The organism is Poritiphilus flavus (assembly GCF_009901585.1).
Lineage (GTDB): Bacteria > Bacteroidota > Bacteroidia > Flavobacteriales > Flavobacteriaceae > Poritiphilus > Poritiphilus flavus.
In genome coordinates this window covers 173015-230685 of the sequence record NZ_WXYO01000004.1, presented here as the reverse complement: position 1 = coordinate 230685, position 57671 = coordinate 173015, and the positions used below count along the sequence as shown (strand labels likewise).

Sequence of the window (57671 nt, the reverse complement as noted above, 5' to 3'; positions counted from 1 at the left end):
TCAGTATGATCGCGGTTAAATAGCGAGAGTTTCCTTGTGGAATTCCACCAGGCCTTCGATAGGTCTTTGTCTGATAACCCCAAGGATGAGGTCATTCCTTTCGATTACGGCTGTGAGTTCTTCCTTGAGATAGAAGGCTATACTTCCCACGAAATGGATGGGAACCTTTGTAGCCAGTTCAAACTGCATGATATGGTTGTTCACGAACTGCTGAAAACCTTTATCTATCACACCCTTGCAGTAAGGATGGTCTTTGTGTTCTATTAAAAATCTGGCAAATGTAGCCAGGTAGGTATTCGGGTTGGGCCTTTTGTACAGATTCTCCTTGATAACATCAGGGTCAAGATCGTATTCCCCTGAGAACAGATTGGCCAGGTCCTGTGGCATTTTGTGATAGTAATAATCACGGATCAACTTTCTGCCGAAAAAATTTCCACTACCGTCATCCATAGGGATATAGCCAAGTGACACAACCTTCTGAAACATCTGATGCCCGTCATAATAACTACAGTTAGAGCCAGTTCCGAGGATACATACTATGCCTTGTTTTCCTATTTTGGTAGTGGAGTAGATGGCCGCGTAGGTATCTTCTTTTACCTGGGGTACTGCATGGGGGAAGAATTCTTTGAAGATCTTCTTCAGGAATTTCCTCATCCGCTCGGTACCGCATCCCGCCCCGTAAAAATATAGGCGCTTTACTTTCCGGCTATTCTTGGAAATCTCAAAATTATTCGCCAGCCGCTCTATGATGACGTCTTTGGTGAGCACTTCAGGGCTCAGCCCAAGGGTTTGGGTCATAAATAATTGTTCACCATCTTCTCCGAGGGCAATCCAGTCTGCTTTGGTAGCACCGCTGTCTACTATGAATATCATGGAAAAAACTTTGCAAAAAACAGCTTCCTCAAAGTACACAAAATTTTGCTCACTTTAAGGAAACTGATCAAAATATTGGCTGTTTCTAAAGGCTATAAACGTGTTCGGCCAGATCTACCAGTTTGTGGGAGTAACCGGCTTCGTTGTCGTACCAGGAAATCAGCTTAAAGAATTTGGAGTTTAGTTCAATCCCAGCGCCGGCATCAAAGATGCTTGTACGAGCATCACTTACAAAGTCCTGAGAAACAACGGCCTCTTCCGTATATCCCAAAATTCCTTTGAGCTCGCCTTCGGCCGCGGCCTGGAACGCTTTTTTGATCTCCTCATAGGAAGTTTCCTTTTCCAATCTTACCGTAAGATCTACAACAGATACATCAGCGGTAGGTACCCTAAAGGCCATCCCTGTAAGTTTCCCCTGCAATTCAGGAATTACCTTGGTAACCGCCTTGGCGGCTCCGGTGGAAGCCGGAATGATATTCAACATGGCGCTTCTACCTCCCCTATAGTCTTTTTTGGATGGGCCATCAACTGTAAGTTGCGTGGCAGTAGTGGCGTGCACTGTAGTCATCAGGCCTTCTTCTATACCGAAGGTATCGTTGAGCACTTTGGCCAAAGGAGCCAGACAGTTTGTAGTACAGGAAGCATTGGATACAATGGTATCGCTGGCCTTTACCTGATCGTGGTTAACACCCATTACAAACATAGGAGCGTCTTTGGAAGGAGCTGAGATGACCACTTTCTTGGCCCCACCGTCAATGTGGTATTGAGCAGTTTCCAGGGTGGTAAAGATACCCGTACATTCCGCTACGATTTCGGCACCAACCTCATCCCACTTAAGGTTTTTGGGATCCCGCTCCGCGGTGATGCGGATGGTCTTTCCGTCAACGATCAGATTCCCATCTTTTACCTCGATGGTCCCGTCAAACCTGCCGTGTACAGAATCGTACTCCAGTAGGTAGGCCAGATGTTCTACATCCAGCAAATCGTTGATGGCAACAACATCTACGTTGTCTCTCTTTACGGTAGCTCTGAAAACAAGTCTACCTATCCTGCCAAATCCGTTAATTCCTATTTTCAATGTTGACATTTTCTCGTATTTAGATTAAAACTATGTGGTCATTATATCAGAAACCCTGATGAGTTCCTTGTCTATTTTCGTGTGTCCTCTCAAGGCTTCGGTTATGGGTGTCAGCACGATCTTACTATCCATTATGCCGACCATTAGGTTGGTCTTTCCTTCCAGAAGTGCCTCTACAGCCTTTACACCCATCCTGCTTGCCAAAACCCGGTCAAAGGCCGTTGGAGCTCCTCCCCTTTGCATATGCCCAAGAACAGATACCCTCACGTCGTAAATGGGCAAGTGCTCCTCAACATATTCCTTGAGCTCAAACACGTTCTTCCCTATCTTGTCTCCTTCAGCTACTACAACAATACTGGAAGATTTGCCGGACTTTTTACTTCTTTTCAGGGAATCCAGCAGACGTTCCAGTCCCAGGTTCTCTTCCGGGATCAAAATTTCTTCGGCTCCGGCCGCCACTCCGGCATTCAGGGCAATGTGCCCCACATCTCTACCCATTACTTCTATAAAGAACAGACGGTTGTGAGAGCTGGCTGTATCCCTGATCTTATCTATAGCATCAACTACAGTATTTAGAGCAGTATCAAAGCCAAGAGTGTATCTCGTTCCAAAAATATCGTTATCTATAGTACCCGGGATGCCGATAACCGGAAAATCAAACTCTTCATTGAAGGTAGTCGCGCCTCTAAAACTTCCATCGCCACCAATGACAACAAAACCTCCGATTCCTTCGGCAATGAGTTGGTCATAGGCCAATTTTCTACCTTCCGGGGTGCGGAATTCTTCACATCGGGCAGATTTTAGTATGGTCCCCCCTTTATTAATGATATTATTCACGCTCCGGGCGTTCATGGGTACAAAATCCCCTTCAATCATTCCGTCATATCCACGATATATCGCAACGCATTCCACGTCCAAAAAGGCGCAGGTACGTACCACGGATCTTATTGCGGCATTCATACCGGGAGAGTCCCCGCCAGAAGTCAAAACCGCTATCTTTTTTATATTCGTAGCCATTGAAAAAAATCGAATTGCGAAATTAACAAACTTCTCGGAAAAAAAAATGTGGCCTTCCGATTATTTATTCATTTTTGAGGATTCGAAAACGATTTCGGTAATAATTTTGGCATTCATTGTGGAAAATGCAACAAATCGATTTCCGGATTGAGAATTTAATTATTTGGCTTGCTGTTTTTTGGGAAGAATTGTATTAAACTGTCCCGACCCATGACAGATCCCGGATTTACCAGTGCAGGGGTCTCGTCCGGCAGGTCCTGTTTTTTCATAAATACTTTGCGCATCAGCTCCTTGAAACTGTTGAAATCCACCTCGTATGAAAGCCCCACACCCTGGGTGTATCCCTGTCGCTCGGTGAGGAACTGTTGAATCTGATTTTCGCGATTAAAGATCTTGGCACGCAGCGTACCTTCTTCGTTGAGTAATACCTGAATTTCGGCATCTCCCGCGACCACAGTTTCGGTAACACCTCCGACCGGAACCCCGAAGCGGCCGTTGAACAAGATCCGGTCGCTGATCCTGGTAGAAACCGTAACTCCGATCCTGTCTTCGGTCTGAACGTCATTCGGATCCTGATAGCCCTGTTCATAGGATACTCCGAAATCAAATTTATCATTGCCTCCACCGAGTACCTGATTGAGAATACTGGAAGCGCTTTGGATTGCATTACCCACCACAGCCTGACCGGAGAGTCCGGAATCATCATTTACAAAGGTCCCCTGGGCTAAGAGGAATATGGCATTTCGCTGTTGGACCGTCGGATCCTGCAGCCTGTATTCCAACTCAGATTTAACCGTTGAGCTCGTCCCCGGAAATTCAATATTGAAGTCTATGGTGGGCCTTTCCAACTCGTCTGTCAGCAGGACCACCACATCCGTCGGGATACGCCGGGTATATGCGGCATTATCCAGCAAAGGAGCCGGGTTGGCATTAAGGGAATAAACCGCCTCCATATTCAGGCGGGCGGCCAGTGGTTCGCCATCCCAAACGATGGTACCACCGGGCTTTACATTGAAAGTCTTATCGATCACCCCACCAAATTTGTAGTTGTATTCACCGGTCACCACCACAAAATCCCCGAACATATTGAATTTGCCATTGGTATTGATCTCAATGAACACCAGTCCGGCACCCGTGCCTTTGAGGGAGCTACCGGTCTTCTGATCCACAACGATCTCTACCTCGGCATCAGGGGTAACATCCAGATCGAATTGCAGTTCCAGACCTTCGTAATCCTTGAGTTGTCTTTCCAGTTCTATGGCCTCCACCCGGTCTTTTTCTATAAAATTGATAAAGGAGTAGTCGCCTACCGCCTCCACCTCACTGATCGGGATCTTAAGCGAGGTCCCGCGGGCCGTGGCGCCCTCAAAAGTGATGGTCAGGGCGTTTGTAGGTCCGAAGATCTTACCTTCCCCATTTACAAATCCGGTACCGTAATACAGAATTTCTTCTTCGAAAGGAGTATTCAGGATAAGGAAGCGATCATTATTGGTGTCCAAATCAAGATCCAACCTCCAGTCCGTAAAAAAATTATGCCTGATGGTGCCATTTAAGGTAGCACGGGTTTTCATGGCGATATCCTCCAGTTGTATATTCTGGAAATCAAAGGTCTGATTGAATAGCCGCACCACCGAATTCGATCCGAAGTCGTAATCCACGTTGAGGTAAGGTATGGCGAGGCCGGCATTGTTCAGGCTGAGCAACCCGCTGATGTCGGGGTTCTTGACATCCCCTTTGATCTGAGCGCTCCCATTGAGATCCCCCCGTATATTGGTGATCACCCCCTCGCCCAAAGGACTAAAGGGCACCAGATTAAAATCCGTAAAATTTGCCAGCAGGTCAGATTCCAGCACTCCATTGTTGTTGGTAACATTCCCAATGATGCTGAATTTCTCACGCTGGCTTTCTGTGATCGAAGAATTAACCACGAATTCCGTGAGGTTACGATTTCCGACGATCCCGATATTCAATTGTCCCAGTGGAATTCCATTGACCCCGAAATCGGTGATATCCAGGTTACAGATAGGCAGGTATTTTCCTTCGCGTTGCTGCAGGTTCAGCACCCCGTTGATCTCACCGGAAAGCTTCAGACTATCAATTGCCGGGGAGATCTTGTTCAGGGAAACGATCTTGAATTGCAACTCCAGGTCCTTATAGGTAGAATCAGCAACCTGACCTCGCAGTCGGATCTGTTCCCTGTTCTCGTTGTTCATGACGATCTCCTCAATGGTGATACTGTCCAGGGCCCGGTTGATAATCACCTTGTTCTGCCGGTTCCCGTCCCTGTTCAGCACCCAGGTATTCCCCTTAAAACTTACATCGGACTTCTTCAGGCCTATTACGGATTTGTTCTCTTCGTTAAACGTATGGTAGAAGTTCAGGTTATAGCTGTCATTATATTCACTTCCTCCCTTGAATTCCGTTCGGAAAAACAGGGTGTCTGTCAAAGTGGTATTAATGAGGTTGAAGTCCTTGACATCATAGTAAATCGTAGAGACGTCGTCCACCGACACGAAAGTATTGAACAGTGGGTTCTTATTGTCGATCTTAACATCTATATTCTTTAGCTCATTCCCGTAGGCGGCAATATTGGGCGACTTAAAGGTGAGTTTAAAATCGCCTTCATCCGCAATGATATTACCCCGGATAAAGGTGTTCGGGCCAAAATTCACTTCGGGAAAGAAAACATCAACAATCTTATTGTATATCTTAAAATTAAAAGCGAGTTCCTGCCCTGAGGAGATCTCAAAGGGCTTGTAATTGGTATAAATACTACCAATAGAGTTCCGTACCAGTTTTCCCAATTCCCTGACCTTGAATTTCCCTTTCATAAACCCGGTGATGATATCCGGAGAATTGATCTCAATGGTCCTTAGGGAATCCTCACCGAAGGAAGAGGCAATTTTGAAATCATCGAAGTAATAGGTCTGATTGATGTTTTGATAATTGGTCTGCGAGAACTTGATGTCTCCTTCAATATTATCAAAAGAGTCCCCGGTGATATCCATATTCACATCCCCCTTAAAAACAGCAACGCTATCTTCAATAAAATTGAGTTTTTTCAGATCCGCATAGTCAACCGAAGCAATGAAGTTAAAGGTATTGCGTTCACTGCCAAAGTCGGCTAGACCGGTAAAATTAAAGCGGAAGTTGTCGTCATTGCTGACCAGCGATCCATCGAACAACTGGTCTTTTACGATCCCGGAAACCTTGACATTATTGTATTCATAGCCGTTGTAGTTCAGGGCATAGATATCTCCTATAACCTCGGTATTCAGGCTTTCCTTTCCAAAGCCCCGACCTTCCACATTCACATCCAGGGAGGTCTTTCCCAGTTTCTTGTCATTGAGAAATCGACCCAGATCAAAATCGATCAGGGAAACAAAGCCTTTGTAATTCGCGTTGTCAATATTGTTTACATCGGTAAGGTCCAGGTCGGCATAGCTGCTGCCAATGCGACTGTTCAGGTTGATCTGCGCGTTGATGGAGTTTTCCGAAACCGTGGCATCTCCCCTTATGGTGAACTGCCCTATTTTTTGAAAGGAAGAGGGAAGGGATTTTCCCAATATGTTCGGCAGAAGAGACCTCAGTTGATAGTAGCTGGTGGTGATATTCTTAATATCCGCTACCATCAGAAAGGGTTCCTCCCGGCTAAAGAGATTCTTGAAATTGAAATCTCCCCGAATTCCTGTATTATCAGAACTCAGGAACAATTGCTCTACATTAAGATCGTTGAGCACTCCCTTTACATTGGAGGAAAAGGTGGCAGATTTCTCTTCTCCAAACTGATCATACAGGCGGTTCACCTCATCGAGACCCACGGTAGATTCGTTGAATTGGGCGGTGATATTTACCTTGTTAAGAAAATCCGCGAAATCTTTGCGATCATAATCAAAAACCACATTCCCCTTTAAATGAGATAAAGGGGTCTGAATGTCAAGGGAGTCAAAGCGCATCTGCTGCTTGGTATACTTGAAATTCGTCGCCAGGTTATTGAGGTCAATGCCTCTCTTACTTTTTAGGGATAGAGCCTCTACCACGGTAGTTACTTCAGGACCCAGTATCTGGAAATCGGCAGCTTCAATATTCAGCTCCTTGAAATTGAGGGTTTCCTGTGTTTCCAGGTTTTCATCGATCAGCCGGAACCAGCTATCCTGTACTTCAACATCGGCGGAGGAAAAGAAAAAAGGAGGTGTGCCTGGCGCTCTCGGCTTTCCATCGTCCAATTTATCAATAAAAATGCCCAGATTGGTATCGGGCGCCTCAGCATAGGTTTTCAATTTAAAATTCAAGCCTTCGATCTCAATATCCCCAAACTCCAATTTGCCATTGGCGAGATTCCGCATGCTTAGAATGGAGGTAGTTAATTCGTCAATGTAGAATAGGGTATCTTTCTGATAATCTTCGATATAGACCCCCCTCAGAGAGGTATCCCAACTGATCAGCGATATACGCAGCCTGTCAATATTGATATTGGTCCCAAACTCTTCGTTGATGGATTTAGTGGCGTAATTCGCAAAACTGGTTTGTACTACCGGAAGCGATAATACAACGGTTCCCAGTACACAGATGAGTAAAATGGCCAGGAAGATCCTTATCAGTATTTTTCGAAGTTTTTTGATAGGGTGTTATGTTTTACCTTTGTCCATCCAATATCTGTTCCAAACCCAGGTGAAAAAAGAAAATATTTACATTCTTGCCATAGAATCCTCCTGCGATGATACCTCAGCCGCAGTGATGTGCAATACCACCAGACTGAGCAATGTAGTGGCCACTCAGAAAATTCATGAAGAATACGGAGGAGTAGTTCCGGAATTGGCCTCCCGTGCGCATCAACAAAATATCGTTCCTGTGGTACACCAAGCTCTTGACAAGGCAAATATCGATAAAAAACAATTATCCGCCATAGCCTTTACCAGAGGACCAGGCCTGATGGGTTCACTGCTTGTGGGCACCTCCTTTGCAAAATCCATGGCTCTCGGATTGCAAATCCCGCTTATTGAAGTAAACCATATGCAGGCGCATATACTGGCTCATTTTATCGAGGAAGAAGGCAGCGAAAGCCCCAGCTTTCCCTTTTTGGCCCTTACTATTAGCGGCGGCCATACCCAGGTAGTGCTGGTAAAGGATTACCTGGATATGGAGGTATTAGGTGAAACACTGGACGATGCCGTTGGGGAAGCATTTGACAAAAGTGCCAAAATTCTGGGCCTGCCCTACCCCGGTGGTCCGCTGGTAGACAAATACGCCAGACTAGGTAATCCGGACGCTTTTCAGTTTCCCAAACCCAAAGTAGAGGGCTTGAATTTTAGTTTCAGTGGTCTAAAGACAAGCGTACTTTATTTCATTCAACGAGAACGTAAGAAGGACCCCGATTTTGTTGAAACGCATTTGAACGATATCTGTGCCTCCATTCAGAAGACCATTGTAAACATTCTTATGGACAAGCTCAAAGCAGCGGTCAAGCAGACCGGAATTACCCAGGTGGCCATTGGCGGCGGGGTTTCAGCAAATTCCGGAATTCGGAAAGCACTTCAAGAGGCTGAAGAGGATTACGGTTGGAAAACGTATATCCCAAAATTTGAGTACTGTACGGATAATGCCGCTATGATAGGGATTGTAGGATATCTCAAATACCGTATGGGAGATTTCTCGGATCAAAGCATAACTGCAAGGGCCAGGTATGTTATTGGTTGATCCCTTCTTCGCCAAGGCTACGAAGGAAGCAATCAGTTGGCAGTTGGCGGTAGGCAGTTGGCAATACTGTCTGGTCGAGCGTCCGCCCGCGCCGGTACGGACGGGGAGTCGAGACCTAATCATGAAGTAAATAGTCCCGATAGCTATCGGGAGTGAACAGATTACCAACTAGCCAGATAAGCGTCTAATAATCAAACCTTCTAAGCATCCAACGATCTAATAGTCTAACAATCTAACCGTCTATCTCTCCTATTTCACAGTTTCACAATTTTACAGTTTCACAGTTTTACATTGCTACATTAATGCATTGTTACATTAGATAGTTAGACGGGTAGACCATTAGATGGCCAGACCGTTAGTTTTTCACAATTTCACAGCTTTACAGTTTCACAATTTTACCTTTCCATATTGCTACATTAGATCATTTTTCCGTGAGCTAAATTTATCCTTACCTTTGGCCTTAAGATAATTGGTATGCCCTACAACGAAGATCTCGAATACCGCCTGAGCCAAGCGATCACATGGCTTCCAAAAGAAGTGGCGGAATCCATAACCAAGAAAAAAATGTTTGGGGGCCTTGCCTTTCTCTACAAAGGCAAGATGACTGTTGGTGTGGTTAAGGACGAGCTGATGTGCCGGGTAGTTTCGGGAAAAATGGAGGAAGTACTGGCCCGGGAACACGTCCGCCCAATGGATTTTACTAATCGCCCAATGAAAGAATTCGTTTTCGTGTCCGGGGAGGGTTACCGAACAGAGGAACAATTACAATCCTGGCTGGAGTTAGGAATAGAACACGCGGAACATGCCCTCCGCAAATAACCCAAAAACCTGAATGAGTGCGATAAAGTCTTTTCTCAGGAACCCCAGGCAATATCTAGCCGGAGTTTATTTTAGTTTATTCAAAAAGGTCTTTCAGAAGAACGGCCTGTCCATCCACATTCCATTTGAACTCACGGATGTCCCCTTCAGGGGTCGGTTTATGCTTAATAAATACGAAAAAGAAGAGGCTACTTACCTGGCCAAATACCTCCCACAAAATGCTACGGTCCTTGAACTGGGATCTTGTCTCGGCTATGTTTCATGTCTCACCAACAAGATCCTTGCAGATAAGCAGGCACAAGTTGTTCTGGAAGCAAATCCGGCACTCATCGAATGGATCCGTAAAAACAAGGAGGTAAATGAATGTGGATTCCATATAGAAAATGCCATAATTTCGAAGCAGAAGCAGAACGAATTTTTCATCCATGACCTGATCGTAGGAGGCAGTACAAAACGAAAAACCGCAAAACGCCTGGAAATTGAAGGGGTAAGCATCCCGGAGATCGAAGAAAAATACAGTCTCAATTTTGACACCCTGATCATGGATATCGAAGGTGGAGAGTTAGACCTTTTCAGATCGGAGCGCGAAGACCTGAGTAAATTCAAATTAATATTTTACGAAGTACACCCCTTCGCAAATATTCTTTCTGAGGAAGAGGCCCTGGAATGCGAAGGAATACTCAAGGAAATCGGATTTCAGATGGTATTGCGCGACGGAAACTTTCAGATCTGGGAGAAGTTAGCCCCTCGTCCCGCTTAATTTAATATTTTTAGAAAAAGGATCTTTTATGCAACTCTTTTACAATCCCAGATTAGATCAGAGCGTTTCCCAATTTTCCTTTGGGCCGGAGGAAAGCAAACACATAGTCAAGGTATTGCGCAAAACGGTCGGTGATGAACTCAGTATCACCAATGGGGAGGGCTATCTCTTCACAGCGGAAATTATTCAGGCAGACCCCAAACAGTGCAAGGCAGCCATAAAGGACACCCAGAAAAAACATCGCAAAATGCACTGGCTACACCTGGCGGTGGCTCCTACAAAGACCAATGATCGGTTTGAATGGTTCCTTGAAAAAGCCACAGAGATAGGGGTTAATGAAATTACTCCGGTGATCTGCGAAAGGTCTGAAAGAAGATCTATTAAACCTGAAAGGCTTGAAAGGGTAATGCAGTCGGCGATGAAGCAATCCCTCAGGACCTATTTACCCAAACTGAACCCGGCAATTCCCTTTAGTGAATTCATTGCAAAACAGCATGAAGGGCTTTGTTTTATAGCGCATTGTGAAGAAGATGAAAAGCTGGATCTCAGAAGAAGAGTTGCGCCGGATAAAGACGTAACCGTCCTTATAGGCCCTGAAGGTGATTTTAGCCGACAGGAAATTGACCTGGCGTATGAGAACGGTTTCTACCCGGTTTCCCTTGGAGAGCACCGGCTAAGGACGGAGACTGCGGCCCTGGTAGCCTGTACTACTGTTTCTCTGGTAAACAGTCGTTAAAGGACCAAAAAATTCCGCACCCTCCGATCCATAGGAAAAATGCGGAATAACTAAACAACAAATTCGCAATTAACCTTTAAGCTCGCTTTTAGCCGCCGCGGTTATATCGTATGTATCGCTTTCTACCAAAACAATTAGTTCAAGTTTTTCTCCCGGCTTTACCAGATCGGGGACAGGCATTGTGATGCTTCCACTACTATCAGTGAGTTCAGCGAACTGCTCTCCTACTACAATATTGCTATTAGTAAGCGTGCGGTTGCGGTTTTCTCCTCTTTTTATATGAGTAGTGCGTTCATCCAAAACCAACAATATCCTGAGCATTTTGTCCGTGGTATCCCCCAGAACCTCATAATTCAGTTTTACCTTGCGCTTTTCCGCATTGATATGGCTCAGGCTGATCTTATTCGCTGCTTTCTTTTTGCCATAGTCCTTAAGGGCAGCATTCATTCTGGAACTATTGGAACCTACAAAGTGTTCCATACCGTTAACCACCAACTGTGGGGTGTAATTGCTCCTATTCCTGAATTTATGATTATATATCCCCTGCTTTTTGGCAAAGCGCGGCTTGCTGAAGGGATCCTCCCATCCGATATAATTCCAATAATCCACGTGATAAGACAAGGTGAAAACCCTGTCGTTTCCTTCTTGCTTTACGCGTTTCAGAAGCGCATCTGCTGATGGGCAGCTTGAGCAACCCTGTGAGGTAAAAAGCTCCAGGACCACTATGGGTTCATAGCTACCTTCAATCCTATCGTTATCCGATACAGCTTCCGTCTTATCAGCACTTATACTTGTGAATGCCACAGTTATCAGGGCTACTAATACTATTGTAAATACAATCGTCCTTTTCATCGCTTAATTTGCTACATTTGATACAATCAATGGGTCGAAAACATATGAGGCAACTTACCCTATTACTTATTCTTTTTTCATTTTCCCTCTTAAACGGACAGGAAATAGGGGTACTGAAATACGGCGGAGGTGGAGATTGGTATTCCAATCCTACCGCCCTTCCTAATCTGATCCAATTTTGCAACGAAACTATAGGAACTACCATTTCGCCAAAACCTCAGACCGTGGATGTGGGTAGCACGGACATATTCCAGTATCCTTTCGTTCACATGACCGGGCACGGGAATATTTTCTTTTCGGATGAAGAGGCCGAAAATCTACGGACTTACTTGCTTTCAGGGGGATTTCTGCATATCGATGACAACTACGGCATGGAGCCTTACCTGAGAAAAGAACTCCCTAAAGTATTTCCCGACAAGGAACTTCAGGAACTCGGCTCAGATCATCCCATTTTCTCACAGCAGTTCGACTTCCCGGATGGTTTGCCAAAAATTCACGAGCACGACGGGAAACGGCCGCAGGCCATGGGTATTTTTCACCAAAACAGACTGATTTTGTTGTTTACTTTCGAAAGTGATCTGGGGGATGGCTGGGAAGACCCTGAAGTGCACAATGATCCGGAAGAAGTCCGGCAAAAAGCGCTGCAGATGGGCGCCAATATTATACAATACGCATTTAAAAACTAACGCATGACCCCCAGGCAAATCTCCCAAGGTATACTCAGGGCTGTCGGTATTCTTGTCGGTATAACCCTGATCCTTTATTTCTTATATGCCATACGATCTGTTTTGGCTTACCTGGCATTGGCCGCTGTGGTCGCGCTCTTAGGCAGACCCATTGTATTATTTCTCAGGAGGAAACTCAAGTTTCCTAACACTCTGGCCGTTGTAATCGCCATGCTGGTCATGGTAGGAGTGCTGGCAGGGATCATTGCCCTTTTTGTTCCGCTGATCACAGAGCAGGGAAAAAACCTTTCGCTCCTGAACATAGACGATCTTCAGAGAAACTTCAATACACTTTACCAGGAGATCCTTACCTATCTGGGAGCTTCACCTGAAGCCGTAAACGAGATCATCCGGGAGTCAGAACTGGAAAAAAGTGTACTGCAAGGTCTGGATATTGGTTTTATTCCCAACATCCTCAATTCCTTTGTGGGCATACTGAGTTCCGTGAGCATAGGTTTATTTTCAGTACTCTTTATCTCTTTCTTCTTTCTCAAAGACAGTAAACTGTTCCAGCGTGGTTTGCTGACATTTGTACCAAATGACAAGGAAGGTGGTACGGTGAAATCCATAGACAAGATCAACGGTTTGCTCTCTCGTTATTTCGTTGGTCTCCTGCTACAGATCCTGGTACTTTTTGTGATCTATACGATCACATTGCTGCTTGTGGGTGTGGAGAACGCTGTTGTCGTTGCCTTCCTTTGCGCCCTTTTTAATATCATTCCCTATGTGGGTCCGATAATAGGTGGAGTACTGATGATCTTCCTTACTATGACCAGTTTTTTAGGCTTCGATTTTAGCACAGTAATTCTCCCTAAAACAGGATGGGTCCTCATCGGTTTGGTCATTGGTCAGCTGGTTGACAATTTCTTCTCTCAGCCTTTTATTTTTTCCAATAGCGTTAAATCCCATCCACTGGAGATCTTCCTGGTCATCATCATCGCCGGTCTGCTTTTCGGGGTGGTCGGAATGATCGTCGCGGTGCCGGGATATACCGCGATAAAGGTCATTCTGAAGGAATTTCTGGCCGAAAATAAAATTGTAAGTCGACTTACAAAAGATTTATAATTTTACTTTGAATAAGGAGATATTAAATACTGGTGTACAGGATTTTATAGCCAAAAATTTGAACACTGACATCCTGTCAGTTTTACTAAAAAAGCCCCTTTTCGAAGGGATTTCTCAAAAGGAACTTGCCCAACAGATAGAAGGGAGAAAAAAAAGCCAGAACAAGTTGCCTGTCTGGTTCAATACCCCTGGAGTGTACTACCCTACCCGGCTTCAGTTAGAGCAAACCTCTTCACAGTTAACTGCTGAGTATAAATCCCGGATTCCGAATGGAAACTCCCTGATAGATCTTACCGGAGGCTTTGGTGTTGACAGTTATTTCTTCAGCCTTAAAATATCAGAAGTTGAACACTGCGAGATCAACCCCGATCTCTCTGAAATTGCCGCCCACAACTTTGGTGTATTGGGTGCTAAAAACATCAAAACACGTCCCGCTGATGGCCTGGAATATCTTCGGAATTCTAAACGGACTTTTGACTGGATCTTCCTGGACCCTGCTCGAAGAGACGAGCTAAAAGGAAAGGTTTTCTTGCTTTCCGATTGCCTGCCGGATGTCACCCAACATCTGGATTTCCTAATGGAAGTTTCAGAGAATGTTCTCATCAAAACCTCTCCCCTGCTGGATATCACTGCCGGACTGCGAGAGCTCGGAAATGTGCGGGAAATTCATGTTGTGGCTGTGGAAAATGAGCTGAGGGAATTGTTATGGGTGATCCAAAAAGGTTTTGTTGCAGAACCATTGATCAAAACGGTTAACCTTAAAAAGTCTGCAGAGGAGTTGTTTGGCTTTCGTATTTCAGCTGAAAAGTCTGCCAGCAGTACGTATTCTGAGCCTTCCGGATTTCTTTACGAGCCCAACGCGGCTATTTTGAAGGCCGGTGCCTTTAAGACCATCGGAGTGCAGTACGGGTTGAACAAGCTACATGAACATTCACATCTCTATACCGCCGACCAACTGATCACATTTCCAGGAAGGAGGTTCCGTGTAAAAAAAGTGCTACCATACAACAAAAAACAGATCAGGGCTCTTAAGCTTTCCAAGGCGAATATCAGTACCAGGAATTTCCCGGAAACCGTTGCCAGCCTGAGAAAAAAGTTAAGGATCAGGGATGGAGGTGAGCATTATGTTTTTTTTACAACAATAATGCAGGGAAAACTAGCTGTTCTGCTGTGCGAAAGGGTTTCTTAATAAATTTTATCGGTATATTTATTACAACATCTAACCTTCTAATACGCACAAACACATATCTATGGAAGCCAAAACATTTAACATCAATCGCAGGAATTTTCTAAAAGGAGCCACCGCCGCAGCTGTACTTTCTTCATTCGGGATGTATGGCTTTGAATTGATGCATCGGGACAAGCCCTGGAGAGTGGGACTCATAGGGGCCGGATGGTATGGTACCAGCGACCTTTTTAAGCTTATACAGGTGGCCAATGTTGAAGTTATCGCCATTTGTGATGTGGACAGCAGGTTCGTAGATGAAGTGGCTACACTGGTCTCCCAAAGGCAGCGATCAGGAAAGAAACCCCGGGGATATTCAGATTACAATAAGATGTTGGATGAAAATGGCCTGGAACTGGTGCTGATAGGGTCTCCGGATCACTGGCACGCCCTGCAGTGCATAGATGCGCTAAAGGCTGGTGCCCATGTCTATGTGCAAAAACCGATTAGCGTGGATGTCATAGAAGGTGAAGCCATGGTAGCCGCAGCACGCAAGTACAACCGGGTGGTACAGGTAGGTACCCAGCGCAAAAGCACCCCTCACCTGATACACGCCAAAGAGGAAATTGTTGATAAAGGATTACTGGGGAAGATTTCGCATGTAGAGATGTGTTGCTATTTCCACATGAGGGCCAACGGGAATCCACCACTGGAAGAAGTTCCGGAATTCCTGGATTACGAGATGTGGACAGGTCCCGCTCCACTCAGACCCTATGACGGTTTACCCCATAAAAGGTGGTGGAGGACCTTCATGGAATACGGCAATGGAATAATGGGCGATATGTGCGTGCATATGCTGGATACGGTGCGATGGATGCTAAAGCTGGATTGGCCAAACCGAATCAGTTCCACAGGTGGCATTTACGTTCAAAAAGATGGAAAATCAAATATCGCTGATACCCAAAGTGCCCTATTTGAATACGAAGAGCTCAATTGTGTATGGCAACATCGCAGCTGGGGCAACCCTCCGGATCCGGAATACCCCTGGTCTTTCAAATTGTTTGGGGAAAAGGGAACACTCTCCGGAAGCACCATGCAGTACGATTTCGTACCCTACGGGGATGGAAAACCCGTGCATATGGATGTAGTTTACGAAAAAGAAAAATATCCGGAAGACCTTGAAGAAAAAGGAATAGAACTAAATGCCGCACCAGCGACAAGACTGCATATGTTGGATTTTCTGGCCGCTATTGACAAGGGCACAAAACCTGTCGCGGACATTCTGGAAGGCCATATATCTTCGGCCAGCTGTATACTGGCAAATCTGTCCATGGAAGCTAAGCGGCCCGTGGTCTACGACCCTGAAAAGCGAATTGTGGTAGGTGATCCCGAGGTCACTGAAAAACTAAAGCGCCCTTACAGGGATCCCTGGAAACATCCGCTACCTGAAGATTTCCTATAATTTAGTCCATAGTTTCCAGCCATTCCAAAAGCCGATCGGTCCAGCTTCGCAGATAGGGATCGCTCAGGGCCAATGAAAACCCGTGTCCCCCTTTGGGATAAATATGCATGGTGGCAGGCACCTTATTTGCTTTTAAAGCCTCAAAAAATAGCAGACTGTTCTCTACCGGAACTCCCAAATCATCCACCGCATGGATGAGCAAGGTCGGCGGAGTTTCAGAACTTACCTGTAACTCATTGGAATAGTGCGCTACGAGTTCCGATGGCGGATTTTCACCAATTAAGGCCTTTTTAGATCCTTGGTGAGTAGCCTCACCGGTAAAGGTGATCACCGGATAAACCAGGGTCATAAAATCCGGTCTGGCGCTCATCTGGTCTAGGGAGTCTTTGGCCTTATAAACGTCCTCATTAAAATGTGTCCCCAGTGTTGAAGCCAGGTGCCCGCCTGCAGAAAATCCCATGATACCGATCTTGTCTGTAGCGATTTTCCATTCCGCGGCCCTGGAACGAACAAGTCTCATGGCGCGTTGCGCATCCTGTAAAGGTACTTTGTGCTTTTCGGTCAGCGCTTCGGAAGTAGGTAAGCGATACTTCACCACTATTCCCGCAATCCCTCTGGAATTGAGAAATTTGGCTATATCGGTACCTTCCCAATCGTAAGCCAGGATGTGATAGCCACCTCCTGGAAATATGAGCACCGCCTGGCCGTTGCGGTTTGCCGGGGCAGGAAGGTATACTTCAATACTGGGAATTTGCACTTTGCTTATCCTAAGGATATCACCCTTTTCCCTTACTTCTTTCTCGTTTTCCGAAATGCGGTTGGGAATGCTTTCAGGCCAAAGTGGCATAATGGTATCCTGAGCATATATCCCAGTTGAAAACAGCAACATTGCCAGGAAAAAATAAGTTGGTTTGTTCATATTATTTACATTCCCATTTGAAATCAGCTATCTTCTGGTTAGATGACGCGGTTAAGTTGTAATGCCACCATTCCGTACGTATTCCCCAGAAACCATGACTTTCCATACCCTCTTTCAATAGTTTCCTGTTGTCCAATATTTCCCGGGGCAGGTCCATATTATCGTGATAGGCCCTTTTACCAAAAAAATCAAAATCCGTTCCCATATCCAGATCTACTCCATCAAGGGTTGCGAGGGTGATATCTACCGCTCCGCCTTTGTTGTGTATGGAACCCTTAACGGGATCCGCTACGTACTGCGGATTAGGTACAATTTCCCACATTTTGTATTGAACTGAATTCGGGCGATAGCAATCAAAAAACTTGATCTTATACCCCTTTTTCATAAAATCTTTATTAGCAGCTATAAGAGCTTTGGCAGTCATCACCCTGGTGTAACATTCCGGGCAGTCGTAAACCTTGGCCTTGAGAAAATTGTTCTCCGTTGCGTAACGCATATCGTAGAGGAAATCCTCACTAAAGTCTGCCAGCCTGACAAAAGTAGTATCCGCCAGGCCTTCAAAAGACCTCAGAACGGGTTTATCATCTGGCAAAGGAGCCTTAATTTCCTGTGCTTCAGGCATATTTTCGCTTTCGTTAATCTGTGATCTTTTATGGTCTTTACAGGCTGCAATAAGTAGCAGAATAAGAAGAATTCGGATGTTGTTCATGGTTGTTTTGATGAATATACTGATAATTTTGAGTTGCCACAGGCATAAAATTATTAATATATTTCGTGTTTGAGACGGTCTATCACAAAGCTTATAGCATTTAGACTAGTTATCTACCATTTTAATGTATTTCTGTAAATGATAAAATTTCCCGACAATTTTCTTTGGGGTACAGCCACCTCAAGCCATCAGATAGAGGGGGCGGCAACCCAGGGTGGCCGTGCCTGGAGCATCTGGGACGCCCATGCTCATACTCCGGGCAGGACCCATAACAATGAGAATGCTGATATCGCCTGCGATCACTACAACCGCTATAAAGAGGATGTTAAGCTGATGGGAGATCTGGGGTTAAAAGCTTACCGTTTTTCCATCTCCTGGAGCCGCATACAGCCAGATGGGCAAGGCAAACCTAATCCCGAAGGTATCCACTTCTATAACAACCTCATAGACGAACTCTTAAAATACGGGATAACGCCTTGGATAACGCTGTATCATTGGGACTTGCCACTGGCCCTGCACACTGAGAAAGACGGCTGGCTCAACCCGGATATCGCGGATTACTTTGAAGCTTATGCCGAGCTCTGTTTTTCGAATTTCGGAGACCGGGTAAAGCACTGGATCACCCTGAACGAGCCCTGGGTCGTCTCGATCCTCGGTTATGCTGAAGGCGTTTTTGCTCCTGGCAGAAAATCCAGGGAAGAGCCGTATATCGTAGCGCATAATCTGCTAAGGGCCCATGGGAAAGCCGTAGCAAATTACCGTACAAAATATCAGCCAAGCCAAAAAGGTGTTATTGGGATTACCAATAATTGCGATTGGCGGGAGCCTCTGACAGATGAAGCATCTGATGTTGAAGCGGCCCAAAGATCGCTTGAATTTTTCCTGGGCTGGTTCGCAGATCCGATCTATTTTGGAGATTACCCTGCAGTAATGCGGGAACGGGTTGGTGATCGCTTACCTGAATTCAGCGAAGAAGACAGAGAACTCATAAAAGGTTCCTCAGACTTTTTTGGGCTAAATCATTATACCGGGCTCTATGCCTCCGATGTCCCTCCTGGTGAGGAAGTGCAAAACGCCGTTTATGGCAACGGGGGTATTTTTGAAGATCAGTATGTACAGCTTACCGCTGGTCCGGAATGGAAGCTGACAACTATGAATTGGGCCATACTCCCCTGGGGCTGTAAAAAACTGCTGGAGTGGATCAGCGAGCGTTATGATAATCCTCCGATCTATATCACAGAAAACGGCTGTGCTCTGGACGACAAACCTGAAGATGGCAAAGTACATGACCCTGTTCGCAAAGACTATCTGCAGTCTTATCTGACTGCATGCCACCAGGCTATGGAGCAGGGCGTGGACCTCAAAGGCTATTTTGTCTGGTCTTTTATGGACAATTTTGAATGGGCCCTGGGCTATTCCAAGCGCTTTGGGATAACCTATGTAGACTATGAGACCCTGGAACGCATACCTAAGGAATCCGCGCTATGGTTTAAAGATGTTATATCCAACAATGGATTTGAGCCGGACAAATAGAGCCCAATATGGTGTTTAAAAAAGTTGATACGCATATTTATAAGCTCCTGTTTCTCAGTATTCTGATCGCTTCTGAAATGGGATGCCAACAGACTCAGGAAGCCAGAGTAGATAGAAAACCAAACATCGTGCTTATCATGGCTGATGATCAGGGCTGGGGAGACCTCAGCATTCAGGGCAACAGCAACCTGAGTACGCCGAATATCGATGCTCTGGCCAAAAATGGGGCGAGTTTTGAGAACTTTTACGTACAACCTGTATGCTCCCCGACCCGGGCTGAGCTGCTGACCGGTCGTTATTTTACCAGACTTGGCATATACGATACTTCTGCTGGCGGAGAACGCCTTAACCTTGGGGAAACCACCATTGCCGAGGTTTTCAGGAATTCCGGTTACGCGACCGCGGCTTACGGAAAGTGGCACAACGGCATGCAACCACCTTACCATCCCAATGCCAGGGGGTTTGACGATTTCTACGGTTTTGCCTCAGGGCACTGGGGCAACTATTTCGAACCCTTTCTGGAACACAACGGACACCCCGTAAAGGGCAAGGGTTTCCTTGTAGACGATCTTACAGAGAAGGGCATGTCCTTTATCGAACAAAACCGTGAAAATCCATTCTTTTTGTATTTACCCTATAATACCCCTCATAGTCCTATGCAGGTTCCGGATGAGTATTGGAAAAAGTTTGAGTCCAGAGAACTGGGCATGAGATACCGCGACAGCACCCGGGAAAATATCAATTTTACGAGAGCGGCCTTAGCTATGGTGGAGAATATCGATTATAATATCGGTAGACTAATGGAAAAGATCAGGCAGGCCGGGCTTGAGGAAAACACCATCGTGATATACCTTTCAGATAACGGTCCGAACGGATGGCGGTGGAACGGAGGCATGAGAGGGAAAAAGGGATCCACGGACGAAGGAGGGGTCCGCACACCATTTTTTATACAATGGAAGGATTCCATTTCAGCTGGAAAAAGCATAGCGGATATCGCAAGTGCTATTGATATTTTGCCCACTTTGGCCGATCTGGCCGGATTGGATATCAAAACAGCCGAACCCCCGGACGGCAAAAGCCTTGCACCTTTGATTTTTGAGGAAGATGTGAATTGGGATGAGCGTTATGTTTACAACCACTGGAATGGCAGAACGAGTATACGCTCCCAGGAATTTCGGTTGGATCATGAAGACCGGTTATACGATATGTCGCAGGATCCCGGCCAGACCCTGGATGTTTCCGATGATAATCCTGGGGTCTTTGAAAACCTGAAGTTGGTCAAGGCAAAATGGTTAGCCCAAACCGCACCTCCGTCCAGGGATAGCGAAAGCAGGCCCTTTACGCTGGGATATCCCGGTTTTGAACTAACACAACTTCCGGCCCGTGACGGGCAAGGCCATGGTAACATTCAACGGAGTAATAAATATCCCAATTGCTCCTTTTTTACCAACTGGAAAAGTGCTACAGATTTTATTAGTTGGGAGGTGGATGTACTGAGTGCCGGCGAATACGAAGTGACCCTCTATTACAGCTGCAAACCTGAAAATACAGGCGCTACCATTTCGCTTTCCATGGGTGAGAACCAAGTTAGCAAGAAGATCAAAGAAGCACACGATCCTCCTTTAAAAGGGATGGAGCACGACCGCGACCCCAGGATAGAATCCTATGTCAAAGATTTTAAACCCCTGGTGTTGGGCACGATTAACCTGGATAAAACAAGTGGAAGGCTTAGACTTGATGCTTCAGACATTCCAGGCGCAGAAGCCATCGACGTACGCCTATTGCTCTTCAAAAAATTGGATTAGTAGCTACTGGTATTCCAGTATCTCACTGTCTTCGTAACCTATGCGCTCCGCTTTGGCATAAAAAGGCTTATTTAACGGTAGCGCCTGATCATAGATCTTCCAAATGGTGTCGTTCTTTGGTCTCCACAGTATAGTAGCATCCGGTTTTGAACAGGACAGGGTTACGCTATCCCCTTGTTCCAGGAGTGTAACTTCGGACAGCCTGGGTTGTTTACCTCCTGGCAACCACCTTGAGATAAGCTCCTGTTCCTGGTATCTGCCCATATCATTGGTTTCACTAATCCAGTTATTCAGCACCTTCCTTAGATGCAATAAGGTGTCCTGATATTCTTCTACAGTCGCCAGGTTTTTGAATTCATAGGGATCGTTCTCAAGGTCGTATAATTCTTCTTCCGGCTTGGGAAGTCTGAACCACAGGGATTGCACTGAATCCAGATTCCCGGCAGTATTGAGAGCCATTAGCTCCTGCATCATTGGCATTTGTTCCCGGTACGATACCGGAAGGGCATTACTTATGTCTGTATTATAATTCCGGATGTATTTAAACCGCCTGGAGCGAACTGCACGAAGCCTGTCCCTCATTTCATCAAATCGGTCTGACGAATGAAAGGTATAGGCAACTTTTTCAGAAGATTCATATGGACCGAACTGCGCTTTTCCCTGCATGACCTTTGGAGGTTCAATTCCTGCCAATGACAGCACGGTTGGGGCCAGGTCTATAAAACTGATAAACCTGTCGTCCCTGGTCCTGTTCCCTGCATTATTCGCAAACTTGATCACCATAGGAACCTTTAATCCGGTTTCGTAAAGCGCTCTTTTGTGCCGGGGAAATGGTCCGCCGTGATCCGCGTAAAAAAAGATGATGCTCTTTTCGTAAAGGCCTTCACTTTTTAATTGCTGAAGTATCTCCCCCAATTGCTCGTCCATGCGTTTTAGGTTGCTATAGTTGACGGCCAGGTCGTGCCGGATTACCGGGGTATCCGGAAAATACGGCGGTACCGGAACCGCATCGGCGGAAACATACAATTCCTTTTCGCCATTCCTCCAGATCCCTGATTCATGGCAAACATTAAAGTTAAACACTGAGAAGAAAGGAGAATCATCCGTCCTGTTACGCCAATGCGCATTGTTCCCGCTTTCATCCCAGGCGGAGATCAGCTTTTTGAAATTGTAGTCTTCCTTGGCATTATTGGTACAGTAGTAACCTTTTTTCCGAAGGTATTGGGTGAACATCTTCACCCCATCCGGTACCTGTGGAGAGTAGTTAGGGACACCAATACTGGGTTCATTCATCTCGCGCCAGGGCGCGTAGGTCCTCATATTATGTGTCCCCAAAGTTGTGGGGTACATGCCCGTAATTATGGCGCTTCTCGCTGGGGCACATACCGGCACCGGGCTGTAGGCATTGGTAAAGACCACTCCATCCTCCGCAAGAGATTCCAAATTAGGTAAGGAGATGGTGCTGTCTCCATACATCGGAAAAAACTGAGGCGACTGATCTTCGGCAACAAGCCAGATGATGTTAGGTAGCTCTTCCGGCTCAGATCTCTCAGAATCCGCGCAAGAACATATCAGGAAGCATAACGTAAGGGCGGCAGCAAAGGCCTTCCTCAGGGGAATCATTCTTCCAGGCTTTCAAGATATTCCAGACTCTTAGGAACCTGCTGAACCACGCGGGAACATTCGTCCTCAATGAACATGTATTTTACATAGCCCAATTCTTTGGCTCGCTTTACCACTCCGGCAATATCCACCTGACCGGTACCCAGTACCACATTGGTTTCTACGTCTTCGTGTCCGGTATGGTTTCCTTTAACCCCATGCTGCATGTCCTTAAGATGAAGCAGCACAAATTTTTCCGGATACTTATTCAGCAATCCTACCGGATCTTCCCCACCGTGGTGCACCCAGTATACGTCCATTTCAAATGCGAAATCCTTGGCATTCTTGGCCATGTAGTCAAATAGGGTACCATCTTCGTAAGGCCTGAATTCATAGCCATGGGCGTGATATGTCAGCGTAATGCCTTCCTCTTTCATTAATTTGCCGGCCTTGTTAAATACTTCCGTAGCGTTTTTGGTATCCTCAATAGTGAAAGAATCTCCGTCGTGTGGGATCCAGGCGCACATTACAAATTTTGCATCGAATGCCTTGGCGTTGGCAATAACTTTAGCCGGGTCTTTGGCAAGGTCTTCAAAGGAAGCCCCTACACTTACCACATCCAGATTGTTCTTTTTGAGCATGGCCTGAAACTTCCCCATTGGCAGGCCATAAGTGCCCCCACCCTCACATTTTGTAATTCCCCAGGAATTGATCAATTCAAGAGTTCCCGGCACGTCTTTTTTGAACTGGTTTCGCAAGCTGTAAAACTGTAATCCTACTTCCTGGGCACAGAGATTCCCCAGGCTTATGGCCATGGCCAGTACTAGTGTTATCGATCTTGTTTTCATATTTTAATTGCTTAGGTTTTTTCAAATTCAGGAATCAATCCAATCCCTTTAAAAATTCCAGGCTCACGGGAACCTGTTCTACTACCCTGGAGGATTCATCCTCAATAAACAAATACTCAAGGCCCAAACGTTTCGCTTCAGCCACTACGGCAGCAATATCAATCTGTCCTGTACCCAGCACAACATTGGTCTCTACATCGGACTGTCCGGTGTTGTTTCCTTTAACACCTTTTCTACAGTCCTTTAAATGCATGAGTTTGAAACGATTCGGATAGCGTTTGAGCCATTCCACCGGATCTTCCCCGGCATGTGCGAACCAATACACATCCATTTCAAATTCAAAATGTTTTGCAGACCGTATCATATGGTCCATAAGTGAAGTATCGCCATGGGGCCGGAATTCATAACCGTGTGGGTGGTAGGTAAGAGTAATGCCGTTTTCCTTAAGCAGTTTTCCGGCCTTGTTAAATACTTCTATAGCCTTATTGGTATCCTCGGCTGTAAAGTTGGTCCCTTCATGGGGGATCCAAAAACAAACCAGATATATAGAACCATAAGCCTGGGCTCTTTTAAGAGCGGTTTCAGGTGTTTTTTCCAGTTCCTCAAAGGATGCGCTGGCACTTACGATTTCTAGGTTATACTTTGAGAGCAGTTTCAGGTACTCTTGCATGGTATACCCCTGAGTACCGTCATTCCCATCCTCTACCTTGGTGAACCCCCAGTCTTTGATCAACGCGAAAGTACCAGGAACATCTTTCTTAAACTCATTTCTCAGGCTATACAGCTGCAAGCCTATTTCCTGCGCGAAAAGCCCCGAGGCTGTTAATAAAAACAACAAACAGATGACCCTGCGCTTCATTTCAGTAAAGAAAATTTAAGTTAAAAGATTGCCATTCTCATCCCATTCGGCGATAACCCCTCTTTTACTCTGATCCACGCATTTTGCCAGCCATTCTTCTTCATAGGCCACCCCATGCTGATCCAGTACATCCTGGGGAACCCCATCCCACACATTGGGCATATTCCCTTTATAACCAAGGTCTTCTATTCCCATCTTTGAGGTATAATAACCGGTTAGGGTCAGGTTACGCATCAGGCTAAAGAATTGTATTTCCAGGGCCTGTTCGTCCATAGGCACCTCGGCATCGTAAAAGGCAATAGGATCCAGTATCTGTTTTTGCTTGGCTTCTTCGGTGAGTTTGAACTCCGTCCCGAAATCCGTATTGCTCTTGTGGTCCAGCCACATCAGACCACCCCTGAGCGTAGTCTGTAACTCTGGAATATCCTTCGCCATAAACTCAATAAACTCAGGAACACCTGCTTCCGTCGGTCCGCCATTCTCATTAGGAGGAAGGATTAAGTTACTGAGTACATCAATTGTTTCTAACTCGTGTTCGTTAAAGAATTGCTCCGCATTAAGCTTCTCTATCAGTTCCAGTTCTTCAGGGGTTCTTCCAAAATACTTCTCATCGGTGGATACTGTTTCTTCTTCAATTGCGGCTCCCTCCGGTTTGCAACCGTGAACCGCCAGTCCTCCGGCAACAGAACCCAGAATAATTGACTTTATACTTTTTCTTCTATCCATCTCCTAGATATTTTGTTGTTTTAATTGCTCTACAATATATTCTGAGGCCCGCATTGAGAGCGCCAATATGGTCCAGGTACAGTTTTTATCTGCCTGTGAAACAAAGGGTCCCGCATCAGTTACAAAGACATTGTCCGCATCGTGTAACTGCTGGAATTTGTTGGTAACAGAGGTCTTGGGATCGTCTCCCATACGGGTTGTTCCAACCTCGTGTATGATCTTTCCTGGTGCCAGTAATCCGTAATCCTGCTCTTTGGTAGGGGTATCTCCCAACACTTCTCCGCCCATATTGTGTATGAGTTCTTCAAAGGTTGCCTGCATATGTTTGGCCTGGTTCCGCTCAAAGTCAGACCATTTATAGTGGAAACGCAATACGGGTATTCCAAATTTATCGACAGTGGTCGGGTCAATTTCGCAGTAATTATCCTTTCTGGCCACTGCTTCTCCCCTTCCTCCGAATCCGATGACCGATCCGTAGTACTTCTTAACGTCGGCCCGCAATCCTTCTCCATAACCACCGGTAGGCAGTCCGAAGAATTTATTGAATTCATTCGGGTTGAATCCAAATCCGTAGTTGGGCATTCCTATTCCTCCCCAGACCTCGATATGATAACCGCGGGGGAAATCCAGGTTCTTATTATCAAGCCACCAGGGGGTATATACATGCATTCCGCCAACACCATCTTCGTTGTAAGAGAGTTTGCGGTTCATAAGACCCGGAATAAACCCGGCCCGACTAGCGCCTGTGGAATCATGGAGGTACTTCCCTACCAGATCACTGCTATTTCCAAGGCCATTCGGGTGCTGTTTACTCTTGGAATTCAGGAGGATACGTGCAGAGCTACATGCAGATGCTGCCAATATTACCACCTTTCCCCTGAGCTTGTATTCCTTTCTGTCTTCCCGGTTAATATAGGAAACCCCGGTCGCTTTACCTTCTTCGTTTGTGGTAACTTCCCGTACCATAGAATTCACATAAAGGTCTACCTGCCCCCTGCTTTTCTGCGCGGGGAAGATCAGGCAGGAACCGGATGAAAAGTCGGCATAAACCTGGCAAGACCTGCCGCATTGGCCACAATAAAAGCAAACCCCTCTTTCGTTGTTGATCTTTTTGGTCAACATAGACATCCTTGATGGGATCACCGGCATTTTAGATTTTCGCGCACCTTTTATGTAGAACAATTCGTGCAGCCTTGGTTTGGGTGGCGGCAGGAAAAATCCATCCGGGTCATTGGGTAAGCCTTCGTTGGTGCCAAAAACACCGATGAGCTTATCGAGCCTGTCGTAATAAGGTTTTACATCCTCGTATCCAATCGGCCAGTTATCTCCAAGGCCATCCACATCCTTATGCTTAAAATCCTTAGGGCCAAAACGAAGTGAAATCCTTCCCCAGTGATTGGTTCTTCCACCGAGCATCTGTGATCGATACCAATCGAATTTTGTTCCGTCCTTGTGGGTATAGGGTTGTCCTTCTATCTCCCATCCTCCATAGGCCATATCCCACTCGCCAAATACCCGGGTGGTACCCGCACCCCTTCTGGGTGACTCATAGGGCCATTTCAATTGTGTTTGTTGTTTGGGGTCCTTAGGATCAAAAAACGGGCCTGCTTCCACCACGGCCACATTAAGTCCGGCATCCGCCAGGACCTTGGTAGACATGCCCCCTCCCGCTCCGGAACCTACAATAATAGCATCGTAAACCGTTGCTGACTCTTTTATTTGCATAATATTCGCTTAGTTGGTAGTCAAATGAATTTTGTATATAGAGCTTTAAATTACATTTTTTCAGGGAATAATTTGGGACTAATCTTAGATTGAAAAAATATGTGGGTAAATGGATAAAATCTGCGAAGCTGGCCTTCTTACAACAGACAACTTCTTACAATACCCTCTTGATCCCCGAAAACTCCTGCTTGTATACGGAAGGTGTCCTTCCTTTGGCTTTCTTAAATACCCTGTTGAAATTAGCGATACTGTTGAAGCCACAGAGAAAAGCAATCTCCGAAATACTAAGATCGCGTTCTATTAACCACCTGGAGGCATAACCGATCCTGACATCGTTAAGGTATTCCACAAAAGTCTTTCCCGTTCTTTTTTTGATGAACCTGTTAAAGGAAACACTACTCATGTTCATCATTTCGGACACTTCTTTAAGTGTGATCTTATTCGCGTAATTCTCCTGAACATAGTCGTATAGTGTTTTGAGCTTGTCGTTGTTCTCAAAACTATTCAGATGGATGGTGGTGGTAGAAAGCAATCTTTGATTCCTTGAATTGGCCAGGTCGTAAAGAATGGAAAACAACTCGATGAAATAGTCTATCCCTCCGAGTTTAGAAACCCTCAATATCCTTGGAGCCAGGATTTCAGTTTCCTCCTTTGAAAATAGTATACCATGGGCAGATCTGATGAACATATCCTTTAGAGGCTTCATGATCCGTCGGTCCAGGAAAGCAGAACCGAAAAGATCATTGTGAAATTGCACAGTGATCTCATGTATGTTACGCCTGGTGCAAACGTGCTGTTCCCAACCGTGAAACAGATTTGAACCAACCAGAACCAGTTCCAGGTCACTGATTTCTTCGATGCTGTCACCAACTATTCGCCGGATCCCCTTACCATTGGAAATAAAGTTGAGTTCCAATTCGGGGTGAAAATGAACGGGGTAGTCAAAGAAATCCTTGACACGATCAAAGACCAGAAAACTGTCCTGACTGGACAAGGGTGTAATTTCTCTATGGATCCTTTTGAGAATATCCATTAGATCGACATCTTGGTATTTTTAGTTCTTGAAATGATAAAATAATATCATGGCAATGATAACAAATATTTTAGATTTGATCCTAATGATTTAGCAATAGCATCCCCACTATTCTCCGATTTAGATAATAAAATCATCAAAATTCTGAAGATATTTTGAGTTATTCCGTCATTCCGAATTTCTTATTCCGGTAAGAGTATGCTAAGCGGACTGGATATTGTAATAATACTGTTATACCTTCTGGCCACTGTCCTGATTGGGCTCATTCTTAGAAAAAGGGCTCAAAGGAGCAAGGATGACTACCTGTTGGGTGGCAAGTCTCTACCCTGGTATATGCTTGGCTTATCCAATGCCTCTGGAATGTTCGATATTTCCGGAACCATGTGGCTGGTAACCCTGACTTTTGTTTACGGGCTCAAAAGCATTTGGATACCCTGGCTATGGCCTGTTTTCAATCAAATATTTCTGATGGTTTACCTGTCCTCATGGTTGCGCAGATCAAACGTAACTACCGGGGCAGAATGGATACTCTTCCGTTTTGGGGAGGGCCGTGGTGGAAAATTATCGCACAGCATCGTTGTGGCTTTCGCAATAGTAAGTTGTCTCGGTTTCCTGGCTTACGGTTTTATAGGACTGGGGAAATTCGTGGAGATCTTCATCCCATGGGAGCTCATAAGCGCTTATGTTCCCTTTCATGTTCCACAGGAATTTGTTCCGCATTTTTACGGAACAATTTTTACACTTTTTGCAGTGTTCTACGCGGTGTTGGGTGGGATGTCTGGCATTGTATGGGCAGATCTGCTGCAGTTCACCATTATGACCATTTCCGCTGTTGCCATTGCTGTTATTGCATGGCAGGCGATAGGGACAAATGCCCTGGATGTTCCCGCTGGTTGGATGGATCCCTTTTTTGGATGGAAACTGGATATTGACTGGAGTGGAATTATCAATGAGGTAAACGCGAAAATAGCCTCCGACGGTTATACGTTGTTTGGCCTGTTTTTCATGTTGGTGGTTTTTAAAGGAATCCTGGCCAGTATTGCAGGACCGGCGCCTAATTACGATATGCAAAAGATCCTTTCCACCAAAACGCCAAAAGAAGCGGCAAAGATGAGTGGATTCGTTTCGCTTGCCTTAATGCCCACCAGATATTTAATGATAGGCGGTTTTGCCATTCTGGGTATTCTCTTTTACGATAAACTGGATCTGAACAGGAACGGTACGATCGACTTTGAGAACATTCTTCCTTCCGCGATTAGTGAATTCGTTCCCGTAGGACTGACCGGCCTGCTCCTGGCGGGATTGTTGGCGGCCTTTATGTCGACCTTTGCGGGCACTTTAAACGCGGCACAGGCTTATTTGGTAAATGACGTCTATTTGAGATACCGGAAAGACGCCTCGGCCAAACAGGTAAAACGGATGAATTATTCCAGTGGTATTCTGGTGGTAGTGATCAGCATAGTACTGGGATGTTTTATTGAGGACGTCAATTCCATCACCCAATGGATAGTCTCCGCCTTATGGGGAGGTTATGTGGTATCTAACCTTTTGAAATGGCACTGGTGGCGTTTTAACGGAGAAGGTTATTTCTGGGGGATGCTCTCCGGATTGATCCCCGCTATTCTTTTCCCTTTGGTCTTTAAGGAAACCCTGGAACTTTACCTCTTCCCTTTATTATTACTCATTACTACAGCCGGATGTATTCTGGGGACTTACGCGGGAAAGCCAACAGAGCTTTCAGTATTAAAAGAATTTTACCGGCGTACCAGACCCTGGGGATTCTGGGGGCCCGTAAAGGAAGCTGTGCTCAGGGAGGATACGGAATTCAAAAGCAATAAGGCATTCAAAAGAGATATGTTCAACATTTTCATCGGTACTACAGCTCAAACCCTTTTAGTCGCCCTACCTATATATCTCATATTAAGGGAGTATCTCTATACGGGTATTACACTGGCTTTGTTCGTGCTATGTGCCATCCTGTTAAAGAAGTACTGGTGGAATACGTTGGATGAACAACTTTAAAGGAACACAATGACAAAGACATCCGCATTGAAGAGAATTAAAAACTACGACAAGCTGTTCGAGAACTACGAACGTCTTGTCGGAAGAACCAATTCGCCTGTGCCAGAGTCCAATGGGATCATTACCCGTTATCAATATCCCATCATAACTGCGGATCATATCCCTGTTAACTGGAGATATGATCTGAACCAGAAAACCAACCCCTTTGGTTTGGAGCGAATTGGGGTGAATGCGGCATTTAACGCCGGGGCAATAAAATGGAAGGGAAAATACCTGCTTGCAGTGCGGGTAGAAGGAAGCGATAGAAAATCTTTCTTCGCTTTCGCTGAAAGTGAGAACGGCATAGACAATTTCAGGTTTTGGGAGAAACCTCTGGTATTACCACAAAACGACGAACCAGACATCAATGCATACGACCTGCGTCTGGTGGCCCATGAAGACGGTTATATATATGGTATCTTTTGTGCTGAGCGTAAGGATCCTTCGGCACAGCCATATGATACGGTTTCCGCCGTGGCGAAGGCCGGAATTATCAGAAGCAGGGATCTCAAACAATGGGAAAGGCTTCCAAACCTAATTTGCGGATCCGCCCAGCAGCGAAATGTAACCCTGCATCCGGAATTTATAAACGGTAAATACGCCTTGTATACCAGACCACAGGACGGCTTTATAGATACAGGTTCAGGAGGGGGTATCGGCCTGGGATACATAAGTGATATGAGCTATCCGGTATTGGAAGATGAACGCATTATCAATCCGAGAAGGTATCACACTATATATGAAATGAAGAATGGCCAGGGACCATCCCCCTTGAAAACTCCTGAAGGCTGGTTACATCTTGCGCATGGCGTTCGCAATACGGCTGCCGGTTTGCGTTATGTGCTGTATGCTTTTATGACCGATCTGGAGGAGATAGACAAGGTGATCTATCAACCGGGCGGTTATCTGATGGCTCCTAATGCGGAGGAGATCATTGGGGATGTAGGCAATGTATTGTTTTGCAACGGTTGGATAGCAGATGAAGACGGTAAGGTATATATCTATTATGCCTCCTCCGACTCGCGTATGCACATCGCGACCAGTAGTCTGGAGGTATTGGTCAATTACTGTAAGCATACGCCTGAAGACGGAATGAATACGACCTCCTCAGTAGAGAGCATAATGGCACTGATTGAAAAGAATAAAGGTCTTATGACCATGTAATATAACAGTAACTGTTCTTGTTTATTTTTTTGAAGACCCCTGTCCAGGGATACCGGGCAAAACTATCCCGGGCAGGTAATTAAGGATATGCAAATATCTTTAGTAGCGATGACAACTCCCTCTTATCCTTTTGGTTATGAGGGTGTTGTTTTTTTGGCGTATTTCCGTGACTTGCAGTTTATTAAGAATTTGGTAAAGGTCTTATAAGAATTAACTTATGAAAAAGCAAATGTTGATTTTATCACAAATGAAATAAGATTATTTATATTGGTAATAAATGACAAAATATTGTGTAGTATCTCTATATTATTCCCATAATTTTATTAATATTATCAAAAATTTATAGGTTTTATTAACATTTTCACGCAATCGTTTTCGTAAAAAATGTTCTCAAAACCGTGAAACTCAATTATTTAAAACTAACTAAACAACAAATGATTATGATTCAAAAAAATGATTCTCATTCGTTAAAACCTTATTCCCGACAGCGTAAAAGCTCGAGTTTTAAGGTTTTTTCTTTGCTTCTGTGCTTTGTTAGTTCGTTTGCTCTTGCGGGACCAATAGCGAATTACGAAAAACCTGAGATGGCAGCAATGTTTCAATCCACCATTACAGGAACAATTACAGATAATCAAGGAGTTCCGCTACCGGGTGCAAACGTTGTGGTCAAAGGTACTACAACAGGTGCGGCAGCAGACTTTGATGGGAACTACTCCATTACAGCCAGTCCTGGGGACGTATTGGTGTTCTCGTACACAGGTTACAATAATGCGGAGATTTCCGTTGGAGACCAAACTACTATCAATGTACAATTGGAAGAAGGTCTGGCTCTGGATGAAGTGATTGTAACAGGGTATACTACTGAGACCAAGAGAGAGACTACCGCTGCGGTTTCTATTGTTAAAGCAGAAGAATTGGCAGCAATTCCTTCCGGTAACGTAGAACAGCAGTTAGCAGGTAGGGTTGCGGGTGTAACCGTTGTAACAAACGGGCAGCCTGGTACTGCCAGCCAGATCCGTGTTCGTGGATTCGGAGCTTTTGGTGGTAACGAACCACTTTACGTAGTGGATGGTGTACCAGTACTTAATATCAACTTCCTGAGTCCGGATGATATTGAGACGACTACAGTACTTAAGGATGCAGCCGCGGCTTCCATTTATGGTGCACGTGCTGCGAACGGGGTAATCGTTTACACCACTAGACAAGGTAGAAGAGCCAAAAAGACAGACATTACTTTAAACATTCAAAGTGGTGTTACCGACCCTAATGTTAACGGTTCTCCTGAGATGCTGAACCCTCAGCAAATGGCCCAGTATACGCACATTGCTTACGAAAACAACGCGGTTGCTAACGGAACAGCTCCTCAGTATACTCACCCTCAGTACGGGTCCGATCCAACACCAAGATTCCCTGACTACCTGCACGCAGACGGTCAGAACGGGGTATTTGAAAGTGATATCAACCTGGCTCAGATCCAGGCTAACTTCGAGGCTGATCCTGAGAACGTTTTTCTTATCAGGCCAAACCTTGCGGGAACTAACTGGTATAAAGAAATCACCAGATTGGCCCCTGCAACAAGAATTAGTCTTGGTTTTGACGGAGGTACTGAAAACAGCCGCTTTTATGTAGGTCTTGGTTTACAGTCTCTGGATGGTATCCTTCTGGAGAATGAGCAGGACAGATATACAGTAAGGTTTAATTCTGAGTGGGACATTACTCCCTGGTTAAGTCTTGGGGAGAATCTTCAGGGGACCTATAACTCTGTAAGAGGACAAACTGGGGGCAATGGAGGTCAGGGTATCGCGGATGACGAATCCGAGGTGCTTTCTGCTTACAGAATGCCAACGATAATTCCTGTTTTTGATGAGTTTGGAAGCTACGCCAGTACCAGGGCTGCAGGATTTAACAACCCTCGTAACCCGGTTAGGAGGCTGGCTCAGGATCGTGGATCCGATCAAGCCTACTCTATAGAGGCATTCGGTAACTTCTATGCCTTGCTCAAGCCCATAGAAGGACTTGTGATCAGAAGTAGCATTGGAGGGCAGTACTACAACTTTAATCAGTTAGACTACAACTTTAGGTATCTGGGAGATTCTGAGCCACAGGCTAGTTTCAGCTTCTTTGAAGCATCTGAATACGGTTTCCAGTGGACCTTTACCAATACCATTACTTATGAGAAGCTTTTTGGCAAGCATAAGATCAAAGCTTTTGCAGGAATTGAAGCCATAGAAGGTGCCGCTTCTCCAAGAACAGCACCACAAGGAAGAAGGATACAGGGATCTGGTATCAACCCATTCTCTACCGATCTGGATTTCGTATCACTTGCTACTGTTCAAAGTCCTGTAGTACAGAGTTTTATCCGAAAAGGGGTTAACTTTAGCTCTATCTTCGGTAAACTGGACTACAACTTTGACGAGAAGTACTACCTGACAGGGGTAATTCGAAGGGACGGTTCCTCAGTATTTGGTGAGAACAACCGTTACGGTACCTTCCCCGCGGTCTCTGGTGCCTGGAGGGTAATTGCTGAGCCATTTATGCAAGACCAAAATATCTTCAGCGACCTTAAGATCCGTGGTGGATGGGGTGAAATGGGGAACTCAAACAACGTATCTCCGACGAACCAATTCTCACTTGCGGCGTCTAATTTGGGTAACACCTTCTATCCAATCGGTGGTCAGAACAGTGGAGCTGACGAAGGTTTCGCAACCAGCCGTATCGGAAACCCTGATGCGAGATGGGAAACCAGTACAACAACCAACATCGGATTTGATGCTTCTTTCTTTGACAATAAGATCGAGATAATCTTCGACTGGTGGCAAAAAGACACGGAGGATCTCTTGTTCGAAGTGCCATTGGCAGGTGTAACCGGAAACTTTGCAGCGGCTCCAGCAGTAAACGTTGGTGCCATGGAAAACAAAGGTGTTGATTTCCAGATCATCGGTCGTGGAAACTTTACGGAAGACTTTTCTTTTGAAGTAACCTTAAACAACTCTTTCCTTAAGAATGAGATCGTTGCCTTTGACGGTGAGCGTACCTTCGTGGAAGGTGGTGTATTCGGTGGAGGTTTCAGGGGAATTAACCCTACAAGAAACCAGTTAGGAAGACCTCTGTCCTCATTCTTTGGATACCAGGTGATCGGATACTTTAACAGCCAGGATGAGGTGGATAACTCTCCGGCTCAGGATGGAAAAGGTCTTGGACGTTTCCGCTATGCAGATGTGAATGGTGATGGGGCCATTACTCCTGACGACAGAACCTATCTTGGAGATCCGGTACCAGAGTACAGTGGTGGAGCAGTGATCAACCTTAAGTATAAGTCCTTAACTCTGGAGACATACTGGAACTGGGTAACCGGTGTAGAGATCTTCAACCAGGGGAAATGGTTCAGGGATTTCTTCGGAACATTCGAAGGTTCTGCTAAAGGTGTTGCAGCTCTGCGTTCCTGGACTCCGGAATTAGGAAACAATGCAGCAGCTCCAATTTGGGAGAGTGCTACAAACCTGAGTACCAGTGGTGCTTCTAACTCCTGGTATGTGGAGAATGGAGACTATGTCAGACTACAGAGAATTGCATTGCTTTACTCTTTTGACAACCTATTGGACGACCTAGGTCTGAGTAGACTTGAAGTGGGTATCTCAGCGAATAACATTTGGACAATCACCGATTACAGCGGACTTGATCCGGTTGTTGGTGGTGACGCTGATACAAGGTTTGGTGTGGATGTAGGTAACTACCCTGTAACACCATCTTACTTAATAAATGTTAACATCGGCTTATAATCCTTTTGTTATGAACTATTTAGATAACCATTTTTTAACTATATTTGATAAAAAAAAGTTATGAAAACAATCAAAAACATGAAGAAACTAGGAATTATTGCTCTTAGTGCGCTGGTTTTAGGCGTGTCTTGTAGTGACGAATTTTTAGAAGTACCACCTGCGAGCTCCCTTGGGGACGCTCAATTGCAAACCCTTGACGGAGTAGAAGGATTACTCATCGGAACCTATGCCGCACTTAACGGTGTTTTCGGTAACCGATTTGAAGGTCCGAACCACTGGATCACCGGTTCCATAATGGGCGGTGAGGCCAACAAGGGTACAGATGCGGGTGACTACGCTGCCATCAACCCAATCCAAAGGTATGAAGGCGATCCTACTTCAGGAGACCTTAACAATCTATGGAGAGGACGTTTTGAAGGCGTCAGTAGGGCTAACCGTGTACTTGCCACTTTAGAAGCGGCAGCAGATGTAATTACCGCAGCGGATGCTCAGCGGATTTCCGGAGAAGCAAGAATGCTAAGAGGTCACTTCTATTTTGACCTTAAGAAGCACTTTAACAGTATTCCTTATTTCGATGAAACTGTGCTTCCAACTGAAATCCCTCTAATTCCAAATACTCCTGATGTATGGGGACAGATCGAAGCTGACTTCCAGTATGCTTTCGACAATTTGCCGGAAGTAACTGATGCAGGACGTGTAAACAGATGGGCAGCCGGGGCGTATCTTGGAAAAGCTTATCTCTACCAAGGGAAGTGGGCTGAGGCCAAAGCAATGTTTGACGACGTGATCGCCAATGGAGTTACTTCCAATGGATTGGCTTATGCCTTGTTGGATGACTATGCTCAGATCTTCAATGCGGAAAATGACAACCATGCGGAAGCAATAATGGATGTTGAATCTGCTAACAACACTGGTAGCACGCAAAACGCCAACTACTTTGATGATTTGAACTACCCATACAATACCGGTCCTGATGGTCCTGGTAACTGCTGTGGATTCTTCCAGCCAAGTATTGAGCTTGGAAACTCTTTCCGTACAGATGCGATGGGTCTACCTCTATTAGACGGTTCTTATAACGATCCAGCTAATGAAGTAGCTAACAATTTTGTTCATGTAGTGGTAGATGGCCAGGATGAAGCTACCTTCGTAGAAGATCCCGGCAACCTTGATCCAAGAATCGATTGGTCAGTAGGTCGAATTGGTATCCAGTACCTGGATTGGATCGAGCACCCAGGTTCTGCGTGGATCAGAAGTTTCCCTTACGCAGGTCCTTATTCACCTAAGAAGTATATCTACTACAGGTCTCAGGAGAACACTTTTACTGATGGTAGTTCCTGGACACGTGGTTACGCTTTGATGAACTATACCATCATCCGTTTCGCAGACGTACTGCTTATGGCTGCTGAAGCTGAAGTTGAGTTAGGAAACCTTGCTGCGGCACTGGCCTTGGTAAATCAGGTACGTGCGAGAGCGGCAAACTCTACCTTCTGGGTACGAAACGCTGGAACTGGTGATCTTGAAGCCAACTACGTAATAGGAGAATATACTTCATTCCCAGATCAGGCTTTCGCCAGGGATGCAGTAAGATTTGAGCGTAAACTGGAGCTTTCAGGAGAAGGACACCGTTTCTTTGACCTGGTTCGCTGGGGAATTGCAGCTGAAACATTGAATGACTACCTTGCTTACGAAAGCCAGTACCTGGTAACTAAGTTTGGTGGGGCTTCCTTTACAGCTGGTAAAAATGAGTTCTATCCTATTCCACAAACTCAAATAGATATTCAGGGATCTGACGTACTGACTCAGAATCCTGGTTACTAATACAATGTATTTTTAGAAGAGCCCTGGCAGGTTGCCAGGGCTTTTTTATTTGTCAATCTCACGAGCTTCTTGCATTTTTGCAGGTAAGCAGATTTCAAACAACCTATGAGATTTCAAAACAAATTTTCTTATGTCTTGTTGTGTTTACTTTTTTTGGCTTCCTGCAGCCAAAAGGAGGAAACAAGGAAACTCTTCCAGAATATAAGCCCGGAAAATTCCGGGATTAGGTTCAACAACCAACTCACGGAAAACGACTCCATCAATATCATAGACAACGAGTTTGTATACAATGGAGCCGGGGTCGCCCTTGGCGACCTGAATAACGATGGTAAGGACGATATCTTTTTTGCCGGCAACCAGGTAGACAACGCGCTTTATCTCAATCAGGGAAAGCTCAAATTCAAAGATGTTACCTCCGGGTCAGGCGTCTCTAAGCCTGATTCCCTGCTTTGGTCCTCGGGAGTTTCCATACTGGACATCAATCTGGATGGAAAACAGGATATCTACATCTGTAATACCTTTTACAAAGACTCAACCCGAAGGCGAAATCTCCTCTACATTAACCAGGGTATTAACTCAGATAATATTCCGTCCTTTAAGGAAATGGCAGAAGACTACGGCGTGGCTGACACCAGTTACTCTTCTCATGCGCAATTCTTCGATTACGATAACGACGGGGATCTGGATCTATTTATAGGAGTAAACCGTATTGAAGGTATAGATCCCAGCGATTTCAGACCGCTGGTAGACGACGGTTCTTCTATGAGTAAAGACCGTCTCTACGAAAATATCTCTACAGACAGCCTCCCCCACCCTGTTTTTAAGGATGTCTCGGAGAAAGCAGGTATTCGTTTTCACGGCTACAGTCACAGTACACTCATACACGATTTCAACTCGGATGGCTGGCCTGATATTTATGTAGCGAACGACTTTTTTAGTAATGATCTCATTTATATCAACAACCATGACGGCACATTTACCAACAAGGCCGGTGAGATCTTTAAGCATTTTAGCCTGTCCTCTATGGGAAGTGATATCGGTGATATCAATAACGATGGTAACATGGATATCTTCACTACGGAAATGCAGCCTTATTACAACAAGCGAAAGAAGTTGTTCCAGGGTCCCAGTAGTTATCAAAAAGAGATCTTTACCAGAACCTATGATTACGAATATCAGTACGCCAGGAATACCCTCCAACTAAACCTGGGAACAAGCCCTAGCTCGGGCTTACCCATTTTTGCGGAAACCGGGATGTTTGCCGGGGTACAGGAAACTGATTGGAGCTGGGCACCGCTCTTCGCCGACTACGACAATGATGGCTGGAAGGACCTGTTGATCACCAATGGATTCCCCAAAGACGTTACCGACCGTGATTTTGGTGATTTCAGGAACACAGCCAGCAGGTTGATCAGTAAGGAAAAATTAATAGCTGAGATCCCTGAGATCAAAGTTCCCAACTTTGTCTTTAAGAATAAGGGCGATCTTACCTTCGAAGACGTCACCGACCAATGGGGTTTGAATTTCGGCACTTACTCCAACGGCGCGGCCTATGGAGACCTGGATCAGGATGGAGACCTGGACCTGGTTATCAATAATATAAACGATCCGGCAATACTGTTGGAAAACAAGGCGGATCAGTTACTTCCCGAAGAAAACTATCTTAGAGTTTCACTATCCGGTACAAAGAGCAATCCGGCCGCCCTTGGCGCAGTAGTAGAGGTATTTGGCGGTGGATTTCAACAGAAACAATCCCTGCTCTCCGGAAGAGGTTATCTCTCCAAACCAGAAAATGTTTTACACTTCGGGCTGGGTAAACAAAAAGAGGTGGATTCCATACGGATCACCTGGCCAGGTGGAAAGCTACAGAGCTTCGGAAAGGCATCGGCCAATCAGCAATTGGATTTAGTCGCCTCGGAAGCAGAGTTTGCTTCAAATACGGGTGATACAAGCTCAGCCAGCATGCTTTCTGAAGTATCTTCAAAATACCAGCTTATTCACCAGGATAGGGATATTGATTTTATCGACTTTAATTTTCAACGGACTTTACCCCATAAATTCTCGCAGTACGGTCCCTCATTGGCCGTTGGGGATATAAACAATGATGGCCTGGACGACCTATTTGTTAGTGCCAGCCGAACATTCAAGCAAAAGTGGTTCATTCAGCAGGCAGATGGTACCTTCCGTCAGCGTGAAGTGGTATACAAAGAAAACGAAAAACTTGAGGAAGAAGATGCCGGAACCCTCCTGTTCGACGCGGATTCTGATGGAGATCTTGATCTTTATATCGCACGAGGTTGTGCACAGTATCCGGCCGGACATCCGTACTACAGGGACATCCTGTTGATCAATGACGGCTCTGGTAATTTTACAGACAGTTCCTCTGCTCTTCCCGGATTTAAAAGTAATTCTTCTACGGTTAAGGCAGCGGATTTTGATCAGGACGGAGACCTGGACCTCTTTGTAGGCAGCCGGGTGCTTCCATTTTCTTATCCCCAGGCAGACCGGTCTTATATTCTTAGAAATGAGAGTTCAGCAGGCCAGCTACGCTTTGTAGATGCAACTGAGGAGGTTTGTGAGGCCCTGGCATTTCCCGGTCTTATCAGTGATGCCCTTTGGACAGATTTCAACGGGGATTCCAAGGTAGATCTTATTCTGGCCGGAGAATGGATGCCATTGCGATTTTTTGAAAATACTGGCGGTACTTTGGCTGAAGTTACCCAAAACACCGGCATACAAGATCATACAGGTTGGTGGAATAGTTTGTCACCAGCGGATCTCGACAACGACGGTGATATCGATTACGTAGCCGGAAATTTTGGCCGTAACAGCTATTTCAAGGGAAGCAAAGAGCAACCGGTGCGCGTTTATGCCAAAGACCTGGATGACAATGGGATGATTGATCCTTTGATCTCCTATTATTTAAGGGACAGCCTGGGAACTAAAAAGGAATATTTGTATCATCCCTGGCAGGATGTTGTAAAACAGTACGTGGGAATTCGTAAAAGGTTTAATTCCTTTGGTTCCTTTGGGGAATCTACCCTTCCGGAAATGTTTTCAGACGGATTGCTAAGCGATGCCATGGTGCTCTCTTACAACTATATGCAGTCTGCCTGGGTAGAGAACCTTGGAAATGGAAAATTTGAACTGCATGCGCTACCTATTGGGGCCCAACTGGCTCCGGTATATGGGATACAGACTACAGATCTCAATGAAGATGGTTTCCTCGATATCCTTCTTATTGGCAATGATTATGGGTTGGAAGTACAGCAGGGACGGGCTGATGCCTTTGTTGGCCTGGTACTGCAGAATACGGGTTCAGGTGACTTTACACCACTTTCTCTTGAAGAGAGTCATTTCTTTGTTCCCGGAGATGCCAAAAGCCTGGTAAGGCTTGCGGTAAAGGGCGATAGGCTATTGTGGGTTGCTTCGCAAAACAACGATGCCCTAAGAGTATTCGAGAAATCCCGTGAGGGATCTAAATCCTTTTTACCACTACAAGATAATGAGGTTAGTTGTATTCTTCATTTGGATGAAAATCTAAGGAGGAAGCATGAATTCTATAGGGGAGACAGCTTTCAATCCCAGTCCAGCCGGGTGATTGAACTAAACGATAAAATTAGAAAACTGGAATTCTTTGATTCCGAGGGACGAAAAACCAGGGAGCTTAGCTTTTAACCTGGTAAACAATCAGAGATTACATTGGGATCTTTGGCGCCGCTTTAGAATTTCTAATCTGATTTAGCGCGTCTTCCGCAGACCTTACTGGAAGTTTACAGCTATTATTCCTGCAGACGTAAATGTAAGTGTCTCCCGGAACGAAACGATTTTCAAACAGGGCCAGCTCACTTTTGGTATCACTCCCGACAATCAAAGCATTGGCTAATCCGTTGTTTTGCAATTCCTTAAGCTTCTCCTCTGCCTGTGGTCCTACAATCGCAATTTCGTAATAGGGAAAGGCATTGTTCACCAATAAATTGCCCCATCTTCCGTAATTGTCAACGCTTTGGGTTACTCTAGGAAGCAGGGTGTTCAGCATGGCTTCAGACTGCTTGATCAGCTCCGTATCGTAATTTATATGACCCAACTGCAAGAAGACCTCAGCCAATACCGCATTGGGCGAGGGAATCGGGCCGTCGTCTGTCTTGATGATCCTTGAGATAAGGTCCTCCCCTGTTTCGTTATATCGGAATAAAGCGGAATTCTCCTCTTTGAATCTGCTGTTCGCTGCCTGGGCAAAATCCCTGGCATAATTCAGGTAATCCGTATTCATGGTAGCCTGATATAGTTTTAATGAAGCTTTGGCCAGGAAAGTGTAGTCCTCAAGAAATCCGGGAGATTTTTTGCTGCCTTTTTTAAAGGAATGCAGTACGTCTCCATCCTGGTAACAGTTCTCAATGAGAAAACCAAAGATGCGCTCAGCCCTTTCCAGGAACTCCGGCTTACCCAGGTACAGATAGGCATCTGCAAATCCTTCGATCAAAAGGGCATTCCAGGAGGTGATGATCTTATCGTCTACACCTGGCCTTACCCGCCTATCCCGCAACTCCAAAAGACTGGTTTTCCACGACCGCTTCATAAGCTCAAGATCCGCGGATGAAAAACTGTGCTGGGCAATGAAATCCTCATCCCGAAGGGTTCTGTGCAATACGAATTTGTCAGCCTCCCATGCGCTTTCCTCACTTATATTATAATATTCGCTGAATAATGCGTAGTCTTCCCCAAGGGCCGATCTCAGTTCTGCTTCCTTCCAGATGTAAAACTTTCCTTCTTCCCCTTCGCTATCAGCATCCAGTGCCGCAAAATATCCCCCGGATCCATTGTACATTTCCCTATCCAGAAAAACAACGGTCTCATCAACTACCGAGGCATACATTGGATCTCTGAAAGTGGCGAAGGCTTTGGAATACAGGCTAAGTAACTGGGCGTTATCATAGAGCATTTTTTCAAAATGCGGTACTTTCCAGTAGGGATCGGTACTATAGCGGTAAAAGCCACCTCCTAACTGATCGTATACTCCTCCCAGGGCCATTTTGTCCAGTGTGGTTTTGATGTGAGCGTTTGCTGATTGATTTCCGGATAGCTGCGCATAGTCTAACAGGAATAGCAGGTTTCCGGGCATCATAAATTTCTGGGCCTCCTGATTCCCTCCCCATGCTTCATCCCATTTCAGCTGCCATAAACCTACGGCCTGTTCTAATTGAGCTGTCGTAAAATTCGCCTCAACCGTAGGTGGCTCTATGATGTTTACCGCTTTCACACCACTGGCCACCTTATCGGCGTATTCATGAGCTGTAGCAGGGTCTTCTTTATAAAGGGAGCTTATATTGGTAAGTACCTTGGTCCACTGTTCCTTGCTGTGATAGGTTCCGCCGTATAAAGGTTTTCCATTGGGTAGCAGAATGACGTTTAACGGCCACCCGCCTTCGCCTGTCATCAATTGAACAGCCGTCATATAGACCTGATCCACATCCGGTCTTTCCTCACGATCTACCTTGATATTGATGAAGTTAGTATTCATCACTTCGGCCACCTCTTCATCCACAAAGGTCTCTTCTTCCATTACATGGCACCAGTGACAGGAGGAATATCCGATACTTACAAGCACCAGTTTGTCTTCTTCTTTGGCCTCTTTCAGGGCCTCCTGGCTCCAGGGCTTCCAATCTACCGGGTTATGCGCGTGTTGCAGAAGATAAGGGCTGGTTTCTTCAATCAGAGCATTAGTATACGGGTGTTTCTCTTCACTGCTTTGCCCTTGCTTGCAGGAAATGAACAGGCTGAGTTGTACAAAAACACTGAGGAAAACCGGTATGACATAGCTGTTACGCCTTAGCCTCATCTGAAATCTATTTGGTTCTGGCTAAAGTACGATATTATTATCTGCCGGATAAGCTAATGCTCGTTCTTATGTTTGTAATCTCCGAAGCGGTATTTTACCGTGCGTTTTAAGGGAATATTCATCCCATTCGTTCTTTCCAGCCAATCGTAAATAGCCGAAGACATGGACTTGGCGATTTCCTGTTTGTCCGGATCCGCAATCAGATTGTACATCTCATCAGGATCGTTACGGAGGTCGTACAGTTCATTCCGGTCCCAGATACCCTGATATTTAATATACTTATACTGATCCGTTCGCATCCCGAATACTGTAGGGGTCATAGGAAAATCGTACTCCCAATAATACTCGTAGAAAACTTCTTTTCTCGCCGGAGCCTGGCCGTCTCCCGTAAGTATGGGAATGAAACTAACCCCGGGCATGTTTTCCGGTTGTTTTACCCCGGCTTCTGCAAGTACGGTAGGCCCGATATCAATATTTTGAACCATTTGTTGAGGCGTTTTTCCGCCTTCAAAGAGCTCCGGGCATCTGACCAATAGGGGTACCTTGACGGATTCTTCATAGAAATGCCGCTTATCTATAAGTCCGTGCTCCCCCCAGCTAAAGCCATTATCTCCCATATAGATCACCAGGGTTGATTCGTCCAGACCCTCTTTTTTAAGGTATTCCATTACGGTTCCAATACTATCGTCCACTCCTAAAAGGGTTTCGCAATAGTCTACGACTAATTCATGCAGATCCCGGTTGCTGTGATACATATAGTCTACCCCATGCCAACTAATACGCTGGTCTGCAACCCATTGCGGCCATTTTAGATCTTTATAGGCTCCTGTTTTAGTCTGATCGTAAGTGGCAGGAAGGCTTATCTTTTTTCCTTTATACATTCCTTTATGCCGTCTGGCCGGCTTAAATCCGGCGTGTACCGCCTTGTGCGAGAGATATAGGAAGAAGGGTTTGGACTTGTCCCGTTTATCCAACCAGTCTACCGCATGTTCTGTCAGCAAATCCGTGATATAAGTAGAATCCTTGTAGGCTACCCTTTCGCCATTGATATTCAATGTGGGATTGTAATAAACCCCCTGACCTGGAAAACTCTCCCAGTGGGTAAACCCGGGTTGGGGTTCATCTCCGTGGTCTCCCATGTGCCATTTTCCGAAAAAGCCGGTCTGATAACCCGCTTTTTGCAGGTATTGTGGAAAATAGGTCAGGTTTCCAGGATCCGGCGCCTGATTATCTACTATGGTATGCATATGAGAGAATTGCCCTGTGAGTATAGAAGCCCTACTTGGGGAACAGAGGGAGGTGGTCACAAAGGCATTAGGCAGGTAAGCTCCTTCTCTGGCCAGTTTGTCCATATTCGGAGTTTTTAACCAAGGGACTTTCCCCGTAAACCCCATATAGTCATATCTGTGATCATCGGTAAGGATGAAGACGACATTTCGCTGTTTCTTTTTAAGTGGTTTTTCCAAACCCGGATCCGGCGAATTTCCATAAGCTCGGACCGAGTGGTTTCCAAGGATTAGAACGCCGGCCAGGGCGGCAAACAGGGTACCCAATTTTTTCATAATTCGTTAGTTTGATTCTTGTTCTAAAAAACCCAATACATAAGTCAGCGGGGCATTCCAGTTCAGGCATATTTCGTTGCTGGCATAGCTCGGTTCCTGATCTACCCACGCCTTCATGGGGGCCACGTTCTCAGGATAAACAACCCCATTACTGGCATCCTGAAGTCTGCTGTTTGGCCCGCCACTTAATAATCCGGGTACGGATTCTTCTATGCCATCTGCTGCGCTCGGTCTATGGTGTAGGAACATAGGGGTCTTATCCCCGAACCCGCTAAGAAAACTGTATCCTACCGCATTATTACCCAGGATGTAATCCACGGCTTGCTGAGCCCCAAATAAGTACTTTTTATCCGGGTTGATGCGATATGCATGAGCCATGATCATAGCTGCATTAAGTACATCGCTATTTGAGCCCCACTGAAAATCGTCAATGGGTTGAAAGTATTCCTGTTCCAGCGCTTTCGATACCAGGTCATCAGCTGAGGCCAATATCCCTGAACGGATCTTTTGTAAAAGTTCATCCGGAACATTTTCAGGATTTCTTAAAAGCGAGAACATTCCGAGAAACCGCATATACCTGCGCCAGCCATCACCGGGTTTCATCTCAAAATCCAACTGTTCTTCCTTCAAATGGTCCAGGTACTGCTGGTCTCCGGTGGATACAAACAGTTCCGAAGCCGCCCAAAAGAATTCATCTGAAAAGTCGTCGTCTCCATATTCCCCGGTACTTATGTCTTCGGGATTCTTGAAAGCGACATCAGGGTTGTCTTTAGCCCACTGATAAGCTTTCCTGGATGCTACAAGGCAAGTATTGGCATAATCCTGGTCCGAAGTTTGAAAAACCCGGTATGCCTGGGCCGCCATCGCCGCAAAATCCAGGGTTGAACCAGTTCCTTTACCGATGACATAGCGCGTACTAACCGCTTTGTCTGGCATCACCATTCCCTCAAAACCTTTGGTGGTCAGTTTGTGAAACATACCCCCGTCTTCATCCTGCATGGTCAGCACCCAGTCCATCTCGTATTTTAGTTCATCCAGATAATCACTTCGGCCATTGCCACTTTCCGGAATATTGAGATCGCCATCAATGATAGCCTCAGGATATTCCTCGTACAAAGTATAGAACTGTCCAAGGGGAAAACTGGCATTTAAAACATACTTTCCGTAATCTCCGGCATCGTACCAACCTTTAGGGGAAACCAGGAATCCATCAGTTCTCCCACTAGATGGATGAAAACTTACGCTATCATCCGGATGGCCTGCCGCTCTATGCCATTTCCCGGCAAATTTTTCATCCAGGGCCATACTTGCCCGTTGGTAGTACAAGCCCTTGACACTACCCAAAAAAGGAGCCTGCAGGATGTGTTTTCCGATCTCAAAGGGATAAGACTGTCCGATACCAGCTATAGCCAGTTGGTATGTACCTTCCTCATTGAAGTCAGTAAAATCTGCGATGCGGACCTCTTCTCCGGACAACTCCCATTTACGAGCTTCGGACAGGTCTGCTGAAAATACATTCTTACCTGACTTTGCCTCAATAAGCTCAAATTCAGTGGCTTCTACCACACCGACCACCACAGCTTTCTTTATGAATATAGGGTAGTATCCGATTTGATTAAGTCTGATTTGTTCGCTTACAACGCCTTCCGAGCCCCTGGTTTGCTCTTTACAGCCAAGAAAGAACAAGACTGTGATCACCAAGATCAATGCAGTAATAGTATTTCTCATCATATTGTTGCTAGATCATATCCACACATGTAAATACCTGCCGTCCCTTTTACTTAAATCCTCCCTTTGACACTAATCCTTTCGCTTCTGAGCGATGAACCAATCGTATAAGCCTTCCGTATTATACGCCTGTACCCAGGAATTATGCCCGACTCCCTCGTACTTTGTAAACTTTACATCATAGCCCATCTGCTGAAGCTTGTCTACCATATTTTGAGACTCAGAAAAGGGAATGGATTTATCTTCGGTTCCATGAAAAACCCAGATAGGCATATCTTTATCAATCCAGGAAGCATAGGGTACCGGGGTCATCCCACATACCACCGCCATAGCAGCGAATCTTTCAGGGTACTGTACGGCCAATTCCCAGGCTGCCCCTCCACCACGACTTAATCCTGTTAAATATATTCTTTTTTTGTCAACGCGATTGCTTTGAACTATGGTATCAAGTAACTGCATAACGGCTCTGGTGTTCCACCATTTTTTCGGATGAGGGTTTTGCGGTGCAAGGATCAGGAACGGAAATTGTTTTCCTTCCGCTATCAGTTTGGGAGGGCCGTTTGACTTTAGCGCCCCAAGACTGTCTCCGGATTCTCCTCCTCCGTGTAAAAAGAGTAGAATAGGGAATTGCTCTTCCTTTTTAGTCTCGTAATCCGGTGGAAAGTACAGATAGTACTGCAGTTTTTCTATCACAACGGTTTCTTCTTCATCAGCTAACAGCTGGCTCTTAGGTTGGGAGGCACAGCTTTCAATAAAGAGAAGAACCAGAATTATGCTCAGGCCGCGAATCATGTGTTAAAAGGCTATTTTATTTTATTCTCAAGAAGAAAGAGGTCTGCAGATTCGTGATCCGGATATCTGAACAGGTCCATATCCCCATCGCCATCATAATCTATGGCCTGACCGTTATAAATACCTTCTGAGGTAATGATCATCTCCTCATATTGATCAGGAGATCCCGTATTTAAAAACACACTTACCGGAAAGCTGTTTTTATCCAGGTTAACCGCTCTTCCCCCATTGACCCCAGCAAGTACATCGAAATCCCCGTCGAGGTCAAAATCGTAGACCTGTAAGGTGTGGCAGGCCACTATACTGTCCTTTATTACTGTGCGTTGCCAGTTTTGTCCGGATTTTTTATAGCTTACCAAGGGATATCCCGCCCTTTCGGAATGGGCCATATAGATCTCTGCCACTCCATCCCGGTCGGTATCCCTGACGAATGTTTTGGTTCCGTTTCTGGACCAGTCTCCTTCCTGGTTATTCCATTGCTCGTCCAGGTTCTCTTCCAGCCAGGTTTCCGTGATATCCTCTCCCGGGTTGTAGTAAATGAGGCCGTTTGCCACAATGTCTGGAAATCCATCGCTATTCAGATCACCCACGTCCATACCTTCGTGTAATACTTCGTTCTGAATAAATTGCACCTTATACCAGGTATTTTCGTTTTCCTGTCTAAAAATACTCAGCGTATGTTCATCAAAAGTAAGTACGGCAAGATCCAGATTACCATCGTTATCAAAATCAGCAAAACTGACATCTTTTACCGCATCCGGCACCGTACCAATGGTGTGAGCCTTCCATTCTTCCCCGGTATTTTCATACCAAAAGAGTTCAGCGGTGGCCCCGGCATCCGTCCATTCCCCGGGATGCTTTACGGCGATAACATCATAATCTCCGTCCCCGTCTATATCATTGCTTTCTAAATCCCCGCTGGCAAAATAGCCCCCTGAAATCGGCTGTTCAGCGATCACTGTTTTCTCCCAAAGACCAGGCTCCTTTTTACCTGTAAAATATCCCAGGTAACCTCCGGATCCATTGTTATGAATAAAGAGGAGATCGGCAATGCCATCTCCAGTGACGTCTTTAGGTGTATGCGCCCACCAGAGTTTAGCGCTATTGACGATCTTGCGCGATTCAAATGTGAGTTCTTTGTCGGATTGTCCTTCCGCATCGGAGTTTTTCTTTTCCCTGGGACCTCCACAGGAGATTGCCAGTAAAAGAAAGCTCAACAGGACATGGTTAAAGCTTATCTGTAATTTCATCTTTGGCTGTACGTATGCTATTTTCGATATGAAGGGTTATTTGTTGGTGTCCGTCTTTGCTATTTACATGTGCCCCGTAAAACCCAATGAGGAAAGTGTTTAGACCTTTGAGCAGGGCTTGAGCATTGTCTTCTCTTCCGAAGCCAAAAACTGTCATACCATCTTCGCTCAAAGCTCCATTTTCCGTATTCCCAAGATACGACATCATATCCATTTTATCATCATCGCTCAGCTGGGCAATATAAAAGCTGTTTTCAGTTCCTTTCCTACCAAAGTAGGCCCAATCAAACTGACCAAAATCGATGCTGCCTTTGTAGTAATCCGGTATGTCCTCAGCAGGTCCGTCCCTATTCGTACCATAGATCGATGTCTCCGGATCGTAAACCCCGCCTGGTGTACCTTCATAAAGAAACCAATAGGCTACGTTCGGATCCGCTTTGAGGATTTCAAAAATGGCATGATCATCGTAAAATGTCCACTCCCATTCCCACAAACCGCTTTTGGAAACCGTTCTTATTTTGTTTGTACCTACAAGCTGGGAATTGCAGCGATCGTGTCCCGGGTGACCTGCGCCGTCATCGGTCTCCGATTTAAACACCAGGTTTGGCAGACCCCTGAATGCAGAAGCAGCCGAAGCCGGATAGCTCCCCCAGGGTTCTCTCTTAAAGCTTACCCAATCGTTCCCATAGATATCAATAATGCGTGAAAAGCCTCCTCCTGCCCTGTCAAAATAGTAGGTAGCTTTGGCGGTTTCTACCCTAAAATGAGGGGTCCCTTCATACAATAACTCGTGGATCATCACATTGGTCACTGGTGTTGCATTTCGCCTGATCTTCATCATAATTCCCGGCCATTGCACATCCATGCCATGTACCATCTTACCCTCGTGAAGCGGTGTTTTTGCCGAACTGATCTCGTTTTTGCCCTCTTTCAGACTGCTGATATCTTCTATTTCCTGTTCGCTAAGAAAAGCGTCATAACATGGGGTATTGGCGGCCGTTGGCAAAGAATTTCCATTAATATTTAGCCCTGCGGAATAACAGGGACTCCAGCTGTTCCAAAAGAGTTTAACCTCATTTTCTGTTTGTAATTCAAATGGCAGATCTAAATATTCCGTGTGTACCCCATTCCGGGTGGTCCAAAAGGCGTCCTGTCCATAGGGTTTTATCAGGGATACGGATTTTGTCCGGTCTATCATCGAACCCTCAAGTACCGTACTGACCCTGGTAATGCCATTAATATCCTTTACCAGAGCCATAATTTTTATGGGATCCAGCTGATCTGGCAACCAGCTGGTATTCCATTTAAATTTGAACGGGGGTTTCGTAGCTGATCCGATATGGTTCGCCAATTGTCCCCTATGATAGCGGTACTGCCAGTCCAAATATTTTCCATCGCCTTTCCAATTGACATCCTCATAAAATCCAATATAATCTACCCGGGCGGTTTCAATTCCCTGCAGTGGTTCGATCTCCAGGTCAATTACATCTTTTATTTGCCCCTCTGAGCTTATACCAGATGACTTAAGGACAGGGACTATCCGATCTTCCGGATAGTAGACACGCAGCACTAAGCCGTAAATGATATTCTGTGGCCAATCCCAGGACTGTTCCTCAGACACGGTGAGGCGGAAGGCGTTCTGTCCCTGCTTCAACTGAGACAATGAAAGGGCTATCCTACTGTTGAAATGGAACATATAGTCTGTTGCACGAGCAGGAATAGTCCCGGGTTCCGGAAGCAACAATGGCACTCCTTTATTGAATTGTATACGCAGTTCTTTGGTGTCTTCATGCGATTGTACCCGCTCAACAAAAACTTCGGCCCTAAGGGCGTCTTGAAGGTTTACCTCAGCAGGCAGTTTTATAAAACCGTTTTCGTGAGCATCTTTTGGAAAGTGATCTTCGTTTGATTTGTAATCCAATTTTCCACCCACCCTGAGAAATCGTCCCTCGTCGTTTACCCTTTCCGGAGCCCAGGGATAGTCTTTGAAGCGCATTCCTGTTTTCAGAGGTTTGGTCTTGTCATTACGCCAAAGGTGTATATACTGGTGTCTATCCCATCCGGCGCCAATAATGTCTAAATCCCCATCAAGATCAATATCTACCCATTGGGTTCCCAGGTGATTCTCTTTTCCTGTATCTATAACTTTCTTTGAAAAACTTCCTTTCCCATCGTTATACCAAAGTTGTAACTCTAGTTTCTCCCCTTTGTGTTCAGCGCTTAGCAGGTCTATATCTCCGTCCTGATCGATATCCGCGATGTCCAAATTATTACTGGAGTACTGAGTGGCAATACGGTTCCTTTCCCAGCTTTGCAAGGTTTGCTGGCCGTACCACCACAGATTGGCATCGGGTTCCAGGCCAGGGTAGCGTTCCTCGGTGACGATTACATCAGCTTTTCCATCACCATTGACATCCGCAATCTCTACCCTGTCTATAGGGTGTTCGCTCTCGCCTATATGTGTTTCCTTCCACGGCCGGTCTATTCGTCCCGGGTTTTCATACCATATCAGGTATTTGGGTTCTTCCTCCCCATCTGGTCGCCTTCCTGCAGCAATATCAAGATCTCCGTCAGCGTCAATATCACCCACTCCTATGCCTTCATCAGAGGTATTCTCACAAATTAGTCTTACTTCCCATTCCTGATCTTTGTTGTCATTCTCAGGAACAACCACTATATAGATATTCCCGTTCCCGGCAATGACGAACTCCATAGGCCCACCTTCAATAAATTGTGCTTTTTCAAAGCCCTGGCTGTTCACATGGCTGGTGGCCGGAACTGTTCCGATCCGCTTTCGCGAAAAAGCCGTAGCCTCTGTGTTTAGCGCTTCATACCAGAACAGATCTGGCAGGGCCATGGCTATCAGATCAGCATAGGGATCACCATCAACATCAAAGCATAAAATACCGTCTACATTATCGTCCAATACCGTACGTTCCCAATCAGACTCCATATTATCACCGGGATTGTGGTACAAGTACCTGCCGGAGAGGATATCGAGGTCCCCATCCCGGTCAATATCTCCGGCATCCAAACCGAAATATCTAAGCCATTCCGGTTTGGCCCAATCTCCCCACATCTGTTTGGTACTGTCAATTTCTATATAGGTCCAGGAATCAGAAGAGGTCTGTGCCTGAAGTAAAGGAGCGGAAACAAAGTAAACGAGACAAGAAGTTAATAGAATCTTTTTTATCATATGGTTAAAGCTGTTATATAAAAATAACCAAAGCAGGTCATACATTTAAACCGTATTTTGTCAATTCTGGCACAGATAACTAAGGCTCAATTTGTTTCCTTATTTGCTAATTTCTAACTTTAAGACAGTCTTTAAATGTATGTGATATGAGCGCCATTAATGATCTTGCAGAACAACATCGTCCGGTATCCGGACTTTTTAAGCAACCAAAGACTGATGCGGAATGGGATCAGTTCGCTTTAAGTGAGGAACAATTGTCTTCGTATCTGACTAAGGGTTATGTTTCTGGAATCAAATTACTGGAAGAATGGCAGGCTGATGCCCTTCTGGAAGAACTTAAAGAGATCAGGAACCCGGAAAATCCTTCACATGAGCTTTTCTATGAGTTCCATTCCAATGAATCCAGCGACCCGGAAGCCGTACTTTTCCACTCCCTTGGGCATTGGCGTATAAGCGAAGGCTTTCACGATGTACTTTGGAACCCCGCATTTCTTAAGGCTGCAAGTCAATTGCTCGGAAACCGCTCGGTGCGTTTCTGGCATGATCAACTTTTTTGTAAACCGGCGCATCATGGCGGAGTGGTGGCCTGGCACCAGGATTTTTCCTATTGGACAAGGACTACTGCCATGCAACACCTGACTTGTTGGGTAGCCCTGGACGATGCCACGGTAGACAACGGTTGCCTGCATTATATACCTGGAAGCCATAACTGGGGTTTACTTGAAAAACCAGAACTGGCCGGGGATATGGAAGGCATCATGGATTATCTTTCTGAAGAACAAAAGGCAGCTTTTAAGCCAGTCCCCATAGAACTGAAAAAAGGTTATGCTACATTTCATCATCCCTTACTCATGCACGGCTCATTTGAAAACCGTTCTGATCGCAAAAGGAGGGCCTTTGTCCTCAATGTATTCGCAGATGGTACCAAGAGTAATACGGATGAAGTCTTACTAAAGGGGGTACCAGTAATTCCGAAAGGCCAAAAAATGCAGGGGAAATTCTTCCCACTACTTTACGAAGCTACCTAAAGCAACATAATTATTTCAGGGAAACGGACATCAGGTAATCATCCGCGGCCATGTATAAGATCTGTTCATTCTCATCCAGTGCGCAGTTGGCCGTTTTTTGTCCGGTATGTATCCTCGCTATAGGAGTTCCGGCTGGGTTAAATATCCAGATCCCTCCTGGTCCTGTAGCAAACAAATAGCCTTTGCTGTGCATTTTCATACCATCCGGAAGTCCCTGCTGCCCTTCCTTTCCTATCAGCCCGGTAACGTCGTACAACAGATTTCTATCCCCTACTATGCCCGGGGCGGTTATATCATAACGGTTCCAGACCGCCTGTTCCGGGTCGGATACCGCGACAAACAATTGGCTTTCGTCTGTAGACAAGGCAATTCCATTGGGACGGCTAAGCATATCTACCAAAAGTAATTCACCTGAATTCAACAAGCAGTAAACCCCTTGAAATTCCAGTTCTTTGTTTTCGTCCTCCATGCGATTAGGAAGACCATAGGGCGGGTCCGTGAAGTACAGATTACCCTGGCTGTCAAACACCCCGTCATTGGGACTATTTAATCTCTTGCCATGATAATTATCCACAAGGACCTCGAACTCAGCTGCGGGGTCCGAGACGGGTCTTTTCATTTTGGCCACGCGGCGATCGCCATGCTGCATGAGGACCAATTCCCCTTCGGCATTGAGAAGCAGTCCGTTGGATCCTGGTTCCGATCCGTTAAAATTCTCGCCGGAAAAGCCGGAAGGAAAGAGATAGGTGATGGTATCATTTTGCGGATCCCATTTGTAAACCTTGTTGTTGGGGATATCTGAAAAAAGTAAAAAATCCCCATCCGGGACCCATAGGGTACCTTCTGTCCAGCTAAAACCCGAAGCCAGAGTTTCAATTTGGGTCTTTGGATCCAGCAAACTCAAGGCCTCATCCTCCAGGATCTCAATATAGGGAGGAGATTGCTCTTCAACCTTAAGTACGGTTTGCCTGGGTTTGGCTTCTTTACAGGAATGCCATGAAGATATCATTAGAATAGCCAATAGCGATAAGGCTGTGTTCCAAAGCCTCTGAAAGCTGTTTTTTCTATCATGCATATCTAAAATTTAAAACATTCTATGAATTACATCACTCTGCTATGAAAATAGTCAATTTATGTTGTTTTTAAAACCACGTGTTATACTATCTGATTTTGGCCAGCATGGACAAAGTTGTATTTTTAATGCTCTTATGAAATATATCGTCTGCCAGACTCCTGGAAGTTTTCTCCTTAAAGAAAAAAGCCCTCCTTCGAGAAAGAAAGGTGAGGCCCTGTTGAAAATCGTTAAGGTTGGTATTTGTGGAACCGACCTGCACGCATTCTCCGGGAACCAGGCCTTTTTTACCTATCCCAGGATATTAGGTCATGAACTGTCGGCAGAAATTCTGGAGATCGATGAAAATGATAAAGGTATTATTGCGGGCGATAAGGTGGTGATCATGCCCTATGTCAGTTGTGGAAAATGTATTGCCTGCAGAAGCGGCAAACCCAATTGCTGCCAGGAGTTGAAAGTCTTGGGTATTCATACCGATGGAGGAATGCAGGAGCAGTTTTGTGTTTCGGTTGACCTGTTAATTAAGGCTACTGACCTCAGCCATGATGAAATTGCTATAGTGGAGCCTTTAGCCATAGGGATGCACGCGCTGGGGCGGGCGCAGATCCAACCAGGAGAGAACCTTGTGGTTATGGGTTGCGGCCCCATAGGCCTTGGAATATTGAAATTAGCCCAGCTATCCGGAGCGAATGTTATTGCACTTGATATCAGTAAAGATCGGCTGAGATATGCCAAAGAGGTTTTCGGAATAAAACATACGGTTTTGGCCGATTCCGGCGCCAGAGAAAAAATTGCGGAACTTACAACAAACAATATGGCCACCGCCGTTTTTGACGCCACGGGTAATAAGAAGGCCTTGGAATCCGGGATTGATTATATGGCTCACGGAGGAAGGTACATTCTTGTGGGGCTATCGAAAGAAAGCCTGAGTTTTCATCATCCGGCAATACACGCCAAGGAAACTACGCTCCTTTGCAGCAGAAATGCCACTATGGAAGATTTCAGACAGGTGATTCAGGTATTGAGATCTGGTCAGTTCCCGACAGCGGCCTTTGTTACCCATAATATTGATTTCACTTCCATGATAAACGTATTTGAAAGTTGGTTGGATCCAAAAGCGGGCGTAATAAAAGCCATGGTCAATTTTTAGAACTAATACCTCAACGGAGGAATAAATAACGTAAAGCTTATGAGTAGCACCCGGGTCTTAAAACTACATCCTAAAGACAACGTTCTGGTTGCGCTACAAGATATGGAGCCTGGAACAGTGGTTGAAGAAGGAGGCTCCCCGCTTTCCCTGGTTAGCAAAGTTTCTGCCAAACATAAATTCGCAGCCGAAGACCTGAGTGTAGGCGATAAAATCACCATGTACGGTACCCTGGTAGGAAAGGCTACCAGGCGGATCTCACGAGGGGAAGTGATCAGCCTGGATAATACGGTTCACGATGCGGCCGCCTATCAGGTAGGCCAACACATTGAAAAATGGGAGAAACCTGATGTAAGCAAATGGAAAGAGCGCACTTTTGATGGATATCACAGGGCTGACGGAAGTGTTGGAACGGCCAATTTTTGGCTGGTTATTCCGATGGTCTTTTGTGAAAACCGAAATGTAGAAGTGCTTAGATCCGCACTGCTAAAATCCTTAGGTTACCATATTGCCGAAGATTTTTCCGTGGATACTGAAAGTCTGGTTTCCAAATACCTCAGCGGAGCATCCGAGGAAGAATTATGGGCTACAAGCATTATCCGAACACCGGAGGAGATCAAACAAAACAGGGCATTTCCCAACGTAGATGGAATCAAATTCCTCAGCCATGCCGGAGGATGTGGAGGTATGCGGGAAGATTCGGATGCGCTATGTGAACTGCTGGCTGGCTATATTACGAATGCCAACGTGGCCGGGGCTACCGTGTTGAGCCTGGGCTGTCAGAACGCCGAGGTTCGCCTGCTCGCAAACGGGATAAAGGAAAGAGATCCCAACTTCTCCAAACCTTTGTACATACTGGAGCAACACAAGAGTAAAAGTGAGCGTCATTTCATTGAAGAAGCCGTAAAAAAGACTTTTATAGGCCTGATAGAAGCCAATAAGACGGAGAGAAAGCCGGCACCATTACATCATTTGACGTTGGGACTGGAATGTGGCGGTTCTGACGGTTTTTCCGGAATTTCGGCTAACCCTGCCCTGGGCTACACTTCGGACCTTCTTGTTGCACTGGGAGGAACGACCATCTTGTCTGAATTCCCGGAACTGAATGGAGTGGAACAGGAATTGATCAACCGATGCACGTCCAGGGAAACCGCGGAGAAATTCGCCGGATTAATGGATGCCTATTCAGCAAAAGCGGTTGCTTTGGGTTCTGGTCTGGAGAATAATCCTTCTCCCGGGAACATCAAAGACGGTTTGATAACAGATGCCATGAAATCTGCCGGAGCTGCAAAAAAGGGAGGCACCTCCCCGGTTACCGATGTTTTGAATTACGCGGAAAAGGCGAGGACAAAGGGGCTTAACTTACTGTGTACCCCCGGAAACGATGTTGAAAGTACTACCGGACTGGCAGGCTCGGGCTGCACCCTTATCGCCTTTACCACCGGTTTGGGTACCCCAACAGGGAACCCGATCGCCCCGGTGATCAAAATATCCAGTAATAACGAGCTTCAAAGGAGAATGAAGGACCTTATCGATATTAACGCGGGGACTGTAATTACCGGTGAACACAGCATTGAAGAAAAAGGTGAAGAACTGTTGGAATATCTGATACGGGTAGCAAGCGGTATTGAAATGCCCGCCGCGGTAAGGCTTGGTCAGGATGATTTCATCCCCTGGAAAAGAGGAATTTCACTTTGATAATCCTTATGAAAGCACTCAACAGATCTACCGTCGGAATCACGGAGCAGCTACCTCTTAAAATAGTCCAATTCGGAGGCGGAAACTTCCTGAGGGCTTTTGTAGACTGGATGATTCAAATACTTAACGAACAGACTGGCTTTAATGGAGGAATCGCGCTTGTTAAACCCACGGCTGGAGGGGACTACGCAGCATTGCGGGCTCAGGAAGGGCTTTACCACCTGGTTTTAGATGGAGTTTCCGCCGGCAAACACATTTCAGATATCAAACTTATCAGCTGTGTGCAAAAGATCATCAACCCTTATACCGAATGGGACGCGTATCTGGACCTTGCAAAAGAAGCTGAACTCAGATTCATTGTTTCCAATACCACGGAATCCGGGATCCGGTTTAACTCCTCCGACCTGTTCGAAGATCATCCTCCTAAGGAATTTCCGGCTAAGCTCACCCAACTCTTATACCAACGCTTTGAACACTTTAGGGGAGACCCGACCAAGGGCTGTTTCTTGCTGCCGTGTGAGTTGATCGTAGACAATGCGGAAGCATTGAGAGTGTTAATCTTACGCTATGCCGACCTATGGAATTTGGGTGAAGATTTTAAGCATTGGATAAATACCGCAAATGCCTTTTGCAATACGCTTGTAGATCGAATTGTTTCCGGATATCCAGAGGCCAGGGCATCCGAAATTCAATCGGAGCTGGGCTTTGAGGATCAGTTATTGGTTGCCGGAGAATACTATCACAGTTGGGTTATTCAGGGAACTGAAGAAATTCGGCAGGAACTTGGGTTCCATCAGACCGATCTGAACGTACAATTCGCAGATGATCTCACCCCTTTTAGGGAAATGAAAGTCAGGATTCTAAATGGGGCACATACCGCCGTGGTTCCTGTAGGATATCTGGCCGGCCTAAGGTATGTACACGAGGTAATGGACCATGAATTGGTCTGTGGCTTCATTGAAACGCTTTTGTCTACCGAAGTGATCCCCACCCTGGACTATCCTGATAGCACAACCAAAAAGTTTATGGCCGATGTACTGGATCGATTTCGAAATCCAGTACTGGAACATCAGTTAATGAGCATTGCCTTAAACAGTACTTCAAAATTCGTATCCCGATTACTGCCCACTTTAAGGACCTATTATTTAAGAAAGAATTCCTTGCCTAAACACCTTGTGTATGGGCTGGCTGCATTGATCGTGTTTTACCGTGGGGAGTTTGACAACAAGCCTATTGAACTGAAAGATAACGAGCAGGTATTGACCTTCTTCAGCACTTCATGGGCCCGTTATGAAAGTAAAGAACTCAGCGGAAGGGAATTTATCCATTCCGTTTTGGCTAATGAGGACATCTGGGGTGAAGATCTGAATAGTTTTGAAGGACTGGCTGAATTGATCCTCAAATATCTGGAGTTGATACAGGCAAAAGGAATAAAAGATACCTTAGAAAATTTAGATTGATATGATTATAGACTCGCATCAACATTTTTGGAAGTACGACCCCGTAAAGCACTCGTGGATCAATGATGA

Annotated in this window: 41 protein-coding genes (2 of these 41 running past the window's edge); 21 read left to right on the top strand and 20 right to left on the bottom strand. The window is 45.6% G+C overall.

Translation table 11 applies throughout. The features are described 5' to 3' along the window. Nucleotides 1–23, top strand: partial view of a RidA family protein gene (locus GTQ38_RS10055; protein WP_161435380.1) — the final stretch only. The gene continues 358 nt to the left of window position 1, outside the view; only the last 23 of its 381 coding nucleotides appear in the window; its start codon lies beyond the left edge, outside the window; the stop codon is at nt 21–23. On the opposite strand, the gene GTQ38_RS10050 is transcribed toward GTQ38_RS10055, so the two are convergent. The 4 genes from GTQ38_RS10050 to GTQ38_RS10035 all read right to left on the bottom strand — a co-directional run bounded on the left by GTQ38_RS10050 (nt 16) and on the right by GTQ38_RS10035 (nt 7314). Continuing rightward, entirely contained in the window at nt 16–873 is an 858-nt protein-coding gene (locus GTQ38_RS10050; RefSeq protein WP_161435379.1) for an N-acetylglucosamine kinase, read from the bottom strand. The two genes, GTQ38_RS10055 and GTQ38_RS10050, sit on opposite strands and share 8 nt — an antisense overlap. Nucleotides 874–958: 85 nt before the next feature. Then, nucleotides 959–1960 (bottom strand): type I glyceraldehyde-3-phosphate dehydrogenase, encoded by a 1002-nt coding sequence (gene gap, locus GTQ38_RS10045; RefSeq protein WP_161435378.1) that lies wholly within the window; start codon nt 1958–1960, stop codon nt 959–961. Nucleotides 1961–1981: 21 nt separating this feature from the next. Further along, the gene (gene pfkA, locus GTQ38_RS10040) at nt 1982–2968 is read right to left on the bottom strand and encodes a 6-phosphofructokinase (protein ID WP_161435377.1); all 987 of its coding nucleotides are present in this window, start codon (nt 2966–2968) and stop codon (nt 1982–1984) included. A gap of 155 nt (nt 2969–3123) precedes the next feature. Continuing rightward, on the bottom strand, nt 3124–7314 hold the full coding sequence (locus GTQ38_RS10035; RefSeq protein WP_238857894.1) for a translocation/assembly module TamB domain-containing protein: 4191 nt from the start codon (nt 7312–7314) through the stop codon (nt 3124–3126). A gap of 325 nt (nt 7315–7639) precedes the next feature. Between GTQ38_RS10035 and tsaD the strand changes: the two genes are divergently transcribed. The 4 genes from tsaD (at nt 7640) to GTQ38_RS10015 (ending at nt 10980) form a co-directional block, all read left to right on the top strand. Next, the gene (gene tsaD, locus GTQ38_RS10030; RefSeq protein WP_317169063.1) at nt 7640–8665 is read left to right on the top strand and encodes a tRNA (adenosine(37)-N6)-threonylcarbamoyltransferase complex transferase subunit TsaD; all 1026 of its coding nucleotides are present in this window, start codon (nt 7640–7642) and stop codon (nt 8663–8665) included. 474 nt (nt 8666–9139) lie between these two features. Next, nucleotides 9140–9484 (top strand): TfoX/Sxy family protein, encoded by a 345-nt coding sequence (locus GTQ38_RS10025; protein ID WP_161435375.1) that lies wholly within the window; start codon nt 9140–9142, stop codon nt 9482–9484. 13 nt (nt 9485–9497) lie between these two features. Next, nucleotides 9498–10244 (top strand): FkbM family methyltransferase, encoded by a 747-nt coding sequence (locus GTQ38_RS10020; protein ID WP_161435374.1) that lies wholly within the window; start codon nt 9498–9500, stop codon nt 10242–10244. Between the two features lie 28 nt (nt 10245–10272). Further along, nucleotides 10273–10980 carry a 16S rRNA (uracil(1498)-N(3))-methyltransferase gene (locus GTQ38_RS10015; protein ID WP_161435373.1) on the top strand — a complete coding sequence of 236 codons (708 nt, stop codon included), beginning with the start codon at nt 10273–10275 and terminating at the stop codon, nt 10978–10980. 69 nt (nt 10981–11049) lie between these two features. Here the strand turns inward: GTQ38_RS10015 and GTQ38_RS10010 are convergent, their stop codons facing one another. Then, nucleotides 11050–11832, bottom strand: coding sequence for a DUF1223 domain-containing protein (locus tag GTQ38_RS10010; protein WP_161435372.1), 783 nt, complete (start codon nt 11830–11832; stop codon nt 11050–11052). 44 nt (nt 11833–11876) lie between these two features. Between GTQ38_RS10010 and GTQ38_RS10005 the strand changes: the two genes are divergently transcribed. From GTQ38_RS10005 to GTQ38_RS09990, 4 genes are all read left to right on the top strand, one after another. Continuing rightward, nucleotides 11877–12518, top strand: a complete 642-nt coding sequence (locus GTQ38_RS10005; protein WP_161435371.1) for a DUF4159 domain-containing protein — start codon at nt 11877–11879, stop codon at nt 12516–12518. 3 nt (nt 12519–12521) lie between these two features. Further along, on the top strand, nt 12522–13622 hold the full coding sequence (locus tag GTQ38_RS10000; RefSeq protein ID WP_161435370.1) for an AI-2E family transporter: 1101 nt from the start codon (nt 12522–12524) through the stop codon (nt 13620–13622). Between the two features lie 58 nt (nt 13623–13680). Next, the gene (locus tag GTQ38_RS09995) at nt 13681–14811 is read left to right on the top strand and encodes a class I SAM-dependent methyltransferase (RefSeq protein ID WP_317169062.1); all 1131 of its coding nucleotides are present in this window, start codon (nt 13681–13683) and stop codon (nt 14809–14811) included. 61 nt (nt 14812–14872) lie between these two features. Then, nucleotides 14873–16249, top strand: a complete 1377-nt coding sequence (locus GTQ38_RS09990) for a Gfo/Idh/MocA family oxidoreductase (RefSeq protein ID WP_161435368.1) — start codon at nt 14873–14875, stop codon at nt 16247–16249. Nucleotide 16250: 1 nt separating this feature from the next. On the opposite strand, the gene GTQ38_RS09985 is transcribed toward GTQ38_RS09990, so the two are convergent. Next, nucleotides 16251–17168, bottom strand: coding sequence for an alpha/beta hydrolase (locus tag GTQ38_RS09985; RefSeq protein WP_161435367.1), 918 nt, complete (start codon nt 17166–17168; stop codon nt 16251–16253). Between the two features lies 1 nt (nt 17169). Beyond that, nucleotides 17170–17877 (bottom strand): M15 family metallopeptidase, encoded by a 708-nt coding sequence (locus tag GTQ38_RS09980; RefSeq protein ID WP_161435366.1) that lies wholly within the window; start codon nt 17875–17877, stop codon nt 17170–17172. A 138-nt stretch (nt 17878–18015) separates the two neighbouring features. Between GTQ38_RS09980 and GTQ38_RS09975 the strand changes: the two genes are divergently transcribed. After that, nucleotides 18016–19410: a GH1 family beta-glucosidase gene (locus GTQ38_RS09975; RefSeq protein ID WP_161435365.1), complete on the top strand. Its 1395-nt coding sequence runs from the start codon at nt 18016–18018 to the stop codon at nt 19408–19410. A gap of 8 nt (nt 19411–19418) precedes the next feature. Further along, complete coding sequence (locus tag GTQ38_RS09970) at nt 19419–21215, top strand: arylsulfatase (protein ID WP_161435364.1); 1797 nt, start codon at nt 19419–19421, stop codon at nt 21213–21215. Between the two features lie 3 nt (nt 21216–21218). Here GTQ38_RS09970 and GTQ38_RS09965 read toward each other — a convergent pair whose 3' ends face one another. The 6 genes from GTQ38_RS09965 to GTQ38_RS09940 form a co-directional block, all read right to left on the bottom strand. Next, nucleotides 21219–22838: a sulfatase family protein gene (locus GTQ38_RS09965; RefSeq protein ID WP_161435363.1), complete on the bottom strand. Its 1620-nt coding sequence runs from the start codon at nt 22836–22838 to the stop codon at nt 21219–21221. Next, the gene (locus GTQ38_RS09960; protein WP_161435362.1) at nt 22835–23665 is read right to left on the bottom strand and encodes a sugar phosphate isomerase/epimerase family protein; all 831 of its coding nucleotides are present in this window, start codon (nt 23663–23665) and stop codon (nt 22835–22837) included. The genes GTQ38_RS09965 and GTQ38_RS09960 overlap by 4 nt, the downstream gene beginning before the upstream one ends. A gap of 34 nt (nt 23666–23699) precedes the next feature. Beyond that, complete coding sequence (locus GTQ38_RS09955; RefSeq protein WP_161435361.1) at nt 23700–24524, bottom strand: sugar phosphate isomerase/epimerase family protein; 825 nt, start codon at nt 24522–24524, stop codon at nt 23700–23702. Between the two features lie 15 nt (nt 24525–24539). Further along, nucleotides 24540–25250 (bottom strand): gluconate 2-dehydrogenase subunit 3 family protein, encoded by a 711-nt coding sequence (locus GTQ38_RS09950; RefSeq protein ID WP_161435360.1) that lies wholly within the window; start codon nt 25248–25250, stop codon nt 24540–24542. A gap of 3 nt (nt 25251–25253) precedes the next feature. Next, nucleotides 25254–26975, bottom strand: coding sequence for a GMC family oxidoreductase (locus GTQ38_RS09945; RefSeq protein ID WP_161435359.1), 1722 nt, complete (start codon nt 26973–26975; stop codon nt 25254–25256). Between the two features lie 154 nt (nt 26976–27129). Beyond that, entirely contained in the window at nt 27130–28008 is an 879-nt protein-coding gene (locus tag GTQ38_RS09940) for a helix-turn-helix domain-containing protein (protein WP_161435358.1), read from the bottom strand. A 198-nt stretch (nt 28009–28206) separates the two neighbouring features. On the opposite strand from GTQ38_RS09940, the gene GTQ38_RS09935 reads away from it, so the two are divergent. The 5 genes from GTQ38_RS09935 to GTQ38_RS09915 all read left to right on the top strand — a co-directional run bounded on the left by GTQ38_RS09935 (nt 28207) and on the right by GTQ38_RS09915 (nt 40508). Then, on the top strand, nt 28207–30030 hold the full coding sequence (locus GTQ38_RS09935; RefSeq protein WP_161435357.1) for a sodium:solute symporter family protein: 1824 nt from the start codon (nt 28207–28209) through the stop codon (nt 30028–30030). A gap of 27 nt (nt 30031–30057) precedes the next feature. After that, on the top strand, nt 30058–31233 hold the full coding sequence (locus GTQ38_RS09930; protein WP_238857893.1) for a glycoside hydrolase family 130 protein: 1176 nt from the start codon (nt 30058–30060) through the stop codon (nt 31231–31233). Between the two features lie 584 nt (nt 31234–31817). Next, nucleotides 31818–35012: a SusC/RagA family TonB-linked outer membrane protein gene (locus GTQ38_RS09925; protein ID WP_238857892.1), complete on the top strand. Its 3195-nt coding sequence runs from the start codon at nt 31818–31820 to the stop codon at nt 35010–35012. 60 nt (nt 35013–35072) lie between these two features. Beyond that, entirely contained in the window at nt 35073–36830 is a 1758-nt protein-coding gene (locus tag GTQ38_RS09920) for a RagB/SusD family nutrient uptake outer membrane protein (RefSeq protein WP_238857891.1), read from the top strand. Between the two features lie 105 nt (nt 36831–36935). Further along, a complete protein-coding gene (locus tag GTQ38_RS09915) occupies nt 36936–40508 on the top strand; it encodes a VCBS repeat-containing protein (RefSeq protein ID WP_161435354.1) in 3573 nt (1190 codons plus the stop codon). A gap of 19 nt (nt 40509–40527) precedes the next feature. Here GTQ38_RS09915 and GTQ38_RS09910 read toward each other — a convergent pair whose 3' ends face one another. The 6 genes from GTQ38_RS09910 to GTQ38_RS09885 all read right to left on the bottom strand — a co-directional run bounded on the left by GTQ38_RS09910 (nt 40528) and on the right by GTQ38_RS09885 (nt 51197). Beyond that, nucleotides 40528–42669: a thioredoxin domain-containing protein gene (locus tag GTQ38_RS09910; RefSeq protein ID WP_161435353.1), complete on the bottom strand. Its 2142-nt coding sequence runs from the start codon at nt 42667–42669 to the stop codon at nt 40528–40530. 53 nt (nt 42670–42722) lie between these two features. Further along, nucleotides 42723–44231: a sulfatase family protein gene (locus GTQ38_RS09905; protein ID WP_238857890.1), complete on the bottom strand. Its 1509-nt coding sequence runs from the start codon at nt 44229–44231 to the stop codon at nt 42723–42725. Nucleotides 44232–44237: 6 nt separating this feature from the next. Continuing rightward, entirely contained in the window at nt 44238–45962 is a 1725-nt protein-coding gene (locus tag GTQ38_RS09900) for a glycoside hydrolase family 9 protein (protein WP_238857889.1), read from the bottom strand. A gap of 69 nt (nt 45963–46031) precedes the next feature. Next, entirely contained in the window at nt 46032–46751 is a 720-nt protein-coding gene (locus GTQ38_RS09895) for a carboxylesterase family protein (protein WP_161435352.1), read from the bottom strand. 11 nt (nt 46752–46762) lie between these two features. After that, on the bottom strand, nt 46763–48001 hold the full coding sequence (locus GTQ38_RS09890; protein ID WP_161435351.1) for an FG-GAP repeat domain-containing protein: 1239 nt from the start codon (nt 47999–48001) through the stop codon (nt 46763–46765). Beyond that, nucleotides 47979–51197, bottom strand: coding sequence for an FG-GAP repeat domain-containing protein (locus tag GTQ38_RS09885; protein WP_161435350.1), 3219 nt, complete (start codon nt 51195–51197; stop codon nt 47979–47981). Before GTQ38_RS09885 ends, GTQ38_RS09890 begins: the two co-directional genes overlap by 23 nt. A gap of 146 nt (nt 51198–51343) precedes the next feature. Between GTQ38_RS09885 and GTQ38_RS09880 the strand changes: the two genes are divergently transcribed. Continuing rightward, nucleotides 51344–52225, top strand: a complete 882-nt coding sequence (locus tag GTQ38_RS09880) for a phytanoyl-CoA dioxygenase family protein (RefSeq protein WP_161435349.1) — start codon at nt 51344–51346, stop codon at nt 52223–52225. A gap of 10 nt (nt 52226–52235) precedes the next feature. Here GTQ38_RS09880 and GTQ38_RS09875 read toward each other — a convergent pair whose 3' ends face one another. Beyond that, complete coding sequence (locus tag GTQ38_RS09875; protein WP_161435348.1) at nt 52236–53300, bottom strand: SMP-30/gluconolactonase/LRE family protein; 1065 nt, start codon at nt 53298–53300, stop codon at nt 52236–52238. A 133-nt stretch (nt 53301–53433) separates the two neighbouring features. Between GTQ38_RS09875 and GTQ38_RS09870 the strand changes: the two genes are divergently transcribed. The 4 genes in view from GTQ38_RS09870 to GTQ38_RS09855 are tightly spaced (at most 39 nt apart) and all read left to right on the top strand, a layout consistent with a single transcriptional unit that may run on beyond the window. Next, a complete protein-coding gene (locus tag GTQ38_RS09870) occupies nt 53434–54447 on the top strand; it encodes a zinc-binding alcohol dehydrogenase family protein (protein ID WP_161435347.1) in 1014 nt (337 codons plus the stop codon). 39 nt (nt 54448–54486) lie between these two features. After that, a complete protein-coding gene (locus GTQ38_RS09865; RefSeq protein ID WP_161435346.1) occupies nt 54487–56142 on the top strand; it encodes a UxaA family hydrolase in 1656 nt (551 codons plus the stop codon). 8 nt (nt 56143–56150) lie between these two features. Further along, nucleotides 56151–57602 (top strand): tagaturonate reductase, encoded by a 1452-nt coding sequence (locus GTQ38_RS09860; protein ID WP_161435345.1) that lies wholly within the window; start codon nt 56151–56153, stop codon nt 57600–57602. Nucleotide 57603: 1 nt separating this feature from the next. Next, nucleotides 57604–57671, top strand: partial view of an amidohydrolase family protein gene (locus GTQ38_RS09855; protein WP_161435344.1) — the start only. It continues 760 nt past the right edge of the window; 68 of the gene's 828 nt are visible here — the first part of the coding sequence; its start codon is at nt 57604–57606; its stop codon lies beyond the right edge, outside the window.

Coding starts and splice junctions, on each gene's coding strand:
- GTQ38_RS10050 (WP_161435379.1), bottom strand. CDS start 873: ATGATATTCATAGTAGACAGCGGTGCTACCAAAGCAGACTGGATTGCC.
- gap (WP_161435378.1), bottom strand. CDS start 1,960: ATGTCAACATTGAAAATAGGAATTAACGGATTTGGCAGGATAGGTAGA.
- pfkA (WP_161435377.1), bottom strand. CDS start 2,968: ATGGCTACGAATATAAAAAAGATAGCGGTTTTGACTTCTGGCGGGGAC.
- GTQ38_RS10035 (WP_238857894.1), bottom strand. CDS start 7,314: ATGCGGAATCTCGCCAATGGCAAATTGGAGTTTGGGGATATTGAGATC.
- GTQ38_RS10025 (WP_161435375.1), top strand. CDS start 9,140: ATGCCCTACAACGAAGATCTCGAATACCGCCTGAGCCAAGCGATCACA.
- GTQ38_RS10020 (WP_161435374.1), top strand. CDS start 9,498: ATGAGTGCGATAAAGTCTTTTCTCAGGAACCCCAGGCAATATCTAGCC.
- GTQ38_RS10015 (WP_161435373.1), top strand. CDS start 10,273: ATGCAACTCTTTTACAATCCCAGATTAGATCAGAGCGTTTCCCAATTT.
- GTQ38_RS10010 (WP_161435372.1), bottom strand. CDS start 11,832: ATGAAAAGGACGATTGTATTTACAATAGTATTAGTAGCCCTGATAACT.
- GTQ38_RS10005 (WP_161435371.1), top strand. CDS start 11,877: ATGAGGCAACTTACCCTATTACTTATTCTTTTTTCATTTTCCCTCTTA.
- GTQ38_RS10000 (WP_161435370.1), top strand. CDS start 12,522: ATGACCCCCAGGCAAATCTCCCAAGGTATACTCAGGGCTGTCGGTATT.
- GTQ38_RS09990 (WP_161435368.1), top strand. CDS start 14,873: ATGGAAGCCAAAACATTTAACATCAATCGCAGGAATTTTCTAAAAGGA.
- GTQ38_RS09985 (WP_161435367.1), bottom strand. CDS start 17,168: ATGAACAAACCAACTTATTTTTTCCTGGCAATGTTGCTGTTTTCAACT.
- GTQ38_RS09980 (WP_161435366.1), bottom strand. CDS start 17,877: ATGAACAACATCCGAATTCTTCTTATTCTGCTACTTATTGCAGCCTGT.
- GTQ38_RS09975 (WP_161435365.1), top strand. CDS start 18,016: ATGATAAAATTTCCCGACAATTTTCTTTGGGGTACAGCCACCTCAAGC.
- GTQ38_RS09970 (WP_161435364.1), top strand. CDS start 19,419: ATGGTGTTTAAAAAAGTTGATACGCATATTTATAAGCTCCTGTTTCTC.
- GTQ38_RS09965 (WP_161435363.1), bottom strand. CDS start 22,838: ATGATTCCCCTGAGGAAGGCCTTTGCTGCCGCCCTTACGTTATGCTTC.
- GTQ38_RS09960 (WP_161435362.1), bottom strand. CDS start 23,665: ATGAAAACAAGATCGATAACACTAGTACTGGCCATGGCCATAAGCCTG.
- GTQ38_RS09955 (WP_161435361.1), bottom strand. CDS start 24,524: ATGAAGCGCAGGGTCATCTGTTTGTTGTTTTTATTAACAGCCTCGGGG.
- GTQ38_RS09950 (WP_161435360.1), bottom strand. CDS start 25,250: ATGGATAGAAGAAAAAGTATAAAGTCAATTATTCTGGGTTCTGTTGCC.
- GTQ38_RS09945 (WP_161435359.1), bottom strand. CDS start 26,975: ATGCAAATAAAAGAGTCAGCAACGGTTTACGATGCTATTATTGTAGGT.
- GTQ38_RS09940 (WP_161435358.1), bottom strand. CDS start 28,008: ATGGATATTCTCAAAAGGATCCATAGAGAAATTACACCCTTGTCCAGT.
- GTQ38_RS09935 (WP_161435357.1), top strand. CDS start 28,207: ATGCTAAGCGGACTGGATATTGTAATAATACTGTTATACCTTCTGGCC.
- GTQ38_RS09925 (WP_238857892.1), top strand. CDS start 31,818: ATGGCAGCAATGTTTCAATCCACCATTACAGGAACAATTACAGATAAT.
- GTQ38_RS09920 (WP_238857891.1), top strand. CDS start 35,073: ATGAAAACAATCAAAAACATGAAGAAACTAGGAATTATTGCTCTTAGT.
- GTQ38_RS09915 (WP_161435354.1), top strand. CDS start 36,936: ATGAGATTTCAAAACAAATTTTCTTATGTCTTGTTGTGTTTACTTTTT.
- GTQ38_RS09910 (WP_161435353.1), bottom strand. CDS start 42,669: ATGAGGCTAAGGCGTAACAGCTATGTCATACCGGTTTTCCTCAGTGTT.
- GTQ38_RS09905 (WP_238857890.1), bottom strand. CDS start 44,231: ATGAAAAAATTGGGTACCCTGTTTGCCGCCCTGGCCGGCGTTCTAATC.
- GTQ38_RS09900 (WP_238857889.1), bottom strand. CDS start 45,962: ATGATGAGAAATACTATTACTGCATTGATCTTGGTGATCACAGTCTTG.
- GTQ38_RS09895 (WP_161435352.1), bottom strand. CDS start 46,751: ATGATTCGCGGCCTGAGCATAATTCTGGTTCTTCTCTTTATTGAAAGC.
- GTQ38_RS09890 (WP_161435351.1), bottom strand. CDS start 48,001: ATGAAATTACAGATAAGCTTTAACCATGTCCTGTTGAGCTTTCTTTTA.
- GTQ38_RS09885 (WP_161435350.1), bottom strand. CDS start 51,197: ATGATAAAAAAGATTCTATTAACTTCTTGTCTCGTTTACTTTGTTTCC.
- GTQ38_RS09880 (WP_161435349.1), top strand. CDS start 51,344: ATGAGCGCCATTAATGATCTTGCAGAACAACATCGTCCGGTATCCGGA.
- GTQ38_RS09875 (WP_161435348.1), bottom strand. CDS start 53,300: ATGCATGATAGAAAAAACAGCTTTCAGAGGCTTTGGAACACAGCCTTA.
- GTQ38_RS09870 (WP_161435347.1), top strand. CDS start 53,434: ATGAAATATATCGTCTGCCAGACTCCTGGAAGTTTTCTCCTTAAAGAA.
- GTQ38_RS09865 (WP_161435346.1), top strand. CDS start 54,487: ATGAGTAGCACCCGGGTCTTAAAACTACATCCTAAAGACAACGTTCTG.
- GTQ38_RS09860 (WP_161435345.1), top strand. CDS start 56,151: ATGAAAGCACTCAACAGATCTACCGTCGGAATCACGGAGCAGCTACCT.